Source organism: Kitasatospora sp. NPDC101183 (assembly GCF_044767945.1).
In the GTDB taxonomy this organism is placed as follows: domain Bacteria; phylum Actinomycetota; class Actinomycetes; order Streptomycetales; family Streptomycetaceae; genus Kitasatospora.
Map to the genome: position 1 here is coordinate 109,788 of NZ_JBIWOW010000015.1, position 56,054 is coordinate 165,841.

The following is a 56,054-nucleotide window of genomic DNA, read 5'->3' on the forward strand; positions in this document are numbered from 1 at the left end:
TCGGACATGAGCGGGCCTTTCGGTGGTGGTCACGGTGGGAGGGGCCGAGCGTCCCCGCCCGGCCTGTGGGGAGGCCGGGCGGGGTGTGTGGGGGAAGACTGCCGCGGGAGGCGTCGTCGTGCGTGCAGGAGCGACCGCCGTGGAGCTTCGGCGTGGAAGACGAACGTCTCTCGGGGTCACACCAGTTGGCGGTTGAGGTCCTTGAGGTCGAAGCCCGGCACGGCGACCTGCTCGGGGGTCAGCTCGGCGCCGCTGGTGAGCAGGCGGCGGACGATGCCGTGGTCGGCTGCGCGGTTCACCGACTCGGCTCCGATGAGCCGGCCTTCGCGGAAGCAGAGGACGGAGAACCGGGCCTGGGCCGGGTGGCCGAGCAGGACGGTCCTGTCGTGTCCTGCGGTCAGCCCGGCGATCTGGAGCCGGTGCCCGTACTGCTCGGACCAGAACCACGGCAGGGCGGTGTACGGCTCGGGCGTCCCGCAGATCGCCGCGGCCACGCAACGGGCCTGGTCGGAGGCGTTCTGGACCGACTCCAGGCGCATCGGCCGGCCGGCCTGCCGGCTGGGGAAGCGGGCGCAGTCGCCGATCGCGAAGATCGCCGGGTCGCTGGTCCGCAGGTGCTCGTCGACCAGGATGCCGTCGCCCACCGCGAGCCCGGCCCGGACGGCCAGATCGACGTTGGGCAGCACACCGATGCCCACGACCGCCAGATCGGCCGGGAGTTCCTCGCCGTCGCCCAGCCGGACCGCCCGGACGGGGCCGGAGCCGTCGCCGAGCAGCTCGGCCACCTCGCGGCGCAGCAGCAGCCGCACTCCGCGGCTGCGGTGCTCGGCGGTGAGCCAGTCCGACATCTCCTCGGTGAGCGCCCGCTGCAGCACCCGGGGCTGGGCCTCGACCACGGTCACCCGGTGGCCCGACCTGGTCGCCGTGGAGGCGAGTTCGAGGCCGATGAAGCCGGCGCCGATCACGACCACGTTCAGCGTCCGGTCCGGCTCGGCCAGCCGCTGCCGCAGCGCCTCGGCGTCGTCGGCGCCCCGGAGCACGAAGACCCCGGGCCGCTCGGCGCCGGGGACGGGCAGCTTCCGGGGTCGTGCGCCGGTGGCGAGCACCAGGGAGTCGTACCGCAGCTCGCGGCCGGAGCGCAGGCCCAGCGACCGGGTCTCCCGGTCGATCCGCACGGCCTCCTCGCCGCGCAGCAACTCGACGCCCTGCGTGTCGTAGAACGACGCGGGGCGGAGCTCCAGGTCGACCAGGCCGACCCCGCCGGTCGGGTACAGGTACGCCTTGGACAGCGGCGGCCGCTGGTACGGCAGGTGGCTCTCCTCGCCGATCAGGGTGATCGGCCCGGTGTGTCCCTGGCTGCGGAGCGCGGCGGCGGCGTCCGAACCCGCCTGGCCCGCGCCGACGATGACGACCGACTGCCCGGCCATCAGGACTGCCGCTCCGGCAGGTGCACGACCAGGCCGTCCAGCTCCTCGGAGATCCGCAGCTGGCAGCTGAGCCGACTGTTGTCGCGCCGCGGGCTGGCGGTGCCGTACAGCACCTCGTCCTCGTCGTCGTGCATCTCGGGCAGCACGATGCCGCACGCCTCGTCGATGTAGACGTGGCAGGTGCCGCACTGGGCGGAGCCCCCGCACTGGGCCTCGATGCCCTGGACGTTGTTGATCTTGGCGCCGCGCATGACGGTGTTGGGGACAGGTACGTCGACAACGGTGTCGGTGCCGTTGGGGTGCCTGTAGGTGATGGTGGCCATGGCGCGCCCTCCTCTTGGATGTCAGCCGGCCGAACGAGAGGGACTGTGGCAACGGGGCCTCGCGGCGTGCTGGAGCCGATCTCGACGGGGAAGGGGCCGCACGAGCGGGCCGCGACCGGCCGTCCACCCGGGCCGAGCAGCGTCGCGGGCATGACCAGCATTCAGATGTCGAGGACGCAAGGCGTCCCCGCCGACACCCGCGACCGCAGGCTCGGCCTGGTGCTGGCCGTGTGCTGTGTCGGCCAGTTCATGAACGTGCTCGACGCCTCCGTGGTGAACGTGGCACTGCCCGTGATCGCCCGCGAGCTGCACTTCGGCCACAACCTGCAGTGGGTGAACAGCGCCTACACCATCGCGGTGTGCGGCTTCCTGCTGCTCGGCGGACGGCTGGCCGACGTCTTCGGCCAGCGCCGGGTCTTCCTGATCGGGGCCGCCCTGTTCACGCTCGCCAGCACCGTGGGCGGTGCGGCGGGCGCTCCGCTGACCCTGGTGGCGGCCCGCGCGTTCCAGGGCCTGGGCGCCGCCGTGATGACCCCGGCGACCCTCACCGTGCTCGCGACCACCTTCACCGAACCGAAGGCCCGCGCCAAGGCCTTCGGCCTCTGGAGCGCCGTCTCGGGGGCGGCCGGTGCGATCGGGGTGCTGGCCGGCGGGGTGATCACCGAGTGGTTCTCCTGGCGGTGGATCCTGCTGGTCAACGTGCCGATCGGGCTGGTCCTCCTGGCCGGTATCCGCTGGGTCGTCCCGGAGTTCCGGGGCCGGGACGGGAAGCGGTCGCTGGACGTCCCCGGCGCGGCGGCGGTGACCCTGGGCCTGATGGCGACGGTGTACGGCATCGCCGAGTCGCACGAGTACGGCTGGGGCTCCGTCCGGGTGGTCGGCGCCCTGACCGCCGGGGCCGCCCTGCTGGCGCTGTTCCTGGTGATCCAGGCGAAGTTCGCCCGTCACCCGCTGGTACCGCTCGACGTGTTCCGGCACCGCTCGATGAGCGCCGCCAACCTGGTCGCCTTCTTCGGCATCGCGGCGCTGTTCAGCACGTTCTTCTTCTTCACCCTGATCCTCCAGCAGGTCCACGGCTACAGCCCGCTGCGCACCGGGCTGAGCTATCTGCCGCTCTCGGCCGGGCTGGCCCTCGGCGGCTGGGGGATCTCCTCCGTGGTGCCCCGGATCGGCGCCCGACCGATTCTGCTCGGCGGGCTGACCTCGGCGTGCCTCGGACTGCTCTGGCTGAGCCGGGCCGACGAGCACGCCCACTACCTCACCGATCTGCTGGGCCCGATCCTGCTGCTGGGCTTCGGCATGGGCACCGTCCTGAACGTGACCACCAACGCCGCCACCGCCGACCTCCCGCCGCACCAGGCGGGCCTGGCCTCGGGACTGCTCAACACCACCCGCCAACTCGGCAGCGCCCTGGGCCTGGTGACCCTGACCACGCTCTCCGCCTCGCTGACCGACACCGGCAAGGCGGGGCTCACCGGCGAGGCCGCCCGCCATGCGCTCTCCCTCGGCTACGACCGGGCGCTGACCGGCGCGGCCGCCTTCACGGCGGCGGGTCTGCTGGCCGCGCTGGCGGTACCGGCCCGCAGGCCCCCCAAGCCGTTCGAGGCCCGCTCGAGCCGCTGAGACAACCCTGGCCGCACGACCGAGTACGGAGGAGAGATCACGGTGGTCAACAACTGGCCCGGCACGACGACGCGGGACTCCCTGCGCGAGTTCTACGACCAGCACCCGGAGTGGTCGGTACGTCCCGACGACGACGACGAGCAGGTCGAGTACGCCACCATCGAGGTCCCGCGCGACTACGCGGACCCGGCCGGCGAGCGGATCACCATCGCGGTGAGCCGCCGCCGAGCCGCGGGCCCCGGGCGGCGCGGCATCCTGCTGTCCGTCAACGGCGGCCCCGGCGGCGACTGGGGCCTCGGCCTGAACCTCCCCGGCAAGTACGCCGGAACCCCGGTGCACGGGGCGTACGACCTGATCGGCTTCGACCCGCGCGGCACCGGTGGGTCGACCAATCTGCACGCCGAAGTCACCGTCCCCAAGGCGCCGTTCGACTCGCGGCCGACGGACTCCGCGTTCGAGCAGCTGGCCGAGGACATGCGGCTGCGGGAGCTGGCCTGCGAGCGTGCGGGCGGCGATCTGCGCGCGCACATCAGCACCCCGAACACCGCCCGCGACATGGACGTGATCCGCGGCGTCCTCGGCGAGGAGCAGCTCTCCTTCGTCGGCTACGCCTACGGCGCCTACGTCGGCGCGGTCTACGGCAGCCTGTTCCCGGAGCAGTTGGACCGCAGCGTGCTCGACTCCTGCGTCAACCCGGACTGGACCTGGCGCGAGCAGTTCCTCTGGCAGGGCGACGCGGTGCAGCGCAATGTCGACCGGTGGGCGGCCTGGACGGCGGAGCGCGTCGGCGTCTTCAAGCTGGGCACCGAGCCGGCCCAGGTGCTCGACGCCGTGGAGCGGGCGGTGGCGCGGCTGGAGGAGCTTCCCGGCGGGGTCTCCCTGCGCACCCTCTTCGACGGCGCGGTCGGCACCCGGGCGGGCAACCGCAGCCAGTGGGCCGAACTCGCCGACCTGGTCGGCGAGTTGGAGTCCGTGAAGGACGCCGACACGGCCCGCGGACTGCTCGCCGAGCAGGGCACCTGGCGGCCCGCGGACAGCGAGGGCTCACTGCGGATCGGCGTCCTCGAAGCGATCACCATGGAGCACGCCTGGCCGGCCGACCTGGAGGTCTACCGGCAGGACATGCGGGAGTTCCGCAAGCGCTTCCCGTACGGCTACGGCGTGCTGCGCGCCCAGCCGTGGGTGGGTGCGTTCCGCACCTTCACCGCCCCCGAGGCGCCGGTGAAGGTGGAGAACGCCGGGTACCCGGTGGGGCTGATCGTCCAGGCGGACGGCGACCCGCTGGACCACTACGCGGGCGGCGTCGCGATGGCCGAACGGCTCGGGCACCGGCTGCTGACCGTGGAGGACTCCGGCGACCACGAGGTGTACGCGCTGGCGGGCAACCCGCACGTGGACGCGCTCGTCGACCTGTACCTGGTCACCGGCGAACTCCCGCCCGTGGGGACGGCGGTGCCCGGCACCACCTCCCGCCCGGACGTCCCCGCCGACCGCTGAGCGAGCCGAACACACGGTGGGGGCGCCCGGGCCGGGCGCCCCCACGGTGGTGAACCGGATCAGCTCTGCTCGAACCTGAGGTCGGTGGTCTCGGCCCCCGCGGCCGCGAACTCGAGCAGCCGGGCCCCTTCGTCGGCCAGGGCCGTGCGGTCGTTGCGGGACAGCGGCGCGAAGGGTTCGACGACCAGCGTGGCGCTGCGGCGCTCCCACTCGATCCGCCACAGCCCGCGGACGAAGCCGTCCACCAGGATGGTGGACTTGATCAGACCGTTCCTGGTGAACACCTGCCTGCGCTGCTCGTCCGTCAGGATCCGCGAGCGGTCGGCGTGCGAGAGCAGGATGTTGTCGAACTCCGGCAGGTAGCGGACCGGGGCCGGGTCGGCGCCGTCGGGCCGCGGAGCGTCCGGCAGGTCGTACAGCTCCTGACCGTTCTCGTCCCGGAACACCACCAGCTCCTCGCGCAGCCGGCGCACGGCCTCGTTCAGCCGCGTCATCCCGGACCACATCTGGACGTCCTTGACGCTCGCCGGGCCGAACGCGGCGAGGTAGCGCAGCACGACCCGGTCGGGCGAGGTGTCCTGCGAGAGCGGCCTGCCGAGCCAGTGCTCCGCGGTGGTGTGCACGGCCTGTCCGCTCTCACCCCACAGCCCCCTGGGCGGGGTCTGCACCAGCGGCTCCAGGTTCCGGACGGCGTTGGCCAGGGCGAACGCGTCCCGGTCCGGCCACCGTTCGGCGAGCTTGGCGCCGAGTCCGCCGAGGGTCAGCGGCTCCTCCTCCAGCAGGCGGCGGCCGAGGGCCGAGACCTCGGCCAGGTCGAGCCCCGCCAGCTTGCGGCCGAAAGTGCCTTGCAGGGCCCGGGCCAGCGACTCGTGGAGCACCGGGCGCAGGGCCAGGCAGTCCGCCGCGCTGACCAGGTGGATCGTGCTCCGCATCAGCACCAGACGCACCAGGGCGCGGTCCCTCATCAGCGTCGCGAGCTCGTCGTGGTGGAAGCCGGCCAGGCGTGTCCACAGCCCGATGTAGGGCGGGTTGGGCGCCTGCGACTGCATGCCGACGAGGTGCTCGACGGTGTCGGCCGCGGACTTCGTGGCCCGCTCCAGCAGGAGCTGGCGGCTGAGCAGGGCGCGATTGAGGGCTCGTCGGTCCATCACGGTCGCGATTCCGGTCGCCATGGGGCGGTGTGCTCCTGACTCTTCTTCAGGTGGTGAACGGCACGGCGGCGGCGCCCCGGGAACCAGGGCACCGCCGCGGTCGGGTGGCTCTCAGGACAGCCGCACCAGCACGGTACCGCTGTACTTGCGCTGCTGCAGCGCGATGAAGGTGTCCGGCAGCGCGGGCACGCCGCCCTCGACGACGGTGTGCGGGAAGACGATCCGGTCCTCCCCCAGCCACTCGCCGAACTTGGCGTTCCAGCCCTCGAACTGCTCGGGGGTGTGCATGGTGGCGAATCCGCGGAAGGTCAGGTCCTTGCTGATCGCGGTCATGAGCGGCAGCCGGGGGCTTCCCCCGGGGCCGCCGTGCTGCCCGGCCAGGGCGCCGCAGAGGGCGAACCTGGCGCCGCGCGCGGCGACCTGGACGGCGGCCTCGAACTGCTCGCCGCCGACGTTGTCGAAGACCACGTCGAGGCCGTCGGGCGCCAGTTCGCCGAGCCGGTCGGCCGGCGAGCCGTCGTGGTAGTCGAAGGCCGCGTCGAAGCCGAGCTCCTCGACCAGGTAGTCGATCTTCTCCTTGGAACCGGTGCTGCCGATCACCAGCTTGGCCCCGAGCAGCTTGGCGACCTGGCCCGCGAGCGCGCCGACGCCGTTGGTCGCGCCGGAGACGAACACCACGTCCCCCTCGGCCACGTGCGCGGTCTCGACCATGCCGTGCCAGGCCGTGGGCCCCTGGGAGAGGAAGTACTCGGGGCCCGGCAGCTGGGCGCGGTCGCGCTTGAAGAAGCCGTGCGCGTTGCCGACCGCGTAGTCCCGCCAGCCGAGGAAGTGCTCGACCAGGTCACCGACCTCCAGCAGGGGGCTGTTGGAGCGCACGACCGTTCCGACCGTCCGGCCCCACATCGCCACGCCCGGCTGGAAGACCGGGATGGGCAGGGTGGTCTGCGGGCTCATCTGGTCACGGGCGACCGACCCGAGCGTCATCCAGTCGTTGCGGACCAGCACCTCGCCGTCGCCGGGCTCGGGCACCGCGGTCTCGGCGAAGGTGAAGTGGTCGAGGGTGACCTCGTCCTCGGGGTAGGAGGCGAGCCGGATCTCCCGGCTGGTCTCGGGGAGTGCTTCGAGGCTCATCAGGAGTTCCTTCGCAGGTTCACGGGGAGGGCGAGCAGGTGGTGGTTCACATCGCCGATCCGCCAGTGGAGCTCGCTCTCGGGAACGGCCAGCCGGGCCTCGGGGAAGCGCCTGGTCAGCTCCTCGAGGGCGACGGCGAGTTCGAGCCTCGCCAGCGGCGCGCCCAGGCAGTGGTGGATGCCGTAGCCGAAGGCCATGTGCGGATTGTCGGCCCGGGCGAAGTCGCGCCGTCCGGGCTCGGCGAAGGCCGCCTCGTCACGGTTGGCCGAGGCGAAGGCCAGGAAGACCGCGTCGCCGGCCGGGATGGTCACGCCGCCGACGGTCACGTCCTCGGTGGCGATCCTGGGCAGTCCCGAGGTGTCGGAGGCGGTCAGGTTGACCGTCCGCAGCAGCTCCTCCAGGGCGGCGGGGATCTCCTCGGGGTGCTCGCCGAGGCGGCGCCAGACGTCCTGGTGCTCGGTGAGCAGGGTCAGGACGAAGTTGGCGACCTGGGCGGCGGACGAGTCGAAGCCGCCGCCGAGCAGGGTGTAGCCGAGCCCGATCAGCTCCTCGACGGTCAGCTTGTCCTCGCCGTCGCGCGCGGCGATCATTGCCGACAGGACGTCGTCCGCGGGCTCGGCGGTCTTGGCCATGACCAGGCCGGCGAAGTAGCCCGCCAGGTTCTCCCGCGCCTGGATCGCCTCGGCCTCGGGCCCGGCGACGTCGGCGAACTGGGACACCCAGGTGTGGAACTGCTCCCGGTCCTGCTCGGGCACGCCGAGCAGCTCGCAGATGACGGTGAGGGCGAGGGGGGTGGCGAAGCCCCGTACCAGGTCGACCGTCCCCTCGCCGAGCCCGTCGAGGAGCCGGTTGACGAGCGTGCGGACGCGCGGGCGCATGCCCTCGATCCGCTCCCGTGAGAACGCCTGGGTGGCCAGGGTCCGCAGCCGGGTGTGGTCCGGCGGGTCGAGCGAGATGATCATTCCGGGCGGGGCCTGGAACAGCCCGGCGAACTTCGGCGCCGAGGGCTCGAAGGTCGCCGCGCGGCTGAACCGCTGGTCGTCCAGGACGGCCTGGATGTCGGCGTACCTGGTCACCAGCCAGGCGTGTCCGCCGCCCTCCACCTCGACCCTGACGACCGGCTGTTCGCCGCGCAGGCCGGCATAGCGCGGGTCGGGCCCGCGGTAGCTGGATCCTGGTGGAAAGGGGAAGAGTGACGGCTCGTTGATCGTGGTCACGGTGTGCCTCCGGGCATCGGCATCGGAAGGGCGGCGCTCAGCGCAGCGGACGGAAGAACAGGCGGAGTTCGTCGACCAGTCGTTCTGGCTGCTCCAGGGCGGGGAAGTGCCCGCCCCGCTCGTGGTCGGTCCAGCGGCGCAGGTCGGTGAACCGCTTCTCGCACCAGGCGCGGGGCATCCGGGCGTCCTTCGGGAAGGCCGAGCAGGCGGTGGGCACGTCCACCGGGGCGAGCGCCATCCTGTTGTGGCTCTCCCAGTAGATCCGGGCCGAGGAGGCCCCGGTGCCGGCCAGCCAGCCGAGGGTGACCGCGTCCAGCAGGCGGTCGCGGGGGATCACCTTCTCCAGGTCGCCGTCGTGGTCGCTCCAGGCCCAGTACTTCTCGACCATCCAGGCCAGTTGGGCCACCGGCGAGTCCAGCAGGCCGTATCCCAGCGTCTGCGGCCGGGTGGCCTGCAGCACCGAGTAGCCGCCCTCGTTCGCCTGGAACACCTTCAGCGCGGCCAGCCCGGCGAGGTCCCGCTCGTCCAGCTCGACCTGCTCCTGCGGCGGCAGCGCGAAGGGCATCGCCAGGTGGATGCCGGCCAGGTGCGGCGCGTCGGCCGCGCCGAGCGCGCCGGTGAGGAACGAGCCCCAGTCGACGCCGTGCGCCCCGTACCGCTGGTACCCGAGCCGGGCCATCAGCTCGGCCCAGGCGCCGGCGGTGCGCTCCACGGTCCAGCCCGTGGTGGCCGGCTTGTCGCTGAAGCCGTAGCCGGGGAGCGAGGGTGCGACCACGTGGAACGCGTCGGCCGGGTCCTCCGGGTCGGTCAACAGCTCGATGATCTCGAGGAATTCGACGACGGAGCCGGGCCAGCCGTGGCTGACGAGCAGCGGCAGGGCGCCCTGGTGCGTCGAGCGGACGTGCAGGAAGTGGATGCCCAGGCCGTCGATCCCGGTACGGAACTGCGGCAGCGCGTTCAGCCGCGCCTCCACCGCCCGCCAGTCGTAGGAGTCCCGCCAGTACTCGGCCAGTTCACGCAGATAGGCCAGCGGCACGCCCTGCGACCAGTCGGCGACGGTCTCCGCCTCGGGCCAGCGGGTCCGCGACAGCCTCTCCCGCAGATCGTCGAGATCCGCCTGCGGGGTCTCGACACGGAAAGGCGTGAGTGCCGTACTCATGCGACGTCCCTCCTGGTCCACTGAATCCGTATGTGCCTCCGCACGCTACGGCGGGCGGCTCGAGCACAGGTCGATCCGGCCTGCCCGCAACCGCGTTCGAGCCGAGGTCAGCCCGGTCTCGAGATCCGGCTGCCACGGTGCACCGGCCTGACGAGGAGGGACCAGCGATGACCACACACGCCGAACACACCGGCGAGGCGGAAGAGACCTTCCCCTACGAGCGCAAGTGCCCGTTCTCCGCACCGGAGCAGTACGCCCAGTTCGCCGAGGAGCCGGTCAAGCAGGTACCGCTCCCGACCGGGCTGAAGATCTGGGCGGTCACCGGCCACGAGAACATGCGCCAGCTGTTGACCGACCCGCGCACCAGCGCGTCGCGCAAGGAGGAGAACTTCCCGTTCTACTTCAACGCACCGCCGGAGTTCCGCACCGAAACCTCGTTCATCGGCTACGACGGCGGCGAGCACGCCAAGACCCGTCGCAAGGCCGCGGTGACCTTCACCAACCGCCGGGTGCAGCGCCTGCGTCCGCAGATCGAGCAGCTCGTCGACGACGCGATCGACGCGATGCTGGAGGCCGGCCCCGGTGTCGACATGCACTTCGCGCTGTCGCTGCCGGTGCCGATGGCGGTGATCTGCCTGCTGCTCGGCATCCCTTACGAGGACCACGAGTTCTTCCAGGAGAACGGCACCACCCTGCTGGGCGGGACCGCGACCATGGAGGAGCGCCAGGCGGCCCTGGTCGACGTCAACACCTACCTGTTCGGCCTGGTCGCCAAGAAGGAGCAGGAGCCGGGCGACGACCTGCTGAGCCGCGCCATCGAGGAGTACCGCGAGGCCGGCGAGGCGTACGAGGCCCGTGACCTCGTGAACCTGTGCCGGCTGCTGATGAACGGCGGGCACGAGACCACGGCCAGCATGATCTCCCTCGGCACCGCCGCGCTGCTCGAACACCCGGAGCAGCTCGCGCAGTTGAAGGCGAACCCCGAGCTGATCAACCCGGCCGTCGAGGAGCTGGTGCGCTACCTCACCATCGGCGACGCGGCCGTTCCGCGGGTGGCCCTGGACGACATCGAGGTCGGCGGTGCGACGATCCCCAAGGGCGACGGCATCCTCTGCCTCGGCCTGACCGCCAACCGCGACGCCGCGGTGTTCGAGAACCCGGACGAGCTGATCCTCAGCCGCGGCAACCGGAAGCACTTCGGCTTCGGCCACGGTGTGCACCACTGCATCGGCGCCGACCTGGCCCGTCTGGAGCTCCAGCTCGTGTGGGGCAGGCTGTTCGAGCGCATCCCCACCCTCCGGCTGGCCAAGCCCTTCGAGGAGATCCCGTCGAAGGAGCGCGCGATCATCTACGGCCTGTGGGGCCTGCCGGTCGCCTGGGACGTGTGAGCCGGCCGTGGGACCACTGGACGGCCTGCGGGTCGTCGAACTGGCCGCGATCGGCCCGGCGCCGTTCGCCTGCATGGTGCTGGCCGACCTCGGCGCCGACGTCCTGCGGATCGACCGGGCCGACGGCCGCCGCTCCTTCGCCGACTGGCACCGGGTGCTCGACCGCGGCCGGCGCTCCCTCGCCCTCGACCTCAAGGACCCCGAGGACGTGGCCGAGTTGCTCGCCGTGGTCGAGGACAGCGACGTCCTGGTCGAGGGCTTCAGGCCCGGCGTGGCGGAGCGGCTCGGCATCGGTCCCGAGGAGTGCCGCAAGCGCAACCCCGGCCTGGTGTACGCGCGGATGACGGGTTGGGGCCAGGAGGGTCCGCTGGCGCAGTCCCCCGGTCACGACATCAACTACCTGGCGCTGACCGGGGCGCTGTACGCCATCGGCGAGGCCGGCGGACCGCCGGTCCCGCCGGTCAACCTGCTCGGGGACTTCGCCGGCGGCGGGATGTTCCTGGTCGCCGGTGTGCTCGCCGCACTGTACGAGCGGCAGCGGTCCGGCCTCGGCCAGGTGGTGGACGCGGCGATCGTCGACGGCACGGGTGCCATGCTCGGGATGCTGGTCGGGATGGCGGCGGCCGGCGAGTGGCGGCATCAGCGCGGAGCGAACCTGCTGGACGGCGGTGCGCCGTTCTACGGCTGCTACGCCTGCTCGGACGGCCGCCACGTCGCGGTCGGCGCCCTGGAGGACCGCTTCTACGCGGCCCTGCTCGCGGGCCTGGACCTCGACCCCGGGGAGATTCCGGACCGCGACTGCCCGGCCAACTGGCCCGTGCTGCGGCAGCTGTTCGCCAGGCGGTTCGCCCGCCGTGACCGGGACTTCTGGGCCGCCGCATTCGAGGGCACCGAGGCCTGCGTCACCCCCGTGCTGAGCGTGGCCGAGGCCGCTCACCACCCGCACCACGTCGCACGTCTGAGCGGACCGGCCACGCCGGCTCCGCGCTTCAGCCGCACTCCACCGGGAATCGACCGATATCACCCAGCCTGATATCGGTCGCCACGGCCATGCCGGCCGTGCCGTAGTCCTCTATCGATTTAGAGAGGTAGTTCCATGGCTATTTCCTCCGAGCAGGCTCCGCCCGTGGAGACGGAGGTGAAGGAGGCCGTACCGGTGACCGATTCGGCCGCAGGCACGGAGACGGCCGACCCGATGCGCTGGAAGGCGCTGCTGGTCCTGCTGGTCGCCGCGTTCCTGGACATGCTCGACAGCACGGTCGCCAACGTGGCCGCGCCGTCCATGCAGCGCAGCCTCGCCGCCGGCTACTCGGCGATCCAGTGGGTGCTGGTGGGCTACCAGCTCTCCTTCGCCCTGTCGCTGATCCTCGGTGGCCGTCTCGGTGACATCCTCGGCCGCAAGAAGGTGTTCCTGCTCGGCGTGGCCGGCTTCACCCTCGCGTCGCTGGCCTCCGGCGCCTCGCAGGAGCCGTGGCAGCTGGTGGCGGCGCGGTGCGCCCAGGGCGCCTTCGCGGGCGTCATGGTGCCGCAGGTGATGTCGATCCTCCACGTCACGTTCAGTGGCAAGGAGAAGGGTGCCGCCTTCGCCATGTACGGCACGGTCTCCGGTCTCGCCGCGACCATCGGCCTCGCGGCCGGTGGCCTGATGGTGGACTGGGACCTGTTCGGCCTCGGCTGGCGCGTGATCTTCCTGGTCAACGTGCCGATCGGGATCGTCGGTCTGATCTACGGCGCGAAGGTGATCCGGGAGTCGAAGGCTCCGCACGCGCTCAAGCTCGACACGCTCGGCCTGGTCCTGGCCACCGGCGGTCTGGTGATGTTCGTCTACCCGCTGCTGCAGGGCCGTGAGAACGGCTGGCCGGTGGCCGGCTTCGTCTCCATGGCGCTCTCTGTGCCGGTGCTCATCGGTTTCGTGCTCCTGCAGCGTCGCAAGATCGACACGGGCGGCTCCCCGCTGGTCGAGCTCGGTCTGTTCAAGGTCCGCAGCTTCGCCTCCGGTCTGTCCGTCAACCTGATCTTCTACATCGGTGTCGGCCTGTTCAACATCGCCTGGACGCTGCACATGCAGATCGGCCAGGGCTGGTCCCCGGTGCACGCCGGTCTGACCAGTCTCTTCTTCTGCGTCGGTGCCTTCTTCGCCTCCACCCTGTCGCTGATCGTGCTGGTCCCGAAGTTCGGTCGCCCGGTGCTGCACATCGGCGCCGTGGTGATGGGCCTCGGCCTGCTCGGCTACATCTGGGCCGCCGGCCACTTCGGCTCCGAGGTCACCACCTGGGAGATCGGTGTCCCGCTGTTCCTGATCGGTGTCGGCTTCGGCGCGGTGGCCACCCCGCTGCCCGTGATCGTCGTCACCGATGTGCCGCACAAGGACGCGGGCTCCGCCTCCGGCCTGGTGCACACCGACATCCAGCTCGGCTTCGCCATCGGCGGTGCGCTGATCAGCATCGTGTTCTTCGGCGGCCTGGCCTCCAACACCGCGGCCAGCGTCGACGAGGTCACTCCCAAGCTCCGCCAGGACCTGGTCGCCACCGCCTCGGTGGACCCGGGCCAGGTCGACTCGGTCCTCGCGTCCTACCGGACCTGCCAGGTCGACCGGGCCAAGGAGAAGGACCCGACCACCGTGCCGGCGAGCTGCGTCTCGGCGCCTGCCCTGCAGGACACGAAGGTGGCCGGTGTGCTGGCCGGCTACAACGAGACCGTCACCGGTGACTCCTTCGCCCGCAGCCTGCAGACCACGCTGTGGACGTTCGGCGGAATCCTCGTCGTCGTCTTCCTCCTGATGTTCGCCATCCCGAAGCAGGCGGCGGCCCAGGAGTTCGGCGAGGACGAGGCGGCTCCCGAAGCCACCGCGGTGGCCTGAGCCACCTTCAGACGGCCCGTGAGCGGGGCCGACCGGCTACGACAGCCGGTCGGCCCCGCTTCGCCGTTGTGCCTCCGTTGTCTCTCCGGGCGCTGTTGTGTCTCCGGGCGCTCAGCGCAGTTCCCGGAAGAACCCCCGGATGTCCTCGACCAGCAGGTCGGTGGCGTCGTGGGCGGAGAAGTGGCCGCCCCGGTCGTAGGTGTGCCAGGACACGATGTTCTTGTGGTCCCGGTCGGCCAACGGCCTGATGGCCTGGAAGTCGTAGGCGAAGTTCGCCAGGCCGAGCGGGACGGTGGTCGGCTCCGCCGGCGTCTCGGCCTTGGCGTCCTCGTAGTAGAACCGGGCGGAGGAGGCCGCGGTGTTGGTGAGCCAGTGGACCATCACGTTGGTCAGGGTGTAGTCGCGGCTCACCGCGTCCCCGAACAGCTGGAGGCTCCACGCCAGTTGGCCGACCGGCGAGTCGGCGAGAGCGTGCGCGAGGGTCTGCGGCTCGGTGGAGTGGAGCTTGTTGAACGCGCCCTTGTTCGCCATGAACCACTCCAGGTACGCCACCTTGCCCTGGTCCTCCTCCCCCAGGCCCGCGAGCTCGGCCGGGTCTCCGGAGGGGAACGAGAAGATCTGGGTGACGTGCGCGCCGATGACCCGGTCGGGCGCGACCCGGCCGAGCTCGGGGCTGACGTAGGAGCCGATGTCGTTGCCGTGGGCGCCGTAGCGCCGGTACCCGAGTCGGCGCATCAGCTCGGCCCAGGCCCGCGCGGTCCGGTAGCGGTTCCAGCCGCGCTCCGCGGTCGGCCCCGAGAAGCCGAAGCCGGGCAGGTGCGGGATCACCAGGTGGAAGGCGTCCTCCGGGCGCTCCGGGGCGGTCAGCGGCTCGATGACGTCCAGGAACTCGACGACCGACATCGGCCAGCCGTGCGTGAGGATCAGGGGTGTGGCGTCCTGGTGCTCCGAGCGGATGTGCAGGAAGTGGATCTTCTGCCCGTCGATGACCGTGGTGAACTGCGGGTACCGGTTCAGCCTGGCCTCCCAGGAGCGCCAGTCGTACTCGGTGCGCCAGTACCCGACGACCTCCTTCAGCCGGGCCAGCGGAACGCCGTAGTCGTCGCCGGCGTCCGGGAGTTCGTCCGTCCACCGGATCCGCGCCAGGCGCTGTTCCAGGTCGTCGAGCTGCTCCTGGGGGATGTCGATGCGGAACGGCTGGATCTCTTCGGCGTCGGTCGCCATCAGTGCCTCCGGGTCCGGATGTGATCTGCTGAGTACACCCCAACACACGGCCCCTCGGTTCCCGCTCGAGAATACGAACGAAGAAGCGGGAGACGCCCTGTGGCCTCTCCCGCTTCTTCGTCGTACGGCGCCGTTACTCGGCCCAGTCCGGGGTCTCCAGGAACTCCAGGACCACGGTCGTCCACACGTACCCGGCGCCGGCGGCCTGGAGCACGGCCAGGTCCCCGGGCTCGGGGTTGCGGGTGGCGATCACGTGGTCCAGGCCGAAGATCGGGTCCGCCGTGCCGACCATGCCCAGGTCCTGCCCCCAGTCGTAGGTCGTGGTGGACCGGTCGACGCCCATCGATCCGTAGATGGCGTGTGCCGCGATCGATTCGGAGATGGTCTGGTGGAGGAAGAACTTGATGTCGGACAGCTCGGCCTCGGCCTCGTGCAGGGCGTGCTTGAGGTTGAACGCGACGTTCCGGGCGATCTTCTCGATCGCCTCCTCGAGGTCCAGGTCCTGGTTGAGCAGGAACTCCTTCTTCCGAGCGGCCACGCCGACCGGCTCACCGTCCTGGAACGGCGCGTCCGTCCACGAGTCGCCGAGCCGGCCCATCGGCTCCAGCGAGGAGTCGCCGTAGGAGTAGATCGCCCGGATCCGGGCGAAGCCACCGCGGTTGGAGAGCACCAGCGCGCCGGCGCCGTCGCCGTCCACGGTCTGCTCGTCGAAGTTCCAGCGGTCGATGTAGGGCAGCCGGAAGGCGTCGCCGCCGGTGATCAGCGCGGCGGACGTCTCCTGGTGGGACGCCAGGAACGCGGCGGCGAGCTCGATCGAGGCCAGCATGCCGTTGCAGCCCTGCTTGATCTCGACGGCGGGTCCGTTCCCGCCGACCGTCTCCCTCTGGACGTAGCTGGCCGGCGTCCAGAAGTCGAGCCCCTGGTGGCCGATGTAGGAGTGCAGCACCAGGCCGAAGTCGTCGTCGACGTGTCCGGACCTGGCCACCGCCTGGCGCCCGGCCGTCGCGGCCATGGACGGTCCGGTCTCGCCCGGCGCCGCCACCCGGACCGCACGGTAGCCGTTCTGCGCCACCCTCGGCGCGGGGTAGCGGCCGGCCGCGACCGCCTCCTCGGCGGTCTCGACCTGCTCCGGCAGGTAGGTGCCTACACCGGCGAGGTAGAGGTTGTTCCAACGCATGTCAGGGGCTCCTTAGGCCTCGTTCAGCCGCTCGGCCAGGGCTGTGGATGTCGGTGCCTGGTAGATCCGGCGGACCGGGATCTTGACGCCGAACTCGTCCTGGATGCGGCGTGCCAGCCGCGACGCCAGCAACGAGTGCCCGCCCAGGTCGAAGAAGCTGTCCTCCGGCTGGACTCCCGGAATTCCGAGGATGTCGCCGAACAACTCGCAGAGTTTTGCCGTCCGCTCCTGCTGGGTCACTTTCTCCTCCTGGGTGTGCTGCGTCAGGGCGTGATGGTCGGCCGGGCCGGCCGAGGTCGGCTTGAGACGCGGTTGACGGACCCGGCCCGGCGCAGCGGCTCAGGCAGCCGTGAGCTGCTGGAAGAGCTCGTGGTCGTACAGCTCGTCGACCGGCATGCCGCCGGCCGCGGCCGCGTAGTAGTGGGCGGTGAGCTCGGGCGACTGCTGGATCGCGCGCAGCATCTCCAGGCGCTCCGGCGCGACCTCGAGCCGGGCGACGATCAGGGTGTGCTGGTACCCCTCGTAGAGCTCCTCCTGGTGCAGGTCCGCGTACCGGCTCAGTCCGGCGGCCAGGCGGGCGGGGTCGTGCAGCCCGTCGCCCACCGACTCGACCAGCAGGTCGGTCTGGAGGAACGCGTCGCTGATGCCGCGTGCGGTGATCGAGTCCTTGTGGTGCGCGGCGTCGCCGACCAGGGCCCAGCCGGGGCCGCTCGCACGGCGGAAGAAGTTCTGCTGGTCGCCGGTGCCGCGCAGCCGCTCGACCTGCTCGGCGCCGGCCAGGCGCTCGTGCAGGCTGGGCGCGGTGGTCCTGATGTTCTCCAGGTAGGTGGCGAGGGCGTCGCCGCGGACCCGGTCGAAGTCGCTCTGCGGGTGGTACGCGGCGATCAGGGTGGCCCCGTCGTTGGTCGGCACCGCGCCCACCCACCGGCCGGGCCGCTCGTACAGCTCGAAGTCGGCCTGGACGCCCTGCCAGTAGGTGTAGTGGATGCAGCTGAGCAGCGGGTCCTGGACGGTGTACTCGGCACCGACGGCCTTGGCGAACGGGGAGCGCATGCCGTCCGCCCCGACCACCAGGTGAGCCCGCTCCTGTACCGGAGTCCCCTGCGCGGAGCGGCAGTTGACGCCGACGACCCGTCCGTCCTCGATGACGGGGCCGGAGACCGAGCAGCCGTCGCGGAACTCGGCGCCGGCCTCCACGGCCGCGTCGACCAGGATCTGGTCGAGCAGCTGGCGTCGCGGCGCGTAGGCCGCGCGCTGGCCGTCCGCGGGCAGGGAGCAGCCGTCCAGCCGGACGTCCGCGACCTGGTAGACCGTCCGCTCGAGAGCCGGGCACCCGGTGGCCTTCACGGCGTCGAGGACACCCCAGCGCGCGAGCCTGGCGATTCCGGGCTGGTGGATGTAGTGCGTCGACAGGGTGTCACTCGGGAAGCGCGCCCGGTCGACGAGCAGGACCCGGTAACCGGCCCGCGCGAAGAGCAGGGCTGTGGAGGCGCCCGCAACACGGGCGCCCACCACGATGACGTCGTACATTCCGGACCTCCAGGTTGTGGCCAAGTCGCGCGCACCCTGGCACGGCCCTCTTGAGCACTGCTCAATCAGTCGCGGCCGCGAACGCGCCCAGCTCCTCCGTCACCCACTGCCTGAAGGTGCGGCCGGGCCGCCCGGTGATCTGCTCGGTGACACCGCTGGGCAGGACCGGGTCGTCCACGGCGGCCTCCCACTGGTCGAGCAGCGACCTCAGGATCGGCGCGGGGACGTGCCCGGCGAACCGCTCGGCGGCCTCCTCCCGCCCGAGTTCACGCACCGGAATGTCCCGGCCGAGCAACTCGCCGATGATGCCCAGCTGTTCGCGGAACGAGAGGGTCTCGGGGCCGGTGAGCGTCAGGGCCTTGCCGATCAGCGTGTCCCCCGTGAGGGCGGCGACCGCGACATCGGCGATGTCCGCTTCGTGGATCGGCGCGACCCTGGCGTCCGGATAGGCGAGTTCGACCACCAGCCCGCGCCGGATCGCCTCGCCCCAGCCGAACGAGTTGGAGTCGAAGGCGCCGGGGCGCAGGATCGTGGAGTCCAGGCTCGAATCCCCGACGGCCCGTTCGACGGTGAGGTGGTGGAGCGCGAGCGGGTCCGCCTCCGGATCGGGCCCCAGGACGGTCGAGGACGACAGCAGCACCAGGTGCGTGACCCCGGCGCGCTCGGCCGCCCGGACCAGCTCGGCGCTACCCTCCGCCTCGGCGTAGAGGAACACCTTGTCGACCCCGTCGAAGGCCCGCTCGAAGGACGCGGGCCGGGTGAGGTCCAGCGACACCGCCTCGACGCCCTCGGGCACGGTCAGCGTCGAGGCGTCACGGCTCGAGGCGCGCACCTTCTCCTCCCCGTCCGCCTGCAGCCGGCTGAGGACACGCCTGCCGACCTGACCCCGGGCTCCGGTCACCAGAATGGTCATCGGTCACTCCTTCCAAGAGAAACAGTTCGCTGCCGAACCAGCTCAACAACGTTATCACCGAGGGTAGTTGAGGCGCGGCTGGGTACAACTCGGGCGATTCGGACAGACATTCGGGAGGCCGTGCGATCCACCGTCCCCCGGTCCACCGGCCGTCGAGCCGCCTACGGGACGCTGCAGGTCCACGGGCTCAGCGAAAGAGAGGAAGCGATGACATCGGTACCCGAGACATTCCGGCAGTGGGCCGCGAAGACTCCCGACCAGGTGGCGGTCGCGCTCAGCGACGACCGGCTCAGCTACGCCGAACTCGACTCCTGGTCGGACGCGTTGGCGCAGGAGCTTGCGGCCGGCGGAGTCCTGCCCGGTGACCGTGTCGCGGTGTCCCTCCCCCGCTCACCCGAGCTGATCGCCGCACTGCTCGGCGTGCTCAAGGCGGGAGCGGCCTACCTGCCGATCGCCGTGTCCGAACCGGACCAGCGGGTGGCCGACGTCCTGGCGGACGCCGAGGCCCGTGCCGTGGTCTGCGGGACCGCGGACCACGGCCGCTTCGCCGCCCACGGCGCGCCGCTCCTCCAGGTGCCCCCGCGGACCGCCACGGCCCCGGCACCGGCGGTGCAGGTCGAGCCGCACGACCTGGCCTACGTGATGTACACCTCCGGATCCACCGGCCGGCCCAAGGCGGTGCAGGTGGAGCACCACAGCATCACCAACCTGGTGGCCGGGCCCAACTACGTCGAACTCGGCCCCGACGACCGGCTGCTCCAGCTGGCGCCGGTCGCGTTCGACGCCGCGACCTTCGAGATCTGGGGCGCCCTGCTCAACGGCGCGCGGCTGGTGCTCGCGCCGCCGCAGGAGGTCCACCCGGAGGACCTCGGGGAGCTGCTGCGGACGGCCGGGATCACGGTGCTCTGGCTGACCGCCGCGCTGTTCCACCGGCAGATCGAGGTCGACGTCCAGGCCTTCGCCGGACTGAGCACCGTGCTGTCGGGCGGCGACGTGCTCTCCGTCCCGCACATCAGGCAGCTGCGGTCCGCGGTACCGGGCTGCCGGATCGTCAACGGCTACGGCCCGACCGAGACCACCACCTTCGCCGTCTGCCACCGCATCGGCGCCGACGAGGACCTCGGCCAGTCCGTCCCGATCGGCCGCGCCATCCAGGGTGCCGAGCTCGAGATCGTCGACGCCGAGGGGCTGCCCGTGCCCGACGGCACGCCCGGCGAGCTCTGGATCGGCGGCGCGGGCGTGTCCCGCGGCTACTGGCGCCGCCCCGAGCTGACCGGGACGGTGTTCGTCACCGGCGCCTGGGAGGGCGCGACCGGCCGGTTCTACCGCAGCGGCGACCAGGCACGGCGGCGGCCCGACGGCGTGATCGAGTTCCTCGGACGGATCGACGACCAGTTCAAACTGCGCGGCTTCCGGATCGAGCCGGGCGAGATCGAGAACGCCCTGGCCGCCCACCCGCAGGTGCGCAGCGCCGCGGTCGGCGTCCGCGAGAGCCACCTCGGCGACCGCCGGCTGGTGGCCTGGGTCGTCCCCGAGTCCGAGGAGCTCGACCGGCGCTCGCTCCGCGCGCACCTGAACGAGCGGGTTCCCGAGCACATGGTCCCCGCCGTCTTCGTCACGCTGGACGAGCTTCCGATCACCACCAACGGAAAAGTCGACCGCAAGGCTCTTCCCGCACCCGACTGGACCTCCAGGTCCACGTATCTCTAGGCACCCCTCTCTAGACACCCCGAAAGGAACGGGAGAATGACCGACCAACCCTTCTCGAACCAGCTCGTCGTGGTGACCGGCGGCGGGACCGGGATCGGTCGCGCCACCGCGCTGGCGTTCGCCGGGCTCGGCGCCGCCGGCGTGGTCATCACAGGACGCCGGCCCGAGCGGCTGGCCGAGGTGGCCGCACTGCACCCGGCGATCGTGCCCGTCACCGCCGACGTCCGTACGGAGGAAGGCGCCGAGAGGGTCGCCGAGGCGGTCCGCGCGCACGGCGGGGTCCTCGACGTCCTGGTGCACAACGCGGGGCTGCACACCATCGCCGGCGTCGGGAGCTTCGACCTGGCCGCCGCCCGCGACGTCTTCGACGTGAACGTCATGGGCCCGGTCGTCCTGACCGACCACCTGCTCCCGCTGCTGCGCTCCCCCGGCGCGAGCATCGTGTTCGTCACCAGCCCGGCCGGCCACAACCCGACCCCGATGGCCTCGGTGTACGCGGCGAGCAAGGCCGCGCTGAACAGCTTCACCGGCAGCTGGGCGCTGGAGCTGGCGCCGAAGGGCATCCGGGTCAACGCCGTGGCGCCCGGCTGGGTCCGCACCGAGGTGTACGAGCTCAGCGGCATGACCTCCGAGCAGGTCGACGGGTTCTTCCAGCAGGTGGCCAAGGGCGTGCCGCTCGGCGAGACCGGGGTGCCCGAGGACGTCTCCCGGTGGATCACCCGGTTCGCCGAGTCGTCCAGCGCCTGGGTCACCGGGCGGATCCTCACCATGGACGGCGGCGCCGACCTGGTCCGGGCCAAGCAGGTCTGACCGTTCCCGGGCCGCAGAACGGTCCGAGCCGACGAATCAACCGGAAGGACGGCGTGATGCCGAACGAAACCGCGGTGCCGCACCGCACCGGATCGCTCCTCGACCCGGCCGATCTGTTCCACACCGGCCTGGTGGTGGAGGACCTGTCCCTCGCCATGAAGACCCTGCACGAGCTGGCGGGCTACCACTGGACCGATGTCATGGAGCTCGAGGTCACCGCCCGCACCCCGCACGGGTTGCAGCACGCCTCGCAGCGCTTCGTCCTCTCGATCGAGGAGCCCCGCCTCGAACTGGTCGAGGCCGTACCCGGCACGGTCTGGGTCTCGGACGGCTCCAACGGCGCCCACCACGTGGGGTACTGGGCCGACGCCGACCGGATCGCCGCCCTCTCCGCGGCGCTGACGGATCTCGGGCTGCCGGTCGAGGCGTCCAACGACACCGAGGCGGACGGCCAGTTGCTCTGGGTCTACCACCGGGGCCTCGGCTCGATCAGGATCGAGCTGCTCTCCTCCCTGATGCGCGCGCCGATGGAGGCCTGGATCGCGGGCGCGGACCCGGCGACGGTCCGGCAGGACGCCCCGGGCGGCCCTGCCGACAGCTGAGGGCGTACGAGGAAGCCCCCGCCAGTTCGACTGGCGGGGGCTTCCTCGTGCACCGGTCTCCCGGCTCCCGGGGGTCAGTTTCCCCAGATGACCGGAAGACTGCCCAGCGAGTGGTTGATCTCGCCCTCGTGCCAGTGGAGTTCCTCCTCGGGAACGGCCAGGCGGAGGTCGGGGAACCGGCGGACCAGTCCGTCGATGGCGATCTCCAGCTCCAGCCTCGTCAGCTGCTTGCCGATGCACAGGTGCATGCCGTGGCCGAAGGAGATGTGCGGGTTGTGGGTGCGGGTGAGGTCCAGCCGGTCGGGGTCCGGGAAGACGGACTCGTCACGGTTGGCCGACGAGATCGCGATCACCACCGCGTCGCCGGCGGCGATCTTGACGCCGGCGATCTCCAGGTCCTCCGCGGCGATCCGCGGGTTGCCCGCGGTGTCGGTGGAGAACAGGTTCACGTGACGCAGCAGCTCCTCGACGGCCGCCGGCACCCGGGACGGGTCCTCGGCCAACCGGCGCCACTGGTCGGGGTGGTGGGCGATCAGGGCGAGCACCGAGTTGGCGAGCTGGCTCGCGGTGGTGTCGAAGCCGGCGCCGATCAGGGTGAAGGCGAAGGTCACCAGCTCCTGCTCGGTGAGCCGGTCCTCCTCGTCACGCGCGGCGATCAGGGCCGACAGCAGGTCGTCGGTGGGGTTGGCCCGCTTCTCCGCGACCAGGCCGACCATGGACTCGAACAGCTTGGCCAGCCCGCTGCGCGACTCGCCGCCTTCCGCCTGGTCGTCGACGGTGACGAACTGGCGGGCGTTGACGGCGAACGCCTCGAGGATCTCCATGGGTGCGCCGAGCAGCTCGCCGATCACCCGCAGCGGCATCTTCAGCGTGAACTGCTCGACCAGGTCGAGCGGTCCGCTCCTGGCCGCCATGTCGTCCAGCAGCTCGTCCGCGATCCGCCGGATGCCCGGGCGCAGTCCCTCGATCCGCCGGGCGGTGAAGGGCCCGGCCGCCATCTTGCGCAGGCGGGAGTGCTCGGGCGCGTCCATCGAGATGATCATGTCGGGTGTCGAGGTCATCGCCCCGCCGATCCGGGGCGCGTCCGGCTTCACCGTCGCCGCCCGGCTGAGCCTGGGGTCGGCCAGGGCCGCCCTCGCGTCCTCGTACCGACTCACCAGCCAGGCGTCCACCCCGCCCTCGGTGTGCACCCGGGCCACCGGGCACTCGGCGCGCAGCTTCGCGTACTGCGGTGCGGGGCCCCGGTAGGACGATCCCTCGAACGGGAACACATCGTCCACGTCGACCTTGCGGGACTCGTCTGTCTCTTGTGTCTCATGGACGGTGGTCACGACGACACCTCCGTTTCGTGCCGGACTCGGTCTCGGGAACCGTAGGAGGCGGGGCTGGAAGCCAGGTCGCCTGGCCCTCAAGCCGGGTTCCACGCGCGCCCCCCGCACCTGATTCCGGGCTGATTCGATGTCAGATTTCACCCGGGTGGCGGCAGTAGGATCCCGTTTGCGCCTTTTAGGGTCGCTCCCATGGGGACAGACACCACTGACATCACGCCGTTCCGGATCGACATCCCGCAGTCGGCGCTCGACGACCTCCGCGAGCGGCTCGCCCGCACCCGCTGGGCCGACGACGTGCCGGGCGAGGGCTGGGGCTACGGCATGGGCTCGGCCTACCTCAAGGAGCTGACGGAGTACTGGCAGACCGGCTACGACTGGCGCAAGCACGAGGCCGCGCTCAACCAACACCCGCAGTACACCACCGAGATCGACGGCCAGAACGTCCACTTCCTGCACGTCAGGTCACCCGAGCCCGACGCACTGCCGCTGATCGTCACCCACGACTGGCCGGGTTCGGTCGTCGAGTACCTGGACGTCATCGGGCCGCTGACCGACCCCCGGGGGCACGGAGGAGATCCGGCCGACGCCTTCCACCTGGTGATCCCGTCCCTCCCGGGCTTCGCGTTCTCCGGCCGCACCCGCGACAGCGGCTGGGACCGGCACCGTGTCGCCAGGGCCTGGGTCGAGCTGATGCACCGCCTCGGCTACCGGCGCTACGGCGCGCACGGCGGAGGGGGCGGGTCCTACGTCTCCCCCGAGGTCGGCCGGGCCGACCCCGACAACGTCGTCGGGGTGCACGTCACCCAGCTGTTCTCGTTCCCCTCGGGAGACCCGGCCGAGCTGGAGGACCTGTCGGAGCGGGACACGGGCGCGCTGGAGTTCCTCCGGCACTTCGCCACCGAGCGGATGGCCTTCAACCAGGTGATGTCGACCCGTCCGCAGACCCTCGCCTACGCCCTGGCAGACTCCCCCGTCGGCCAACTCGCCTGGAACGCGGAGCTGTTCAACGCCTGGGACGGCCCCCGCCCGGCGGGCGACCCGGTCGACGCCGACTACGTCCTCACCAACGTGATGCTCTACTGGCTCACCAACACGGCCGGCTCAGCCGGGCGGTTCTACTACGAGGACGCGCACGCCCAGCACCCCGCGGAACCCACCACCACGCCCACCGGGCTGGCCAACTTCGCCTTCGACTTCCAGTCGATCCGGCCGCTGGCCGAGCGTGATCACGCCAACATCATCCACTGGAAGACCTACGACTGCCCCGGTCACTACGCCGCCCGCGAGGCGCCGGACGTCCTCGTCGGCGACATGAGGGACTTCTTCCGCAAGGTCCGCTGACCGGCTCCACCCGTGGTCCACTCCCTCTCCAGCCCGGCGCCTGACGGTTGGCCGCACCCAGAGGAGAGAGGGAGGGACCATGACCGGGCGGCGTTTCCAGCTCTACGACACCACCCTGCGCGACGGAACGCAGCAGGAAGGGATGGTGCTGACGGTCGAGGAGAAACTCGCCGTAGCGCGCCATCTGGACAACTTCGGCGTGGGGTACATCGAGGGCGGCTGGCCCGGTGCGGTCCCCCGCGACACAGAGTTCTTCCGCCGTGCCCGCACCGAACTCGACCTCCGCTCGGCCCAGTTGGTGGCCTTCGGCGCGACCCGCAGGGTCGGCTCGCTGGTCTCCGTCGACCCCCAGGTCCGCGCCCTGCTCGACGCGCAGACCCCGGTGGTGACGCTGGTCGCCAAGAGCCACCCGCGCCATGTGGACCTGGCCCTGCGGACGACTCTGGCCGAGAACCTGGCCATGATCGGCAGCACCGTGCGCCACCTGGTGCAGGCGGGCCGGCGGGTCTTCCTGGACGCCGAGCACTACTTCGACGGCTACCACGTCAACCGCGAGTACGCCCTCGAGGTGGTCCGGATCGCCGCCGACGCGGGCGCCGAAACGGTCGTCCTGTGCGACACCAACGGCGGCTCGCTGCCCGACGAGATCAAGGCCGTGGTGGCCGACACGCTGGCCGCGACCGGCGTCCAGCTCGGCATCCACTGCCACGACGACACCGGCTGCGCGGTCGCCAACTCGCTGGCCGCCGTGGCCGCAGGGGCCGTCCACGTGCAGGGCACCGCGCACGGCTACGGCGAGCGCTGCGGCAACGCCAACCTCTTCACGGTCGCCGCCGACCTGGTGCTCAAGCGGGGCATCGAGGTCGTCCCGGCCGAGAAGCTGCGCGAGCTGGCGGCCATCGGCCGGGCCATCGCCGACCTGACCGGCGTGCACGGCCACCCGGCCGCGCCGTACGTGGGCTCCTCCGCCTTCGCGCACAAGGCCGGGCTGCACGCCTCCGCGCTCCGGATCGACCCGAACCTCTACCAGCACACCGATCCCGCCCTGGTCGGCAACGAGATGCGCACCCTGGTCTCCGACCTCGGCGGACGCTCCTCGATCGAGCTCAAGGCGCGCTCCCTCGGCTACCCCGTCACGGCGGGCTCCGAAGGCGTGGCGCGCACCGCCGCCCGGGTCAAGGAGCTGGAGCACCGCGGCTACGCCTTCGAGTCCGCCGACGCCTCCTTCGAGCTGCTGCTCCGCGAGGAGCTCAGCGGCGCCAAGCCCGAGCTGCCCTTCGAGGTCACCTCCTGGCGGGTCGGCGTGGACCAGCTGCCCAACGGCACGGTCCGCACCGAGGGCTCGGTGCGCCTCTCCGTGGACGGCATGCCGCTGATCGCCTCCGGCGAGGGCAGCGGCCCCGTCACCGCCCTCGACCGGGCCCTGCACCGGGCGCTCGAGCCGTTCTTCCCCGACCTCGGTGACCTCGAGCTGGTGGACTACCGCGTGCGCGTCCTCCAGGGCGAGGCGGGCACGGAGGCCGTGGCCCGGGTCCTGATCTCCTTCCGGCACGGCGACCGCCGCTGGGGCACGGTCGGCGTCGACGAGAACACCGTGACGGCCTCCTGGCAGGCCCTGCTCGACGCCTTCCAGTACGTCCTGCTGAGCACGCCGGTCCTCGCCCGGCGGGCCACGGGGCCGGCCGTCGCCGCGGCGAGCTGACCGCCACCCGACGACACCTGGGAGCAGCTGTGCGCGTGGACGACATCTTCATCCGGGGGACCGCCGTACGGCTCCCCGCATCACTCCTGGTCGCCGACGCCGTCGCGTCCGGCGCCTTCCCCGCCCGCCAGGCCGCCTCGACCGACATGGTCGCGGTGGCCTGGTCGCCCGAGGAGTCCGCGGCCGAGATGGCCGCGGCGGCGGCACGGACGGCCATGGCGAGAGCCGGCTCGACGCCGCAGGACATCGACCTGGTCCTGCACGCCGACACCTACCACCAGGGGCAGGACCTCTGGCCGGTCGCCTCGTACGTCCAGCGCGAGATCGGCGGCGGGAGCTGCTCGGCGCTGGAGATCCGTCAGATGTCGAACGGCGGTCTGGCCGCGCTGGATCTGGCCACCGCCTACCTGACCGCCGACCGCAACCGCTGCGACGCCCTGCTCAGCACGGCCGACCGCTTCTGCGAGCCGGGCATCGACCGCTGGCGCACCGACCCCGGCACCCCGTACGCCGACGGGGCCACGGCCCTGGTGCTCTCCCGGCGCGGCGGCTACGCCCGGCTGCGCTCGCTGGCGATGCTCGCCGACTCCGACCTGGAGCCGATGCACCGCGGCGACGAGCCGTTCGGCCCGGCCCCGTTCACCCACCGCATCCCGGTCGACTTCGAGGGGGCCAAGAGGGCCTTCATCGGCCAGATGGGGATGTCCTTCGCGATCACCCGGGCCAACTCCGGCCAGCAGACCGTGCTGAAGCAGGCGCTCTCGGACGCGGACATGGAACTGGCCGAGGCCGACTGGGTCCTGCTCCCGCACTTCGGGCGCCGGCGGCTCGAGGCCATCTACTACGGGCCGTTCGGCATCGCACCCGAGCGCACCACCTGGGACTGGAGCCGCACCATCGGCCACCTCGGCGCCGGCGACCAGTTCGCCGGCCTGGACCGGCTGATCGTCTCCGGGCAGGCCAAGCCCGGCGACCGTGTCGTCCTCGTCGGCGTCGGCGCCGGTTACAACTGGGGCGCCGCCGTGGTGGAGATCCTCGAACGCCCCGACTGGGCCTGACCGCACGCCGCACCACCGCGCACCACCGCGCGCCGCCGCACCACGCACCGCACCACCACGCGCTGCACCACCGCTCGAGCGCCGTTCGAGCGGAACCTGACAATCTGAACCAGCCGCCCCTGCGAGCGGCGAGACTCGAAGGGAAGGGCCACCGTGGCGCCGACCGCTACGACCGACCAGGACGTGACCGCAACCACCCACGTCACGGAGCACTCCATCACCGTCGCGGCACCGCCGGAGGCCGTCTTCGCCCTGGTGGCGGACGTCGCGGGCTGGCCGCAGCTCTTCGGCCCGACCATCCACGTCGAGGTCCTCGAGGAGAAGCCGCTGGACGAGGGCCGCAGCGAGCAGTTGCTGCGGATCTGGGCCACCGCCAACGGCACGCCCCGCACCTGGACCTCACGCCGCACGCTGGACCGCGCCGCGGGGCGGATCGTCTTCCGCCAGGTGGTCTCCGCCGCCCCGGTGGAGAGCATGGGCGGCGAGTGGATCGTTGAGGCCGACGGCGACGGCGCCAGCAAGGTGACCCTGCTGCACGACTACCGGGCGATCGGCGACGACCCGGCCGCGGTCGAGCTGATCGAGCGGGCCGTGGACCGCAACAGCCACGCCGAGCTCGGCGCCCTGAAGGCCGGCGCCGAACTGGGCGGGCAGCGCGACGAGATCCACTTCACCTTCAGCGACTCCGAGCGGATCGAGGGCAGCGCCGAGGACGTCTTCGCCTTCCTCGACCGGGCCGACCTCTGGCCCGAGCGGCTGCCGCACGTGGCCCGCCTGGAGCTCACCGAGGACGAGCCGAACCTGCAGCTCATGGACATGGACACCCGCAGCCCCGACGGCTCCACCCACAACACCACCTCGATCCGGGTGACCTTCCCCGACCGCGCCGTGATCGTCTACAAGCAGCTCCGGGTCCCGGCCGCGATGGCCGGCCACACCGGACGCTGGGTCATAGAACCGACAGACGACGGCAATGGCGTCGTCGCCACCTCCTGGCACACTGTGACCCTGGACATCGAAGGCGTCCACCAGTTGCTCGGCCCCGAAACCACGCTCGCCCAGGCACGCGCCATGGTCCGCAAGGCCCTTGGCACCAACAGCTCGACGACCCTGCGCCATGCCAAGCAGTTCGCGGAGGAAGCAGCCCATGCCCGCACGTGACCTCAACGGGCCTGTCACCGTCATCAACCGGTTCACCGTCAAGGGAGACATCGAGGCGTTCGAGCACGAGTTCCGTGCGCACTCGCAGTTCCTGCGCAGACAGGAGGAGTTCGCCTTCCTGGTCACGGTCCAGCTGATCGACAGGCCCGAGGTCTTCGTCCACATGGGGCACTGGAAGAGCCTGTCCGGGTTCCAGCAGGTGGTGCACGACGAGACGTTCCTCAAGCACGTCCAGCGGCTCGGCTCGATGGTCGAGGCCCGGGCCGACCAGGCCGTCAGCGTGGGCCGGGTGCTGCGCCGGGAGGCGCTGCGCGGTGCGGCCAACGTCGTGCTGACCCACGCCGAAGTCGTGGGCGACCACCGGGAGTTCGAGAAGCGCTATCTGGAGATGGCCGGGTACTTCGACGAGTTCGGCGGCTTCGGCGGCAGCGACCTGATGCGCTCGACCGTCAGCCCGGCGACGTACCTGGGGCTCTCCTGGTGGTACGACGCCGACTCCTGCGACCGGGCCCTCGACAGCGCGGGCTGCCAGGAGTACCGCATAGCCCTGGCCGACACGGCGGACATCACCACCGAGCGCACCCGCCACATCGCCTACGAGAGCGTCACCGCCGCCTGACCGCTGCTCCAGCGAAACGAGAGCCGGGGACCCGACGGTCCTCGGCTCTCCCGCGTTCGCGGCCCGAGCCGGTTTCGAGCAGCTGGGCGCACCCTGCAGTCGTGGGCTTATTCGCACACTTCGTCGACACACGACTCGCGAGGGGGAGGCATGAACGGCTACCGGAACTTCTCTGAGCTCATCCGGTCCAGGGTGGCGCAGACACCGGGCAAGGAGGCGCTCATCCTGCTGCCCGAGTACGAGGGACGGACGCAGCCGGAGTCGGTCTCGTACAGAGCCCTCGACGCCGCGGCGATCCGACTCGCCGGCTGGCTCCAGGACCGCGGCGCGGCCGACGAGCGGGTACTCGTGGTGCACTCGGACCGCCGGCTGTTCGCCGTCAGCTTCCTCGCCTGTCTGTACGCGGGCGCGATCGCCGTGCCCAGCGCGCCGCCGCGCGGGCGGGGGCACCATGCCGAACGCATCGCGGGGATCGTCAAGGACGCCGCCCCCTGCGTGGCGCTCACCGACGCCGCCGAGGCCTCCGACCTCTCGCAGCTGCTGGCGAGTTACGGCTACGGGCACATCCCGTGCCTGGCCGCCGACGTGGTCCCGAGGTCGGCGGCCTGGCAGCAGCCGGAGCTGACCCGCGATTCGGTCGCCTTCCTGCAGTACACCTCGGGCTCCACCCGCGAGCCGTACGGGGTGGTGGTCACGCACGGGAACCTGCTCGCCAACCAGCAGGCGCTCCAGGAGGTGACGGGGAGCAGCGCCGACTCCCGGCTCGGCGGCTGGCTGCCGTTCCACCACGACATGGGCCTGGTCGGCCAGTTGCTGCACCCGCTGTGGCTGGGTGCCACCTCCGTGCTGCTCTCCCCCGAGGCGTTCGTGAAGCGTCCGATGCGCTGGCTGGAGGCGATCTCCCGGTACCGGATCGAGGTCAGCGGCGCCCCGGACTTCGGCTACGACCTGTGCACCCGCAGGGCCACCGAGGAGCTGCCGCCCGAGCTCGACCTGTCGAGCTGGCGGACGGCCGTCAGCGGCGGCGAGCCGGTCCGGCCGGAGACCTGGCAGGCCTTCGCCGAGCGCTTCGCCCCGGCGGGGTTCCACCCCGAGGCGCTGACCGCCGGCTACGGGCTGGCCGAGGCGACCCTGCTGGTGTCCGGCAGCCCGGCGGGCCGGGCGCCGCGGCAACGGCGGGTGGACGCCCGGGAGTTGGAGCTCGACGGGCTGCGCGAGCCGACGCCGGGGAGACCGGCCAGATCGCTGATCACCGTCGGCCGCCCGGTCGGCGGCAGCGAACTGCGGATCGTCGACCCGCAGAGCCGGGCCGTCCGCCCGGACGGCGAGATCGGCGAGATCTGGGTGCGCGGCGACAGTGTGGCCCGGGGCTACTGGCGGCGCCCCGGCGAGACCGCGCAGACCTTCGGCGTGCGCACCGCCGGTGGCGAGGGGGGCTTCCTGCGCACCGGCGACCTGGGCACCGTCGAGGACGGCCTGCTCTACGTCACCGGGCGGCTCAAGGACATGATCGTGGTCGCCGGCCGCAACCTGTATCCGCAGGATCTGGAGCAGACCGTCCAGCGGGTCAGCTCGCTGTTCGGCTCGGCGACGGCGTTCTCCGTCCCGGCCGACCACGAACAGATCGTGCTGATACAGGAGTTGCGGGCGCGCAGCCGCTACAACGTCAACTTCCCCAGCCTGGTCACCGCGGTGAAGGACTGCCTGTCCAAGGAGTTCGAGCTCCAGGTCGGCGCGGTCCTGCTGGTCCGCCCCGGCACGGTGCGCCGGACCACCAGCGGCAAGGTGGAGCGGGCGGCGATGCGCCGGCTCTTCCTCCGCGGCGAACTCAAGCCGCTGCACCAGGCGATCAGGCCCGAGGTCCAGAACTTCCTTGCGGAGAGCCGTCGATGAACGATGCGGAACGGATCGCCCGGTTGGAGCGCGCCTTCGGGTCGCTGTTCTCCGCCGACAACCCGCTCGGCCAGCACGCCCTGCTGGCCGCCGACGCCCGCGGCGAGGTGCTCGCCGAGGCCGAGTGCCAGCTCGACGCCTTCGGGCTGAACGCGGAGTTCGTGCCCGCCGAGCACGGCGGCCGGCTCACCCGCCTCGACGTCCTGGGCCGGATCCTGCGCCCGGTGTTCCGCAGGGACGCCTCCCTGGGCTTCGGCTACGGGCTCAACTGCTTCTTCGCCGTCGTCCCGGTCTGGACCGGCGGGGACGCCGAGCAGCGCGAGAAGGCCGCCAGGATGCTGCTGGACGGCCGTAGGATCGCCGTGGTCCGGCACGAGGTGGCGCACGGAAACGCCTTCGTACGCGATGAGTTCGAGGCCCGGGAGGTTCCCGGGGGCTTCGTGCTCAACGGCACCAAGGCGGTGATCGCCAACGCCTCCCGGTCCGCCGGACTGGTCGTCTTCGCCCGCACCGGCGGGGAGAACCGCTCTCGGGCCCACTCGGTCCTGCTGCTGGACCGCGGCGAGCTGCCCGCCGACCGGTTCGAGGACCTCGACCGGCACACCACCAGCGGGATGCGCAGCGCGGAGTTCGGCGGCCTGAGGGTCACCGACTGCGAGGTGCCGGCGAACGCGCTGGTCGGCGGCCTCGGCGACGGCTACGAGCTGTCGCTGCGGTCCTCGCTGGTGATCCGCGGTCTGATCCCCTCGATCGTGCTGGCGGGCGGGGACACCGCGCTGCGGACGGTCGTCCGGTTCGCGACCCGCCGCAGGGACGACGGCCGGTCCTCACTGGACGTCCAGCACTGCAAGGACGTGCTGGCCGGGGCCTTCCTCGACCTGCTGGTCGCCGACTGCCTGGCGCTGGTCGCCACCCGGGCGCTGCACCTGCTGCCCAAGCAGATGAGCGCCTACGCGGCCACCGCCGCCTATCTGGCGCCCAAGCTGATCTCCGAGTCCATGGACGAGATGTCGACGGTCCTCGGCAAGGCCGCCTTCGCCGAGGACGGCGCCTACGGGATGTTCCAGAAGCAGCTGCGCGACCTCCCCGTCACCTCGCTCGGCCACGCGGGCAGCGCGGGCCGGCAGGTGAGCATCCTGCCGCAACTGCCGTTCTTCGCCCGGCACGCCTGGTTCGCCGACCCGGCCGCGCCCGGGGAGCTGTTCCGGCTGCACGAGGACCTGCCGCCGCTTCAACTGGGCGAGGCGGCCCTGCTCGGCGACGGCGACCCGCTCGCGGCCACCCTGGCGGCCTGCACCGACCTCCTCGAGGCGGCGGACGAGAATCCCGGGGACCGGCCGGGCGACTCCGCGCTGCTGTTCCTGGCCCGCGCCTTCACCATCGAACTCGACGATCTGCGCAAGGTGTTCGCCGAGATCTCGCCGGGCGACCGGGCGGCCCTGGTCAGCCCGTACGCCTTCGGCCTGGCCGACCGCTACACCCTGGTCCTGGCGGCCGCGGCCTGCCTCGGGGTCTGGCGCGAGCAGCGCGGCGGGAGCGACCCCTTCCTGACCGACGCGGCCTGGGTCACGGCCGCGCTGTACCGGCTGGGCCGCCGGCTCGGCCTGCCGCTGCCGGACCGGCCCTCCAGCAGCGAGCAGCGCGTGCTGGCCGAGGTCCTGGCCCGGTTGCACGGCGCCCGCAGCTACGACCTCTACGGCTCGGCGCTGGCCTGACAGCCGACCTCCCGCCCCCCATCGGCCCTTACGAAGGAGCACACACGGCAATGAGCGCATCGAACGAACCGGAATACTACGGCTGGCTGATGGCACGGCTGGCCCACTACCTCGGCCGACCGGTGGCGGACGACGTCCCGTTCACCGAGTACGGCCTCGACTCCGTGGCCGCGCTGAGCCTGTACGGCGACATCGAGGAGGAGTACGGCCCGGTCATCGACCCGACCGACATCTGGCTCTACCCGTCCGTCCAGGAGCTCTCGGCCTACCTGGAGCTGCGCGACATCCGGCTCGGCAGCGGCCAGCAGGTGCGCGCGGCCTTCGTGTTCACCGGCCAGGGGTCGCAGCACCCGGGGATGACCTCCGGCCTCTACCTGAACTCCACCGGGTACCGGCGGTTCCTGGACGAGGCGGCCGAGGCGCTGCTGCCCTACACCGGCCTGTCGGTGGTGGACCTGATCCTCAGCCGCGACCAGCGCGTCCACCAGACGGCCTTCACCCAGCCCACGCTGTTCGCGGTCGAGTACGCGCTGGCCCGCACCCTGGAGGAGGCCGGGGTCCAGCCGGTCGCGGTCCTCGGCCACGGCATCGGCGAGTTCGCCGCGGCCGTGATCGCCGGCTCCCTGAGCCTGCACGACGCGGCCAAGCTGGTCGCGGTACGCGGTGCCTTCATGCAGTACCTGCCGTCGGGCGGCGGCATGATGGCGACCTGCCTCGCCCCGTACGAGGCGGCCGAACTGACCGCCGAGGAACCGGGCGTGAGCATCGGCGCGATCAACGCCGCCAAGGCCACCGTGCTCTCCGGCGAGCTGGGAGGCCTCGAGCGCATCCAGCGGCGGCTGGAGGAGCGCGGCATCGCGTGCATGCCGCTCAAGGTGACCCACGCCTTCCACTCCCCGCTGATGGAGCCGATGCTGGCCAAGTTCGAGGCCGTCACCAGGCGCCTGCCCGGCGGCTCGCCGCGACTTCCGTACTACTCGACGGTCTACGGCCAGCTGACCAACGAGCCGCTGTACGCGCCCTACTGGAGCGCGCACGTCACCTCGCCGGTGCGCTTCTCGGACGCCGCCCGGCAGATGCTCGACCACCAGGCCCTGACCCACATCGTGGAGGTCGGACCGAAGGTCGTGCTCACCCCCTTCCTCCGCAGGATGGGCGGCGCCGAGGGCCCGGCGTGCATGGGGATGTGCCGGAGTCCGGAGACCAACGCCGTGGACCTGGCCGGAGTGGTCTCCGCCCTGGACGCGGGGCCGCTGGCCCACCCTCTGGTGAGGGCGTGACGCGATGGTTTTACCGGCGGGAGATCTGACGCCGCCGCGGCAGGTGCCGGGCCCCCAGGGCCCGTGGGAGCCGGTCCGGGAGGACCTGGCCGAGACGGGCGCCGCCGTGGTGTACGGGACCCTGGGCACCTGGTCCGCGTACCTGCAGCAGCCCGAGGTGCTGCAGCCCCTGCTCGGCCGTGACTGGGCCCGGTACCTGAGCCAGCCGCACCCGCGGAGCAAGGAGCGCTTCCTGGCCTCGCGCCTGCTGCTGCGGCAGGCCGCGGCCGAGGCGATCGGCACGGTGCCCGAACTGGTCGACCTGGCCTACCACCCCGGGGGCCGTCCCTACGTGCGCGGCTGCGACCAGATCGACATCAGTCTCAGCCACACCGAGGAGGTGATGATCGTCGGGGTGACCCGGCGCGGCCGGATCGGCGTGGACGTCGAGCTGGCGGGCCGCCGCATGGCGGGCACGGCCTCGGAGACCCAGGGCTTCACCCACGTCGAACTGGCCGACCTGGACCGGGCTCCCGCGAGCCGGCGCAACGACCTCCTGGTCCGGCTGTGGACGCTCAAGGAGGCCTACAGCAAGGCGCTCGGGCAGGGCCTGCGGTTCCGCTTCACCGAGTTCGGCTTCGCCCTCGACGGCGCCGGCGCCCGGCTGATGCAGCCGGACGGCCGTCCGGTCGCCGGCGGCTCCGCCTGGACGTTCGTGACGTTCCTGGTGGAGCCCAGGTACGTGGTCAGCGTGGCGGTGTACGACTCGGGCTTCGGTGGCGGTGTGGACCTGTCCGTGGAGACCGCGCTCGACGACGGGCTGCTGGACACGTTGCTGAGAGCCTCCGACTGGAGGTGAGTCGCCGAGAAGGCCGTCAGGGAATCCAGCCGGCCTCCTCGGCGATCCGGCACGCGTCGATCCGGTTCCGTGCGTTCAGTTTGGCGACGATCGCGGTGAGGTAGTTCTGCACCGTCCCCTTGGACAGGTACAGGCAGCCGGCGATCTCGGCGGCGTCGGCGCCCTGCGCGGCGAGCCGGAGCACCTCCAGCTCGCGCGGGGACAGCGGGTTGCGCGGTGCGTCCCAGGCCGACATCGCCAGTTGAGGGTCTATCACCCGCTGTCCCTGGGCCACCGCGCGGACGGAGTGGGCCAGTTGGTCCGGCGGCGCGTCCTTGAGCAGGAAGCCGGAGACATGGGCGGCCATGGCCCGGCGCAGCGTCCCCGGGCGGCCGAGACTGGTGAGGATCAGGGCCCGGCACTTGGGGAGCTTCTCCCTGAGGTGCGCCGCCGCCGTGAGCCCGTCGATACCGGGAAGGTCGACGTCGATCACCGCGACGTCCGGTTTGGCCTCGATCGCGGCCTTCACGATCAGGTCGCCGCGGTCCACCGAGGCGACCACCTCGAAGTCGGGCTCCAGTTCGAGCAGGGCGACCAGCGCGCCTCTGATCATGTGGACGTCCTCGGCCAGGAGGATCTTGACCTTCAACATGCGCCCCCGCTCCAAAAAACGTTTCTTCCCCACCCAGGTGAACGGTCCCGCGTCAGGCGGCCACGACACTCTCCGTGGTCTCCTGCGCGGCCGTTCCCTTCTCGTTCTGCGGCCGCAGCGGAGCCTCGACCGTGAGCACGAACCGGTCCCCCTCGCGCACACCCGCCTCCACCCGTCCTCCGATCGCCTCGAAACGGCTGCGGAGGTTGCCCAGTCCGCTTCCACTGTGCGGACAGGACTCCTTCGGCCCGTCCACGACGCCGTCGTTCACCAGAGTCAACGTCACGGACTCCGCATCCGTCACCACCGCCGAGATGGTGCACTTCTGGACCTTGCTGTGCCGGAGGATGTTGGTGACCCCCTCGCGCAGCGCCGTCGCCAGCACGGTGTCGACCAGCGGGTGGAGCCGGCCGCAGTCGATGTCCACGTCCGTGTGGACGTCGGCCGCCCTGAGCGTCGACGCCGCGGACTCCGCCTCCGCCGCCAGGGACATGTCCCGGTAGCCGCTGGCCACCAGCCGCACGTCGGCCAGCGCCTGCCGGGACACGTCCAGAAGACCGACGGTCTCCTCCTTGGCCCGGTCCGGACGCGCACCCACCAGACGGTTGATCAGCTCGGCCTTGAGCGTGATCGCCGAGAGGCTGTACCCGAGCAGGTCGTGCAGATCCCTGGCGAACCGCAGCCGCTCCTGCAGCACCGCCCCCCTGGCCAGCTCCTTCCGCGAGTCGTGGACCTCCTTGACCAGGTCGGACAACCGGGTCAGCCCGTAGATGATCAGGCCGGTCAGGGCCGTCGACTGCACCAGGTAGACGACGTTCCAGAAGTGCTCGAGCGGCGAGGCGCTGTGCTCGAACGCCAACGACAGCCCGATGGTGCTGGCGATGATCAGAGCGAAGGTGGTCCATCCCGCCCGGCGCGGCAGCAACAGGACGGAGGAACCCGCGAGGCACCCGAGCATGCCGCCCCAGACCGACGCGAAGGTGATGGCGGGAACATAGGTCAGCGTGCCCTGCAGCACCAGTGAGACGACCCGGCGCCGGAGCGACCATCGACGCACCCGCGGCGAGGAGTTGACCAACTGGATCACGAAGGTCAGCCCGATGCAGACCGTGAATGCCGCGAACCTCCGCCCCTGCTGTCCACTGGCGGACACATTGGCCACGGCCAGCAGGCCGAAGCAGAAGAGGGTGAACACCGTGATGGTCCTGGCAAGCACAGGAGCGGGAAGTTCCGACGCCTCCAACCGCAGCCTCGAGCCGACGGCCTCGTCCTCTCCCCCACCCGGTCCCACCGGCGGGCTCTTTCTCCTTGCGCCGACCCCGATGATCATGGGCCCCCCTACTACTGATGGTCAACGGCCGGGGTACGGATCGTAGCGCCTGCCGCCTGACCGAGCCACAGATGCGCCGTGCCGTGAGACACCGTCAGACGAACATCGGGATGGGATTGAGGTCCTCGTACCGGGTGGGCCGAGCCAGTCGGCCGGTCTTCACCGGGACGTCGAACAGCCTTCCCGGCGCGAAACGCGCCCAGAAGTGGCGCAGGCCGGGCACGATGACCTTGACGACCGGCAGCTCGATGTCAGGACGCGTCTGGTCGAGCACCAGGAGCTCCATCCCGTGCGAGCGGACGAGAGCCTCGGCGGCCCGGATGTCGTCGAGCAGGTCGGGCCGCGGGCGGTAGCCGTAACTCGTCGGGCCGAGGCTCGATTCGGTCGGATCCGGCGCAAGGTACGGCTGGTTGTCGGTCGTGGCCCCGGCCCACCAGGACATCAGCTCCGGGTCCCGGAGCCGGTAGCCCGAACCGTCTGCCTGTGCTCCGGCGACGGTGGGAATCAACTGGCCCATCTCGGTCAGTGCGCGGCGAAGCGCCGTCCGGGGATCGAAGTGGGCGCCGAACCCGAAGACCAGGTCCTGCGCCGACTTGTCCGTCCGCGCCGACACCGCCGCCATGACCGGGACACCGAGATCGGAGGTGAGGTCCAGGACCCACAGCCGGCGGTTCAGCCGCCCGTAGGTCCGCCGCAGGTCGGCGATCCAGGGGTCGTCGAAGGCGTCCAGGTCCACCGCGGGCCGGCGGGTCCGGTTGTACCACCAGACGGCGACGGCATCCCGCTCGACCAGTTCGAGGAATCCCTGGACGATGGCGTCCTCGAGGCTGCTGCCGGCCGCGTTGCCGTTGGAGTCCGCCCACAGTCCGTCGCCGTGGCGTCCGTAGTAGAGCATGGAGGTCGGCAGGAGCCGCTGGGTGCCCTCGCTGAGGGACCAGACGGGCGTCCAGTCGGTCGGGCGGTCCGGGTCGAAGGGCTCGGGTACCCACTGGAAGCCCGAACTGGCGGCGTTCCAGGCCTCGCGCGTCAGGAACTGGCGATCGTCGTAGAGTTGACATGTGTTCGGGTGGACGGCGCGGTCGCCGAGCCCGCGCAGGGTGTCCCGTACGGTGGGCTCGTCCCCCTGCCGTGTCCCGCAGTACCGTTCCGCCGCCTCGCAGATGGCACCGACCTCGGCTTCCAGCGGAGTGGTCCCCTTTCCCCCGGTGCAGCTGCGCAGACCACTTCGCAGTCCCGCCAGGGTCCGCGCCTCCATGGCCAGATTGCGCCCTGCCACATAGGCGTTGACACCCTCCGGCGCGCTCGCGTCCGGGCGCACCTCCTCGACGATCCCGGTGACCGGACCGACCAGGTGCCGGTGCCGTCGGAGCATGTCCGCGGGGGGCACGGCCCGGTGGCTGCCCAACGTGCCCCCGACCTTGGGCCTGGACACCGGCCGAACCGGCGCGAGCACCCGCGCGGCGACCGCTCCCGGATCGCCGCACTCCCGGCACTGCGGGCGCCTGCCGACCCGGTGATGACGAGTCTTCATGGAGAGCGTGTCCAGCGTGCACACCGAGTCCATGTCCGAATCCGCAACGCCCGCGAGCCACTTGGCGGCCGTCAGGACCGCCGCCTGGAGGCCGATGGCCCGCCCCGCCGCGAGAGAGGCCTCGGGCCGCGCCACGGGCCCCGAGAGCCCGCGGGCGCGCTGCACCGGGATCTCGGAGTGACGCTGCCCGCGCAGCCGGTGCGCCAGGCACGACCAGCAGGCGCCTCCGGGCCGGAAGACCGGGCCGACCCACGGCTGGGCGTCGGCCGGCTTGGCGAGCAGCCAGGGGTGGCCGATCGAGCGGTAGTGCGCGTCGATCCGGGCCAACTCCGGCTCCAGGTAGTCGTCGCAGAGGACGAGAGTGAAGGACGGAACCACCCCACCGCCCGGCTCCACCACGGCGAGACCCGAGGCCCGGCAGGCGCTGCGGGCTTCGCCCGCGTCGACCTGTCCGATCGTCACGACGTCCACCGGCAGGCGCCCGAACGCCTCCTCGACGACCGCTCCGTCGGCACCGGCCAGCTCCCAGTACGCCTGCGCCGCGGCATCCGCCGTGGGAGTCCGGTACCCGACCAGGTTCGCCCGCGCGAGCTGCCCGATGATCCGTCCGACCTCGGCCGCCGGCACCTCGGGGCCGGCCTCCTCGATGAGCCCGTGCAACGTGCGCGTGCCGTCGAGCAGCGGAGCCAGCGCCTCGACGTACCGGCTCTGCACCGCGGTGACGCCCCGCACCGAGAACAGGTAGGTCGCCTCCCCCTCAACCACCTCGGGGCGCAGATGGCGCTTGAATCCCAGCGGTCTGGCGCCGGCGTCGAGCTGTTGCCCCATCAGTCGTTCGCCGTGAGGCAGATGCAGATGTCCCGGAGCACCAGGCTGTGATCGCCCCTCGGGTCGAGCTCCTCGATCATGATCACGGACTCCCCCGTGAGGCAGTCACCCACGTACAGTGGTTCGGCCGCCGAGAGCCCGAACTCGGCCAGCACGGACACCGGGTCCTCGGCGTAGCGGCGCTCGAGGTCGGGCTCCAGCCCGGTGCGCGCCGCGAGCTCGGCGAATCTGCGGGATTCCAGGGCCTTGCAGGCAAGTGCGGACGAAGCAGTGACGGTCTGCACGGAGGCCTCCCCTAATTGATGATGGTGCCTGCGGTCAATGTGACTGTTCGATTTGCTGACCTGAGTTTGCGGACACGAGCCGCCCCCGGCCCAGTGGCACCCTCACATTCGCAGCGTGACATTTTCACGGCCCCCCTCATGAGCGCCTCACTGGGCCCTCAAGCCGACTGGTGACAGGCTCGATCGACGCTTCAACTCGAACCGCCGGACCGACTGACCGACGGGTGAGGCTGAGAGGAGAGTGCACCATGGAGATCAAGGTTCTGGGTCCGCTGACGGCCAGCGAGCACGGGGTGTCGATCGTCCCGAGCGCGGCCAAGCCCCGGCAGATTCTCGCGCTGCTCGCGCTGCAGTCCGACCGGGTGGTCACCGTGCCCACGCTCATGGAGGAGATCTGGGGGATCGACGTGCCGCGCAGTGCGGCGACGACCCTCCAGACGTACATCCTCCAGCTGCGCCGGAAGATCGCCGCGGCGCTCGGCAGCACACCCGACTGCCAGGCCAAGGACGTCCTGATCACCCAGCACGGCGGCTACCTGCTGCGGGTGCAGCCGGGCCAGACCGACGTCCTGGAGTTCGAGCAGCTGACCGCCTCGGGCCGGGCCGCGTACGACGCCGGGGACTACCTGGCGGCGTCCGAACTGCTCGGCGGCGCCCTCGCGCTGTGGCAGGGGCCGGCCCTGGTGGACGTCAAGGTGGGCCCGGTGCTCGAGCTCGAGGTGCTCAGGATGGACGAGGACCGGATGGCCACCCTGGAGCGCCGGATAGACGCCGACCTGCGACTCGGCCGGCACATCGAGGTCATCCCCGAGCTGCGGGTGCTGACGGCCCGCCACCCGATGCACGAGACCTTCTGCGCCCAGCTGATGCTGGCAGCCCACCGCTCGGACGGCGCCTGGCGCGCCCTGGAGGCGTACCAGCGGCTGCGGTCCACCCTGGTCGACGAGTTGGGGCTCGAGCCCTCGCCCAAGCTGCAGCGGCTGCACCGCGCGGTGCTGCAGGGCGACCCCGCGCTCGACCTCGCCACCACCTCCGTCGCGGGCTGACCCCTCCCGTCCCCCGCGACCGTCACGGACCGGACCCGGCCTCGGATACGCCGGGCCGGTCTCTGACGCTTCCGTGATTCGTGTACGCATTGCGTGCTTTTCGAACACTCCATGCGAATCCGAGCAGCCGTCGAGAGGCGACCCGAACCATGACGTCACCGGCAGCGGCGGCACGCCCACAGGCGAAGGCCCGCCGGGCACGGTGGGCCGGGGTGCGGAGGACGACCCTGAAGCACCCCGGCCACCCCATCGATCCATCGATCCATCGATCCACAGCGGCCCAACCGAAGGGAACAACAGTGGCCCGCACAGTTCCGACCGGCAGGAGCCCGCAGTGGCAACCGGCCCCGATGAAGGCGAGGTAGCGGCGATGCGCAGGGTCGTCATCACCGGTCTGGGCGTCGTCGCGCCCGGTGGTGTAGGCGTGAAGAACTACTGGGAGCTGCTCACCGCGGGCCGCTCGGCCACCCGGACCATCTCGTTCTTCGACGCCTCACCGTTCCGTTCCCAGGTCGCCGCCGAGTGCGACTTCGATCCCCGGGCGGCCGGACTCAGCCCCCAGGAGATACGCCGCCTGGACCGGGCGGCGCAGTTCGCCGTGGTCTCCACCCGTGAGGCCGTCGCCGACAGCGGCCTGGACTTCGGCAGCCTCGACCCCGGCCGCATCGGCACCTCGCTGGGCAGCGCGGTCGGCTGCACCACCAGTCTCGAGCGCGAGTACGTGGTGGTCAGCGACGGCGGGCGCAAGTGGAACGTCGACCACGAGTACGCCGTCCCCGAGCTGTACCGGCACTTCGTGCCCAGCTCGATGGCGGCCGAGGTCGGCTTCGCGGCCGGCGCCGAGGGCCCGGCCGTGGTGGTCTCCACCGGCTGCACCTCCGGCCTCGACTCGCTCGGCCACGCGGTCGAGCTGATCCGCGAGGGCACCGCCGACGTCATGGTCGCCGGCGCCACCGAGGCTCCGATCTCCCCGATCACCTCGGCCTGCTTCGACGCCATCCACGCCACCACCCCCCGCAACGACACCCCCGAGAGCGCCTGCCGCCCGTTCGACAAGAACCGCAGCGGCCTGGTGCTCGGCGAGGGCGCGGCCATCCTGATCCTCGAGGAGCTGGAGGCCGCCAAGCGGCGCGGGGCCCACATCTACGCGGAGATCGCGGGATTCGCCTCCCGTTGCAACGCGTACCACATGACCGGCCTCAAGGAGGACGGCCGCGAGATGTCCCAGGCCATCGACGCCGCCATGGCCGAGGCCAGGATCGGGGCCGACGGCTTCGACTACATCAACGCGCACGGCTCCGGCACCAAGATGAACGACCGTCACGAGACCGGCGCCTTCAAGCGCAGCCTCGGCGCGCACGCCTACGACGTGCCGGTCAGCTCCATCAAGTCCATGATCGGGCACTCGCTCGGCGCGATCGGCTCGCTGGAGATCGCCGCCTGCGCCCTCGCCATGGAGCACGGTGTGCTGCCGCCCACCGCCAACCTGCACGAGCCCGACCCCGAGCTCGACCTGGACTACATCCCGCTGGTCGCCCGGGAGAAGAAGACGGACACGGTGCTCAGCGTCGGAAGCGGCTTCGGCGGCTTCCAGAGCGCGATGATCCTGGCCCGGCCGGAGAGGAGCCTGTGATGACCACCACGACCACCACGACCACCGTGGTGACCGGTCTCGGCATCGTGGCCCCCAACGGCCTCGGCACCGAGGACTACTGGAAGGCCACCCTGGCCGGCGAGAGCGGCCTCGGCCCGATCACCCGTTTCGACGCGGCGCAGTACCCCTCGCGGGTCACCGGCGAGGTGCCCGGCTTCGTCGCCGAGCAGCACATCCCCAGCCGGCTGATGCCGCAGACCGACCACATGACCAGGCTCGCCCTGGCCGCGGCCGACTGGGCCATCAAGGACGCGGCCGTCGAGGCCGACCAGCTGCCCGAGTACAGCATGGGCGTGGTCACCGCGGCCTCCGGCGGCGCGGTCGAGTTCGGCCAGCGGGAGCTGCAGAACCTGTGGAGCCAGGGCAAGGAGTACGTCAGCGCGTACCAGTCCTTCGCCTGGTTCTACGCGGTGAACACCGGTCAGATCTCGATCAGGCACAAGATGCGCGGCCCGAGCGGCGTACTGCTGAGCGAGCAGGCCGGCGGGATCGACTCGATCGGCCACGCCAGGCGCCACGTCCGCAAGGGCATCCCGCTGGTGGTGTCGGGCGGCGTGGACGCGGCCGTCTGCCCCTGGGGCTGGGTGCCGCAGATCGCCTCCGGCCTGCTGAGCACCGAGAACGACCCGGCCCGCGCCTTCCTGCCGTTCTCCGCCGACGCCTCCGGGTACGTGCCGGGCGAGGGCGGCGCGATCCTGGTCGTCGAGGACGCCGACTCCGCCCGTGGGCGCGGCGCCCGCCAGATCTACGGCGAGGTCAGCGGGTACGCCGCGACCCTCGACCCCGCCCCCGGCTCCGGCCGCCCCTCCGGGCTGCGCCGGGCGGCCGAGAACGCCCTGATCGACGCGGGCCTCGTCCCCGGGGACATCGACGTCGTCTTCGCGGACGCGTCCGGCGTGCCCGAGCTCGATCTGGCCGAGTCGGAGGTCATCGCCGGCCTGTTCGGCGAGCGGGCCGTCCCGGTCGCCGTACCGAAGACCATGACCGGACGGCTCCTCGCGGGCGGCTCCGCCCTCGACGTCGCCACCGCGCTGCTCTCCCTGCGCGACGGCGTCATCCCGCCGTCGGTCAACGTCACGGCCTCCCCCGACCACCGGATCGACCTGGTCACCGAGGCCCGCGAGGCGCAGCTGCGCAACGCCCTTGTTCTCACCCGGGGTTACGGCGGGTTCAACGCCGCCCTCGTGGTCCGCCGCTCCGCCTGACACCACCCTCTCTCATACACCGCACCGAAAGGACCGTCATGCCCATCACGACCGAAGTGACCCTGTCCGACCTGACCAGGATGCTGCGCGAGTGCGCCGGTGAGGAGGAAGGCGTCGACCTCAACGGCGACGTCATCGACACCCCGTTCATCGAGCTCGGCTACGACTCGCTCGCGCTGCTCCAGGTCATCGGGCAGATCCAGCGCGAGTACGGCGTGGTGATCCCGGACGACGCGGTCGTCGACGCGGAGACCCCGCGCGCGCTGCTCGCCCTGATCAACGAAGCCGACTGACGGCCGGTCATCCACCATCAGGGGCGCGGGGCTTCGTCAAGGCTCCCCGCGCCCCTGGTCGTCCCTCCCGCCCGGACCCGGCTCCCGGCCCCCCTGCCCGACGCCGGGCCGGAGGTACCCCGGTCCCCGTCCCCGGCGGTCCTGGTCGTCCGCGACCTCGCCCCTACCCCTCGCAAGGAGAGAGCACGGATGTCGCTCACAGCACGCACCGCGGTGACCCGCCGGCTGACGGTCGGGGCGGGAACAGGCCCGCTGCACCGGACCGCGGCCGACGTACCGGGACCGCTGCTCGACGCGCTCGGCCACCGCAGGCCCGAGAACCTGCCCGCCCGCACCACCCTCTACGTCGGCGGCTTCCCCGCCCCGAGGCAGCCGGTGAAGGACCACCGGGCCATGCCCGTCCGCATCGCCGCCACCCCCGCCGAGGTTCTGCTGCTCGCCCACGAGGACCTCCAGGCCGAGCGCGCCGACCTCGCGATGGTCGCGACCCTGGACCAGCCCACCGCCGGAGGCGTCACCGTCCAGGTGCTGCGCCGCGCGGCCGAGGCCGTGGCCGAGGGCGACACCATCCTGGGCCTGCTCGAGTTCGCCGACCTCCGGGACGACCAGCCCGTCCTGCGGCCGCTGCGCCACGGGCACACGGTCCCCGACACCGAGGGCCACCGGCTGCTGATCTGGTCGGGCCGGGACGAGCCGGACGAGTCGCGGGTGCGCGGCGAGCTCCGCGCGCTGCTCGACCGGATCTCCCCCGAGGGCTTCGCCTCGCTCCCCACCGCCGTGCCCTTCGGGCACGCCTTCGGTCCGGTCCGCGCCACCGCGGTCACCACCGCCAGGCAGGCGACCGCCGAGGTGGCGGCCGCCGAGCCGGTGACCACCAGCCACCCGCGACCGGTCGCGCTGCTCCTGCCCGGCCAGGGCTCGCAGCACGCGGCGATGGCCGCCGGCCTGTACCGCAGGGACCCGGTGTTCACCGCCAGTGTCGACGCCGTCCTCGACCTGATGGGCGCGGACGGTCCGGCCATCCGCGCCGACTGGCTCTCCGAGCGGCCCGTGATCGACATCGACGACGTACGGCGCGCCCAGCCGCTGCTGTTCGCCGTGGACTACGCCCTCGCCCGGATGGTCCTCAGCTGGGGAGTCCGGCCCGCCGCCCTGCTCGGGCACAGCGCGGGCGAGCTGGTGGCCGCGACCCTCGCCGGGGTCGTCTCGCTCCCGGACGCGGTAGGGATGATGCGCGAGCGCGTGGTGCACGCGGTGGAGATCCCGGCCGGCGGGATGCTCGCGGTCGCCGCCTCCGAGCGGACGCTGCTCCCGTACCTGCACGGCGACGTCGCCGTCGCGGCCGTGAACGCCGCCCAGCAGACCATGCTCGCGGGCTCCACCGAGCCGCTCGCCGAGGTCGCGGCGCGGCTCCGCGCGGACGGCCACACCGTCGTCGCGGTCCCGGCCACCAGCCCCTTCCACTCGCCCGCCATGGCCCCGGCCTCGGACGGCGTCGAAGTCGCCTACCGCAAGGTCAAGTTCTCCGATCCCGAGGTGCCGTTCTACTCCGGCTACACCGGCGAGCTGATGACCACGGCCGAGGCCCTCAGCCCGCGCTACTGGGCCCGTCAGATCACCGACACCGTGTACTTCGCACCGGCGCTGGAGCAGCTGCTCGCCGCCGACGACATGCTGCTGATCGAGGCCGGGCCGCGCCAGACCCTCACCGCCTTCGCCCGCCGGCACCGCGCGGTGCGGCTGGGTGCGAGCAGCGTCGTCCCCCTGCTGCCGGCCAAGCCGGCCGGTCCCGAGCAGGACCGCAGGGCCGTCCTCAACGCCGCCGCCGCGATCTGGCGCGAGGGCCACGACCTGGACCAGGACGCCCTGGCCAGGCTCTGGACCTGGCAGGCCGACGCGCCCGCCGACGCGCGGCCGCTCGCCGCCGTGGCCGGGCCGTGACCGCTGCCGGGGTGCTGCGGCGGATCGGCGGGGCGGTGATCGAGGCCGGCCTGCTCTGGGTGTACGTGCCGCCGCTGGAGTTCCTGCCGCCGTGCCTTCCCCCGCGCCCGGGGAGGGCCGACGGCCTGCTCGGCCCTCCGCCGCGGCACCCGGAGCGGCTGCGCCCCGACGTCCCCCTCAGCAGGCAGGAGAAGCGGCTCCAGCGGCAGCTCCTCGAGACCGGACGCTGACCGCACCCGGTCCGAGGCCCTGGACACCGGTGCGGGGTCCAGGGCCTCGGGCATGCTCCGGCTCGTCCGCTCCGGTGCGCCTCGACCGCTGCTGCGGCCTCCCGACGGCCCGGGCCCGCGACCCGGATCGCTCCCTGAGGAACGCCCCCTAAGGGCGTGGACGCGCTCGCCGACGGGCATGGCACGGTCGTAGGGCAACGCCGTCGGTCGTGAGAAGGTACCCAGCATGAGCGCGATAAAGTTCATCCTCAATGTCATCTGGTTGGTCTTCTGCGGCATCTGGATGGCGCTCGCCTACGTGCTCGCCGGAATCATCTGCTGCGTGCTGATCATCACCATTCCCTTCGGCATCGCCTCCTTCCGGATCGCCGGCTTCATCCTGTGGCCGTTCGGACGCACCACCGTCGAGCGCCGGGACGCCGGGGCCGCGTCCTGCGTCGGCAACGTGATCTGGCTCGTCTTCGCCGGGTGGTGGCTGGCGCTCGGGCACCTGCTGACCAGCATCCCGCTGTTCCTGTCGATCGTCGGGATCCCGTTCGGCTGGGCCAACCTGAAGATGATCCCCGTCTCGCTGATGCCGCTCGGCCGCGAGATCGTCTCCACCGACCAGGCGTGGGGCGCTCGGTACTGAGGACGTACGGAACGGGGAAGGCCGACGGGGAAGCGTCCCCGTCGGCCTTCGGCGTCACAGGCCCCGGCGTCACAGGCCCCGGCGTCACAGGCCTCAGTGTCACCGGCCTCAGTGTCACAGGCCTCAGTGTCACAGGCCCAGGAGGCGGGCGGACTCCTCGCGCATCTCGACCTTGCGGATCTTGCCGGTGACGGTCATCGGGAACTCGTCCACCACGTGCACGTAGCGCGGGATCTTGACGTGGGCGAGCCGGCCGGTGCAGTAGGCGCGGACGCCTTCGGCGGTGAGGGGGGCGGCGCCCTCGCGCATCCTGATCCAGGCCATCAGCTCCTCGCCGTACTTGGCGTCGGGGACGCCGACGACCTGGACGTCGAGGATGTCGGGGTGGCCGTGGAGGAACTCCTCGATCTCGCGCGGGTAGAGGTTCTCGCCGCCTCGGATCACCATGTCCTTGATGCGGCCGGTGATGGCGAGGTAGCCGTCCTCGTCCATGACGGCGAGGTCCCCGGTGTGCATCCAGCGGGCGGCGTCGACGGCCTCGGCGGTGCGCTCGGGCTCGCCCCAGTAGCCGAGCATGACGGAGTAGCCGCGGGTGCACAGTTCGCCGGGCTCGCCGCGCGGGACGGTGCGGCCGGTGGCCGGGTCGACGACCTTGACCTCCAGGTGCGGGCCGACGCGGCCGACGGTGGAGACGCGGCGCTCCACGGAGTCGTCGGTGCGGGTCTGGGTGGAGACGGGCGAGGTCTCGGTCATGCCGTAGCAGATGGACACCTCGGTCATGCCCATCCGCCCGATGACCTCCTTCATCACCTCGGTGGGGCAGGGCGAGCCGGCCATGATGCCGGTGCGCAGGCTGCTGAGGTCGTACTGCTCGAACGCCGGGTCGGCGAGTTCGGCGATGAACATGGTCGGCACGCCGTACAGCGAGGTGCAGCGCTCGGCGGCGACGGCGGCGAGGGTGGCCCCGGGTTCGAAGGCGGGGGCGGGGATGACGGTGCAGGCGCCGTGCGAGGTGGCCGCGAGGTTGCCCATCACCATGCCGAAAGGTAGTCGAACACCTGGTAATTGGTTCCTAGCTGCCAGTCTACGGGGGATACCGGGGATTCGCGCCGAAATAGAACAGCACAGAGCCCCCGGACTGACACCGCCAAGTGTCTCCGGGGGCTCTGCTCCGCCCGCTCCCCTGCGCCTCCGTGGCGACGCGGGGAAGGGGCCGTCTAGGGGCTACTCCGCCCGGTGCGCGAGGCCAACCGTCACGTGGTCGGCGGCGAACCGGACGAACTCTGTGTGCCCTGCCTCCCTCGTGTGCTTGCCCATGTCGAGACTGAGGATCTTCAGCGGTACCGGCTCCGCGGTCTCCCACCCGCACGCTTCCCTCAGGCACTGCGCCAGGCCGGTAACGGTCACGTCGTCCAGGTGGGTCACTGTGACGTCGCAGAGCCGCAGAATGGGGGCCGTCACGGCTGGATGTGGCGGGCGTAGACGCCATCGGTCAGCAGCGAGAATCCGTGCTTCCCCCACGCCCGCCGAAGCTTCTCCACGGCCTCATCGTCGAGCCGCCTCACCATCGGGTCGTCCGACTCGTACGAGCACACCTCATCGGGCCCGTGAACGGGGTGGACCGGGGCCGGGTAGCAGACGGCCAGCGTCCCGGGCACTGCCAGCCGGCGCAGGGCCTCGACGGCCAGGCGCATCCCGATGCCCTTGCCCCGCCACTCCTGCGACACCTCCACCGATTCCAGCAACAGCAGGAGGCAGGGCCGCAACTCGGCGACCACGGGGGCGAGTTCACCGTCCTCGGTGAAGATCACGCGCGGGATGCGGTCGAGCAGTCCGGGGTCTGCCTCGAACGCCTTGCGGGGGTTCGGGGTCACTCCGGGGATGACGCGGGTGATCACGGCGGTACCGAACACGGGGTCCGTCGCGGTGTAAAACGACGCAGTCCACCTGTCCGCGAACTCTGACCACTTCGCGTTTTCGTAGTGAACGGACTTGTACGAGATCACGATCCGCTCGTCCACGGACATCTCCCTTGCAACGGGGGCGGCCCCCACGCAACGTGCACGCGAGGGCCGCCAACTTGTCAACTACCCGGCGGCCGCGAAGGCTGCGGCGTCGGGTCGGGCGGCCGGTGAGGGTTCACCGGCGGATTCGAGGGCGGAGCCGGGGCAGGCGATTCAGGCCCCGGCTTGCCCGGGTGAATCGGCATCAGATCACTTGCTCGGCGGTTGCTGCGGAGGGTTCTCCTTCGCCGGGGAACCCGCGTGCTTCGGCGGGGGCTTCTCGGCGCCCTTGTGCTTGGACCGGTCGCTCATGACTGATCTCCTCCTACTGGGCGTTGACGCTGGTGGGCGCGGTGGGGTCCATCGGGCCGGGCGGCCGTTCGGGCTTGGGCGGCTTGGGCGGCTTGCCGGGAGGGTCGTGGTGCATGATTGGTGCCTCCTCACACTGTGGGGTTCCGGTCACCCGTTGGTGACCGGGCCGTTCGGTGTTGCGGAACCCGCTCCGACCGAGATCACTTGGCAGAGAGATCGGTCGGAGCGGGGGTCTATGGGCGGGCGGGAGGCTCCGGCTACGCCTTGTCCGAGCCCGTCCCGCCCTTGGACTTGTCCTTGTACTTTTGGACCAGATCGTCCTGCTTGATCGCCTGCTTGACGCGGTCGTCGGTCGCCTTCCGGTCCGTCTTGTTCTTGGTGGACTTCTTGGTGCTCCTGCCCATGACCATGCGGTGGCTCCCATCCTGGTAGTGGTGGCGGCTCTGCCCGTCCGCGACGGGGGAGGTACGGACGGGCAGAACCTCTCCGTACCGCCGGTTTGGGGGCACGGGGTGTAGCCCCGTCTCGGCTGTGCTGTGACGACGCACTAGGTGGAGCCGAGACGGGAGTTCGTGGGGTCGAAGCGAGGGCGGGGCGGCCGTCCAGGACGGTTCTTCTCGTACTGGTTCTCGATGGACACGGGACCCGCACACCGGTATTGCTTGCGGATCTCCCGCCCGTCCTCGCCCATGCGGCTGATCACGATCTCCGTGCGGTTGATCAGGCCGCTTACCGGGTCGGCCGTTTTGGTGCGCCGCAGCACCGTCCACCGCCGACCGTCGGCGTCGGCGAACTGCCTTCCTCGCGTGGGGAGTTCTAGCCTCTCGACACAGCCCGTAGGGCGCTGCGGGCACTGACAGGCAGTCGACTCGTCGGCATTCGGGGTCCGATCGTCCGTGAACGTGGCCAGGGTCGCGCCGGGCGTCCTGCGGGGCAGCATCTCTACGCGGCGCAGAACTGTCCGGCGTCCGCACGAAGGCGGAGCCCACTGCAAGCGGCGACGTACGCGGCCCGCACCCGGGCCTCGGTGTGCGCGCGGGCGCGCTTGGGCAAGTCGCTCAGGGACACCCACGTGAGGGTCTTGACCGCCTGCCCGCCCACGGGGAGGGACAGGGCGCCCGCGTCGGCGGTGGTCATCGTTCCGCCGTCGAGGACGACGTGAAGCATCTCGGTCGTGTCGGTGTCGAAACAGGCCGGACGCCGATCGCGGACGAGCACACCTTCGGTGGTCCTGTGCATCCCCAAGTCGTAGGCGAGCAGCCGAGCGGCGGCCTGCGCCAACGACTCGTCCGGGTGCACGCTGCCGCCGGGCAACACGAAGTCGTCCCGGCCCGCCGGCTGCACCATCAGCACGCGGCGCTGCGGGTCGCGGACCAACACGGACACGTCGATACGACGGTCGACGGCAAACGGCTCGATGCATAGAGGGATCACGGAAACGGCTCCGATCGGAAGATGGGGGGATCGAGGTGGCCCCGCCCGTCCACGGCGGGGGATGCGCGTACGGACGGGACCGGTCCCGCACCGAGCGGCGACGGTACGGGAGTTGAAGCCCGTCCCGGCAGGAGTCCTGTCCGAGAGACGTCCGGCCGGGACGGGGGTCGTGGGGGCTACTTTTGCTCGCCTAGTTGCGGGACTTGATGATCAGGCGCAGTCGCCAGCCCTCGCGCCACAGCTCGGCCGTGCGCGTCGGGCTCACCCGCACCCACCACAGGCGCCCCGGAGTCCGGTCGTCCTGGTCCCAATCGAGACCGCCGAGCACCAGGACGGCCAAAGCGATGACGGCCACCACCGAGCGCATCACTCGGACAAGGCCACCTGACGGACACTCACTCGGACACTTCCTCGCCCACGACGGGGACGGGCAGGTCCTCGGCCGACTGCTGCACCGGGACGGCGGGGGCCTCTTCGCCCGGCCGGTGCACGGGCAAGAACGCATCACGCGGCGGGTGGCCGGTGCCCCCGCTGTCGAACATGCCGCTCTGCGGACGAGTGTGGTCAACCATGGTTCCCCTACTTGACTTCAGGCGCCGAAGGGCGCGCGATGGTGCTGGCTACGGTCGGCTAAGCGCCGGCCCGGCGGTCGTCCGGCGCGGGGCCGTCTGACATTGCGGGTAGGTGGTCACTCACTCCCACCGCCCCGGCATTGCGGAGCAGTACGGGCCGCCTTGATGTCAGGCTGCGTCACCGGCAGCCGTCACGCCCTGGAGCATCCGCTCGCGGCTCTCCCTGCAACAGGGGCTCGGGCACGGGCAATCGGGCGGACGGGGGTACCTCACGGCCGCTTGGATGGGCCGGTTCTCCCAGTACTGCCGCATAGCTTCCGCCATCTCGGCGGGGGTCGCTCGGCGTCTGTCCCGTCCGGGCGAGACGGGGGGCTTTTTCGGCACCGTAGGGGTAGCACCGCTCAGCCGCCCGACGAATCCGGGGGACTGAGCGACCTTCTCCGAGCCCCTCGGGCCCGGTCCGCTCATGGTCATTTACAGTTCGCCTCCGTGTTGTGGAGCACGCAAGAACGTAGGAGGACCAGCGTGCGCCTACGGGAACCGCTCACGGAAGGGGCAGAACTGGGGGCAAACTGAGAGGGTGGCATTCGGCGATCTACTCCGGGATCTGCGCATGGCAGTGCCGCTGACACGCCCTCAGATGGCTTCAGCGCTCTGCCAGCGTGAAGGAAAACCACCAGAGGACCACGGCACGGTCCTCGGTCAGTTGAAACGGTGGGAGGGCAACAAGGGCATCCCCGGGCCCCGCTGGCTCTCCGCTCTGTCTCACGTGCTGGATTGCCCGCTGTCAATACTGACGGCCGAAGCTAGCCTCTCAAGGGTGAACAGACGCGCGTTCATCAATCTCACTGCGCTGGTCGCCACCCAGGGGCGGGCTGCGGGAGAGCTGACAGCGAGCATGGCCGGCGGTGACTACGGCCCCTTGACGACAGTTCAGACCACGCACGCTATGGATCTAGTCGTCGCCTCGTTGGCTGACACACCCACGACGTCACGCCTTCGAGGCTGGATGAAGGACGGCGGAACACCGCTCCTACGGGTGAACGCAGCAGGCATCCTAGCTAAGCGGCCCGGCCAGGATTCTGCCGTAGAGGTGGCCCGCGTCCTCGCACATGATCCCGAGGTGAGGCATCTCTACTCAACGGCCGTCCTCGCCCGGGTTGGGGGGCTGGAGTGGAACAGGGCCCAAGCGCTGGCAGCCGATCTGAGAACCGCCGGGGACACGGCCCAGTTCCTCGCTGCCAGGCTGGCAGCGGAGACCCTGAACACCCGCGACGCGGGGGCGCGTTGGTGCGCCGCCATTATGCTGCGGGACCTCACACCCCTACTCAGTTGGGAGAGCTGACGTGCACGTGTTCGAAGTGAACGACGCCGAGTTGGTCGAGAGCATCGCCGAACAGGCCAAGGCTGCCGGGCTCACGGACGGTGTGATCGTCTCCCTGATCGGCGCTGCCGACTCGTTCACGATCAGCACCATGCCCGCTGGCGATGCGTCGGCCGACATCATCACCGACTACGACCAGCCTGCCGAGATCGTTGGCGTCGTGGGCGACATTGTCGGCGGCGTCGTGCACCTTCACGCGACGATGGCCATCGAAGGTGACAAGGGCGTGGCAGGGCACCTCCACCGGGCCCAGATCGGCCATTGGTTCGCCCGAGCCTATGTACTGCCCGTGACTGCCTGACACTCCCGCTCGCGCCCCACCAGACCTGTTTAGGCCCGGTGGGGCTTCGCCTTGTGCGGCTGGCGCGAGCAACTCGGCCACCAGGGCAGGGCGCTCAGCCACGGCAAGTTGAGCACAACCCTCCGGCGACCCGCACCGGCCGCCTGCACAGCCCGTCCTGCCCCTGGCACTCGTGCGCCGACCGGCGGCCCGGAACGGGTGCTTCGAGCCGTTCGGGCACCCAGAGCGTCGGAACGGACGGCAGCTTCGACAGCCGGCCCGAGAGGACGGCGCCGACGGACGTCGTGATCTTCGCCGGGAGCGGTGCGGCGAGGACCCTCAGCAGTTCCTCCGCCGCCCACCCCCCGGCGAGAAGGCCCTCCACCATCGCGGACTGGTCCGCGAGCGGCTTGCCGGCGAGCACCATGCAGGGTTCGCGACGGCCCAACTCCAGCAGCAGGTCCATGCCCTCCGACATGCGGGGGCGCCTCTCGGTCCGACGGGACCCAGCGGGCCCCTGGACGGCCGTCTGCGGCTCGTTCAGACCTTCGGTGGGTGATTCCCCGTCCGTCCCTCCGAAAAGGGCCGTGAGCGCCTTGTGCGCCTCTTCCACCTCGTCCGCCGTCGGCGGCGCCATAAGGTCCAGTTCGTCGGTCCAGTCAGCCGACGGACGGACGGACGGTTTGTCAACTTCCTTCCGAACCACCGTCTTTACCCGGGACGGGCTTCCCGCCTTCCCGCCGGCCGGCTCTCCGGGACCAGGACCACCGGCGGCCGGGGATGCGGGAAGCGGCGGCCGGCTGTGCGCTGCCTTGTCGAGCACCGGGACTTCGTGAACGTCGACCAGGGTCCGTACTCGACCCGTCAGCGGGTCGCGGTCGGTACGGCGGACGTAGTGGCCGGCGGCCTCCAGCTCGTGCAGCGCGCGAGCGACCGTCGTACGCCCTTCGCGGCTCTTCGCCGCCAGCGTCCGGACGTCCTCCCGAGCGGCGTCGGGGAGGCTCAGGAGGTAGGCCAGGAGCCCCCGGGCGGTCCAGCTCAGCGAGTGCTTCCGGATGACGTGCCCGTTGTCCAGGATGGTGAAGTTGCGCGGGTGCCGCGCGATACGATGGATGCGCATTCGGAGTCCCAACTCCTAGTGCCGTGCCCCGGGGTGTTAGCGCACCGCCGGGGTTTTGCTTGATCGTAGACAGTTGTGTCGTCCGGCACAAGTCGCCGGACATGCGGAAGCCCGGCCAGCGAGGAGCCGGCCGGGCTCTGGGGTGCAGGGGTCAGGCAGTAGCGTGGCGCGCGGCGTAGTGGTCGGTGATCGCCGTCTCGACCCTGCTCCGAAAGTCCAGAAAGCGCGCTTCCCAGTTCAGGGCGAGCATCCCGGTCAGATCCTCAGGCGTGAAGTCCGCCGGCAGGATGACCCGCCCCGGTTCGGCAAGAGCGTGGGTCGACTCCTCGTAGAACCACCCGCAGCCGTGCGGGCAGTGAAAGCGGACGACGCCCGGAAGGTCCGATGGAAAGTCAGGCCCGGGAATGATGCTCGGGTCGGGCAACGGTGCATGCTGGTCTCGTCGTTGCGCTTCGCGGGCCTCCCGCATATCCCGGGCGATCTGCTCGGGGGTGGCCTTCAGGCCGTCCAGCCACGCGTCTTCGTCGCCGTGCTCCACGTTACCTCCTAGATGCTGTTCACCGGCTGGATGTCCGACCACAGTACGAGCTGCCGGCCGCCCTCCTTGCGGGTCCGAATCCCGGAGTCCGGGCGGTCTATGCGCCGGTAGAGGGTGGTCACGTGGACGCCCGTGCGCTTGGCGGCGTCAGCAACCGGCAGCCACACGTCCGGCACTGGCTTCACCGGCTTCACGACGCGAGCCGGCCGGGACGCCCACTGGCGCTTGTTGATCTCCGCCTTGCGAGAGATCACGGTCTCCTCGGTCGGCCCGTGCTCCGTCCCGGAATCCTCCTCCGGCGGGTCCAGGTGGAGGACGTGCGCGGCCACGAGGGGCGGCACGGCGGAGACGACGATCACGACCCACGCTCGCGCTCCGGTTGCGCCGGTCGTCAGCACATGTTCCGTGATTTGCGCGGCAGTTGCGACGACGAGCGCGAGCAGTGCGCCGCGCGTTGCACTCCCCCGCTTTCTCTTCGCGTCCGTCTCGCGCTCCGTCGCGCCGATCGCGTGGTACTTGCGGACGAGGTTGGCCCAGTCACGCGCGTTGCTCGCGGACCACGCCGCCCACACGGAGAGCACGGCCGGCATCAGCCAGGCCACCCGCCAGTCCCAGCCGGCCATCACGCCGAGTGCGAACTCCCCGGGGGCGGACAAGGCCAACGCGGCGTACAGGACGGCGGGTTGACCGACGCGACGGGCGGTACGGACGTGCCAGGGTGTGCGGGTCATCAGCCATTTTCCTTTCGAGCCTCATCGCGGCGGGTGTTGGTGATCTCGAACCACCACGGGACATCCGAGACTTCCTGAACGTCAGCGACCAATCCCCGACGCACGAGATAGACCATGATCCGCGTGGTCGCGTAGTGTCCGCCGTAGTGCCATCCGCAGCCAGGAGCCCACCGTCCGCCGAGCCTCTGCGAGAGCAACGTCAAGACCTCTCGCTGACGCGGCCCGATTACCCCTTTCACTGCCCGCCCCTCTCCGCCACGAAGGCCACCGCGTCGCGGGTGATCGCACACCGACGGATCTCCTCGTCCACCCTGTCAGCCGCCGCCCGCAGCCACTCCGCGTACTGGCGAGCATCCGACGGGCTGAAGTTGAGGTCGATCATCCGCCCGGCCTGCGTCCCGTCCGCAACCTCCACCGTGATGCCGACCTTCGGCGGGTCGATCGACGGTCGGTCTCCCGCGCGGTAGCCGATGCTGAAGAGCCTGCCCGCCCACCACTTCCGCCGTGCCATCCTGACTTCTCCTCCGGTTCGTTGCCGTGCGTTTGGGTGGCGGGCCCCACGTCCTCTACTCGCAGGGCCGGCCAGTGGAACAGGATCAGCGTTGGATCTGCACCTTCGTGAGTCCCTCGTGGAACTCCATAATGACACACTTGTGCCGTACGGCACAAGTCTAGATATCTGAGCCCTAGGCCGACTTCCGAGTGACGAGCAGCCGACCCCCGTCGCTGGGGCCGTAGTCGGCCACGTCGTACCTGCGCCGCAGGTGCTCGCGGACCGCTTCCAGCTCAGAGACGCCACACGACCCATCCGAGTAAAAGTTGGCGTGGTTCTCCGCGTAGGTCACCACCACATCGCCGCCGGCAAGGGTCTGCACACGCACACCTTCCGACCAGCGCCGCCCGTTGGAAGCCGTGCGGCTCAGCGGGAACGTCCGCCCGAGGAAGCGCCGCACCGACGCGTAGGTGACACCCGCCACCGGCTTCGACGGAGTCTCGTCAGCGGCCGGCGGCTCCGACTCCGCAGCCTCCACCGAGACGCCCCCCACCGCGAGGAGCCGACTCTCCAGCGCGACACGCTCGGCCCGCTCAGCCTTCAGCGCCTCCTGGTTGCGGATCTCCCGCTCGGTGAGGGCCAGCACCACGTTGCGGTGCGACGCGTACTTGCGGACCCAGACGAAGACCGTGCGCACGTTCGCGCCGCCCCAGTACTCGTCACGGCCCTTCTGGAGCACCTCATCCACCAGCAGTCGCGTCACAACGGAGTCGCCCTGAATCGCGAGGCACAGGATCTCCTGGGCGGTTCGCTGCGCCTTCTCGGTGGCGGTCATGGCGTCCATTCGTTCCTCCTGCGTGAGTTCCTCGGGTGACTCCATAATGACATACTTGTGCCGTACGG

At 71.2% G+C, this 56,054-nt stretch carries 54 protein-coding genes and 2 pseudogenes (1 of these 56 only partly in view); 26 read left to right on the top strand and 30 right to left on the bottom strand.

The window, feature by feature from the left end:
• The 3 genes from ACIRRS_RS22165 to ACIRRS_RS22175 form a co-directional block, all read right to left on the bottom strand.
• A protein-coding gene (locus ACIRRS_RS22165) for a hypothetical protein (protein ID WP_402973210.1) crosses the window boundary here: on the bottom strand, positions 1–8 show its start. Its footprint begins 520 nt before the window's first position; only the first 8 of its 528 coding nucleotides appear in the window; the start codon lies at positions 6–8; its stop codon lies beyond the left edge, outside the window.
• A gap of 168 nt (positions 9–176) precedes the next feature.
• Positions 177–1,427 carry an NAD(P)/FAD-dependent oxidoreductase gene (locus ACIRRS_RS22170; protein WP_402973213.1) on the bottom strand — a complete coding sequence of 417 codons (1,251 nt, stop codon included), beginning with the start codon at positions 1,425–1,427 and terminating at the stop codon, positions 177–179.
• Positions 1,427–1,750, bottom strand: coding sequence for a 2Fe-2S iron-sulfur cluster-binding protein (locus tag ACIRRS_RS22175; protein ID WP_402973215.1), 324 nt, complete (start codon positions 1,748–1,750; stop codon positions 1,427–1,429). The genes ACIRRS_RS22170 and ACIRRS_RS22175 overlap by 1 nt, the downstream gene beginning before the upstream one ends.
• A 150-nt stretch (positions 1,751–1,900) precedes the next feature.
• Between ACIRRS_RS22175 and ACIRRS_RS22180 the strand changes: the two genes are divergently transcribed.
• Together ACIRRS_RS22180 and ACIRRS_RS22185 are read left to right on the top strand one after the other, a co-directional pair.
• A complete protein-coding gene (locus ACIRRS_RS22180; protein WP_402973218.1) occupies positions 1,901–3,373 on the top strand; it encodes an MFS transporter in 1,473 nt (490 codons plus the stop codon).
• A gap of 42 nt (positions 3,374–3,415) precedes the next feature.
• Entirely contained in the window at positions 3,416–4,870 is a 1,455-nt protein-coding gene (locus tag ACIRRS_RS22185) for an alpha/beta fold hydrolase (RefSeq protein ID WP_402973221.1), read from the top strand.
• A gap of 59 nt (positions 4,871–4,929) precedes the next feature.
• Here ACIRRS_RS22185 and ACIRRS_RS22190 read toward each other — a convergent pair whose 3' ends face one another.
• From ACIRRS_RS22190 to ACIRRS_RS22205, 4 genes are all read right to left on the bottom strand, one after another.
• Positions 4,930–6,042: a winged helix DNA-binding domain-containing protein gene (locus tag ACIRRS_RS22190; protein WP_402973224.1), complete on the bottom strand. Its 1,113-nt coding sequence runs from the start codon at positions 6,040–6,042 to the stop codon at positions 4,930–4,932.
• A 90-nt stretch (positions 6,043–6,132) separates the two neighbouring features.
• On the bottom strand, positions 6,133–7,152 hold the full coding sequence (locus tag ACIRRS_RS22195; protein ID WP_402973227.1) for a zinc-binding dehydrogenase: 1,020 nt from the start codon (positions 7,150–7,152) through the stop codon (positions 6,133–6,135).
• Positions 7,152–8,369, bottom strand: coding sequence for a cytochrome P450 (locus ACIRRS_RS22200; RefSeq protein WP_402973230.1), 1,218 nt, complete (start codon positions 8,367–8,369; stop codon positions 7,152–7,154). The genes ACIRRS_RS22195 and ACIRRS_RS22200 overlap by 1 nt, the downstream gene beginning before the upstream one ends.
• Before the next feature lie 37 nt (positions 8,370–8,406).
• Positions 8,407–9,528 carry an epoxide hydrolase family protein gene (locus ACIRRS_RS22205; RefSeq protein ID WP_402973233.1) on the bottom strand — a complete coding sequence of 374 codons (1,122 nt, stop codon included), beginning with the start codon at positions 9,526–9,528 and terminating at the stop codon, positions 8,407–8,409.
• Positions 9,529–9,695: 167 nt separating this feature from the next.
• Between ACIRRS_RS22205 and ACIRRS_RS22210 the strand changes: the two genes are divergently transcribed.
• The 3 genes from ACIRRS_RS22210 to ACIRRS_RS22220 all read left to right on the top strand — a co-directional run bounded on the left by ACIRRS_RS22210 (position 9,696) and on the right by ACIRRS_RS22220 (position 13,776).
• Positions 9,696–10,916, top strand: coding sequence for a cytochrome P450 (locus tag ACIRRS_RS22210; RefSeq protein WP_402973236.1), 1,221 nt, complete (start codon positions 9,696–9,698; stop codon positions 10,914–10,916).
• Between the two features lie 7 nt (positions 10,917–10,923).
• Positions 10,924–11,949, top strand: a complete 1,026-nt coding sequence (locus ACIRRS_RS22215; protein ID WP_402973239.1) for a CaiB/BaiF CoA transferase family protein — start codon at positions 10,924–10,926, stop codon at positions 11,947–11,949.
• 63 nt (positions 11,950–12,012) lie between these two features.
• A complete protein-coding gene (locus tag ACIRRS_RS22220; RefSeq protein ID WP_402973242.1) occupies positions 12,013–13,776 on the top strand; it encodes an MFS transporter in 1,764 nt (587 codons plus the stop codon).
• A gap of 111 nt (positions 13,777–13,887) precedes the next feature.
• On the opposite strand, the gene ACIRRS_RS22225 is transcribed toward ACIRRS_RS22220, so the two are convergent.
• The 5 genes from ACIRRS_RS22225 to ACIRRS_RS22245 all read right to left on the bottom strand — a co-directional run bounded on the left by ACIRRS_RS22225 (position 13,888) and on the right by ACIRRS_RS22245 (position 18,620).
• Positions 13,888–15,000 (bottom strand): epoxide hydrolase family protein, encoded by a 1,113-nt coding sequence (locus ACIRRS_RS22225; protein WP_402973245.1) that lies wholly within the window; start codon positions 14,998–15,000, stop codon positions 13,888–13,890.
• Between the two features lie 133 nt (positions 15,001–15,133).
• Positions 15,134–16,177 carry a ketoacyl-ACP synthase III family protein gene (locus ACIRRS_RS22230; protein WP_402973248.1) on the bottom strand — a complete coding sequence of 348 codons (1,044 nt, stop codon included), beginning with the start codon at positions 16,175–16,177 and terminating at the stop codon, positions 15,134–15,136.
• 12 nt (positions 16,178–16,189) lie between these two features.
• On the bottom strand, positions 16,190–16,417 hold the full coding sequence (locus ACIRRS_RS22235; RefSeq protein ID WP_402973251.1) for an acyl carrier protein: 228 nt from the start codon (positions 16,415–16,417) through the stop codon (positions 16,190–16,192).
• Between the two features lie 99 nt (positions 16,418–16,516).
• Positions 16,517–17,707: an NAD(P)/FAD-dependent oxidoreductase gene (locus tag ACIRRS_RS22240; RefSeq protein ID WP_402973254.1), complete on the bottom strand. Its 1,191-nt coding sequence runs from the start codon at positions 17,705–17,707 to the stop codon at positions 16,517–16,519.
• Between the two features lie 61 nt (positions 17,708–17,768).
• Positions 17,769–18,620, bottom strand: coding sequence for an SDR family oxidoreductase (locus ACIRRS_RS22245; RefSeq protein ID WP_402973256.1), 852 nt, complete (start codon positions 18,618–18,620; stop codon positions 17,769–17,771).
• A gap of 207 nt (positions 18,621–18,827) precedes the next feature.
• Here ACIRRS_RS22245 and ACIRRS_RS22250 point away from each other — a divergent pair, with 207 nt between their 5' ends.
• From ACIRRS_RS22250 to ACIRRS_RS22260, 3 genes are read left to right on the top strand one after another with little or no spacing between them, the layout of a single operon-like run.
• Entirely contained in the window at positions 18,828–20,330 is a 1,503-nt protein-coding gene (locus tag ACIRRS_RS22250) for an amino acid adenylation domain-containing protein (protein WP_402973258.1), read from the top strand.
• A 36-nt stretch (positions 20,331–20,366) separates the two neighbouring features.
• On the top strand, positions 20,367–21,140 hold the full coding sequence (locus ACIRRS_RS22255; RefSeq protein ID WP_402973261.1) for an SDR family NAD(P)-dependent oxidoreductase: 774 nt from the start codon (positions 20,367–20,369) through the stop codon (positions 21,138–21,140).
• A gap of 56 nt (positions 21,141–21,196) precedes the next feature.
• Complete coding sequence (locus ACIRRS_RS22260; RefSeq protein ID WP_402973264.1) at positions 21,197–21,742, top strand: VOC family protein; 546 nt, start codon at positions 21,197–21,199, stop codon at positions 21,740–21,742.
• Between the two features lie 74 nt (positions 21,743–21,816).
• Here ACIRRS_RS22260 and ACIRRS_RS22265 read toward each other — a convergent pair whose 3' ends face one another.
• Positions 21,817–23,073, bottom strand: a complete 1,257-nt coding sequence (locus tag ACIRRS_RS22265; protein ID WP_402973267.1) for a cytochrome P450 — start codon at positions 23,071–23,073, stop codon at positions 21,817–21,819.
• A 189-nt stretch (positions 23,074–23,262) separates the two neighbouring features.
• Here ACIRRS_RS22265 and ACIRRS_RS22270 point away from each other — a divergent pair, with 189 nt between their 5' ends.
• The 9 genes from ACIRRS_RS22270 (at position 23,263) to ACIRRS_RS22310 (ending at position 34,680) form a co-directional block, all read left to right on the top strand.
• Entirely contained in the window at positions 23,263–24,414 is a 1,152-nt protein-coding gene (locus ACIRRS_RS22270; protein ID WP_402973270.1) for an epoxide hydrolase family protein, read from the top strand.
• Between the two features lie 79 nt (positions 24,415–24,493).
• Positions 24,494–26,116: a citramalate synthase gene (cimA, locus tag ACIRRS_RS22275; protein WP_402973273.1), complete on the top strand. Its 1,623-nt coding sequence runs from the start codon at positions 24,494–24,496 to the stop codon at positions 26,114–26,116.
• A gap of 35 nt (positions 26,117–26,151) precedes the next feature.
• Complete coding sequence (locus tag ACIRRS_RS22280) at positions 26,152–27,174, top strand: ketoacyl-ACP synthase III family protein (protein WP_402973276.1); 1,023 nt, start codon at positions 26,152–26,154, stop codon at positions 27,172–27,174.
• A 183-nt stretch (positions 27,175–27,357) separates the two neighbouring features.
• Entirely contained in the window at positions 27,358–28,335 is a 978-nt protein-coding gene (locus ACIRRS_RS22285; protein WP_402973279.1) for an aromatase/cyclase, read from the top strand.
• Entirely contained in the window at positions 28,322–28,954 is a 633-nt protein-coding gene (locus ACIRRS_RS22290) for an antibiotic biosynthesis monooxygenase family protein (protein ID WP_402973282.1), read from the top strand. The genes ACIRRS_RS22285 and ACIRRS_RS22290 overlap by 14 nt, the downstream gene beginning before the upstream one ends.
• Before the next feature lie 192 nt (positions 28,955–29,146).
• Positions 29,147–30,847: a fatty acyl-AMP ligase gene (locus tag ACIRRS_RS22295; protein WP_402973285.1), complete on the top strand. Its 1,701-nt coding sequence runs from the start codon at positions 29,147–29,149 to the stop codon at positions 30,845–30,847.
• Positions 30,844–32,562, top strand: a complete 1,719-nt coding sequence (locus ACIRRS_RS22300) for an acyl-CoA dehydrogenase (RefSeq protein ID WP_402973287.1) — start codon at positions 30,844–30,846, stop codon at positions 32,560–32,562. The genes ACIRRS_RS22295 and ACIRRS_RS22300 overlap by 4 nt, the downstream gene beginning before the upstream one ends.
• 50 nt (positions 32,563–32,612) lie before the next feature.
• Positions 32,613–33,842 carry an acyltransferase domain-containing protein gene (locus ACIRRS_RS22305; protein WP_402973290.1) on the top strand — a complete coding sequence of 410 codons (1,230 nt, stop codon included), beginning with the start codon at positions 32,613–32,615 and terminating at the stop codon, positions 33,840–33,842.
• A 43-nt stretch (positions 33,843–33,885) separates the two neighbouring features.
• Positions 33,886–34,680 (top strand): 4'-phosphopantetheinyl transferase family protein, encoded by a 795-nt coding sequence (locus tag ACIRRS_RS22310; RefSeq protein ID WP_402973292.1) that lies wholly within the window; start codon positions 33,886–33,888, stop codon positions 34,678–34,680.
• A gap of 16 nt (positions 34,681–34,696) precedes the next feature.
• On the opposite strand, the gene ACIRRS_RS22315 is transcribed toward ACIRRS_RS22310, so the two are convergent.
• From ACIRRS_RS22315 to ACIRRS_RS22330, 4 genes are all read right to left on the bottom strand, one after another.
• The gene (locus ACIRRS_RS22315; RefSeq protein ID WP_402973295.1) at positions 34,697–35,311 is read right to left on the bottom strand and encodes a DNA-binding response regulator; all 615 of its coding nucleotides are present in this window, start codon (positions 35,309–35,311) and stop codon (positions 34,697–34,699) included.
• 52 nt (positions 35,312–35,363) lie between these two features.
• On the bottom strand, positions 35,364–36,641 hold the full coding sequence (locus ACIRRS_RS22320) for a sensor histidine kinase (protein ID WP_402973297.1): 1,278 nt from the start codon (positions 36,639–36,641) through the stop codon (positions 35,364–35,366).
• A gap of 94 nt (positions 36,642–36,735) precedes the next feature.
• Positions 36,736–39,000, bottom strand: coding sequence for a TOMM precursor leader peptide-binding protein (locus ACIRRS_RS22325; protein WP_402973300.1), 2,265 nt, complete (start codon positions 38,998–39,000; stop codon positions 36,736–36,738).
• The gene (locus ACIRRS_RS22330; RefSeq protein ID WP_402973303.1) at positions 39,000–39,284 is read right to left on the bottom strand and encodes a hypothetical protein; all 285 of its coding nucleotides are present in this window, start codon (positions 39,282–39,284) and stop codon (positions 39,000–39,002) included. The genes ACIRRS_RS22325 and ACIRRS_RS22330 overlap by 1 nt, the downstream gene beginning before the upstream one ends.
• 248 nt (positions 39,285–39,532) lie before the next feature.
• On the opposite strand from ACIRRS_RS22330, the gene ACIRRS_RS22335 reads away from it, so the two are divergent.
• The 7 genes from ACIRRS_RS22335 (at position 39,533) to ACIRRS_RS22365 (ending at position 46,284) form a co-directional block, all read left to right on the top strand.
• The gene (locus tag ACIRRS_RS22335) at positions 39,533–40,330 is read left to right on the top strand and encodes a BTAD domain-containing putative transcriptional regulator (protein WP_402973306.1); all 798 of its coding nucleotides are present in this window, start codon (positions 39,533–39,535) and stop codon (positions 40,328–40,330) included.
• Positions 40,331–40,700: 370 nt separating this feature from the next.
• The gene (locus tag ACIRRS_RS22340; RefSeq protein WP_402973309.1) at positions 40,701–41,963 is read left to right on the top strand and encodes a beta-ketoacyl-[acyl-carrier-protein] synthase family protein; all 1,263 of its coding nucleotides are present in this window, start codon (positions 40,701–40,703) and stop codon (positions 41,961–41,963) included.
• Complete coding sequence (locus ACIRRS_RS22345; protein ID WP_402973311.1) at positions 41,963–43,189, top strand: ketosynthase chain-length factor; 1,227 nt, start codon at positions 41,963–41,965, stop codon at positions 43,187–43,189. Before ACIRRS_RS22340 ends, ACIRRS_RS22345 begins: the two co-directional genes overlap by 1 nt.
• Positions 43,190–43,227: 38 nt before the next feature.
• The gene (locus tag ACIRRS_RS22350; protein ID WP_402973314.1) at positions 43,228–43,482 is read left to right on the top strand and encodes an acyl carrier protein; all 255 of its coding nucleotides are present in this window, start codon (positions 43,228–43,230) and stop codon (positions 43,480–43,482) included.
• Positions 43,483–43,671: 189 nt separating this feature from the next.
• On the top strand, positions 43,672–45,423 hold the full coding sequence (locus tag ACIRRS_RS22355; RefSeq protein ID WP_402973317.1) for an acyltransferase domain-containing protein: 1,752 nt from the start codon (positions 43,672–43,674) through the stop codon (positions 45,421–45,423).
• The gene (locus ACIRRS_RS22360; protein ID WP_402973320.1) at positions 45,420–45,653 is read left to right on the top strand and encodes a DUF6059 family protein; all 234 of its coding nucleotides are present in this window, start codon (positions 45,420–45,422) and stop codon (positions 45,651–45,653) included. Before ACIRRS_RS22355 ends, ACIRRS_RS22360 begins: the two co-directional genes overlap by 4 nt.
• A gap of 226 nt (positions 45,654–45,879) precedes the next feature.
• Positions 45,880–46,284: a YccF domain-containing protein gene (locus ACIRRS_RS22365; RefSeq protein WP_402973322.1), complete on the top strand. Its 405-nt coding sequence runs from the start codon at positions 45,880–45,882 to the stop codon at positions 46,282–46,284.
• Between the two features lie 129 nt (positions 46,285–46,413).
• Here the strand turns inward: ACIRRS_RS22365 and ACIRRS_RS22370 are convergent.
• The 7 genes and pseudogenes from ACIRRS_RS22370 to ACIRRS_RS22400 all read right to left on the bottom strand — a co-directional run.
• Positions 46,414–47,328 (bottom strand): annotated as a pseudogene (locus tag ACIRRS_RS22370) (AMP-binding protein); the annotation flags it as partial.
• Between the two features lie 413 nt (positions 47,329–47,741).
• On the bottom strand, positions 47,742–48,305 hold the full coding sequence (locus ACIRRS_RS22375; protein WP_402973324.1) for a hypothetical protein: 564 nt from the start codon (positions 48,303–48,305) through the stop codon (positions 47,742–47,744).
• A 551-nt stretch (positions 48,306–48,856) separates the two neighbouring features.
• Positions 48,857–49,003, bottom strand: a complete 147-nt coding sequence (locus ACIRRS_RS22380; RefSeq protein WP_402973327.1) for a hypothetical protein — start codon at positions 49,001–49,003, stop codon at positions 48,857–48,859.
• A 143-nt stretch (positions 49,004–49,146) separates the two neighbouring features.
• Positions 49,147–49,362 carry a hypothetical protein gene (locus ACIRRS_RS22385; RefSeq protein WP_402973330.1) on the bottom strand — a complete coding sequence of 72 codons (216 nt, stop codon included), beginning with the start codon at positions 49,360–49,362 and terminating at the stop codon, positions 49,147–49,149.
• Positions 49,363–49,541: 179 nt separating this feature from the next.
• Entirely contained in the window at positions 49,542–50,033 is a 492-nt protein-coding gene (locus ACIRRS_RS22390) for an NUDIX domain-containing protein (RefSeq protein ID WP_402973332.1), read from the bottom strand.
• Positions 50,034–50,223: 190 nt separating this feature from the next.
• On the bottom strand, positions 50,224–50,388 hold the full coding sequence (locus ACIRRS_RS22395) for a hypothetical protein (protein WP_402973335.1): 165 nt from the start codon (positions 50,386–50,388) through the stop codon (positions 50,224–50,226).
• Between the two features lie 40 nt (positions 50,389–50,428).
• Complete coding sequence (locus tag ACIRRS_RS22400) at positions 50,429–50,605, bottom strand: hypothetical protein (RefSeq protein WP_402973338.1); 177 nt, start codon at positions 50,603–50,605, stop codon at positions 50,429–50,431.
• A 613-nt stretch (positions 50,606–51,218) separates the two neighbouring features.
• On the opposite strand from ACIRRS_RS22400, the gene ACIRRS_RS22405 reads away from it, so the two are divergent.
• Positions 51,219–51,950, top strand: coding sequence for a hypothetical protein (locus tag ACIRRS_RS22405; protein WP_402973341.1), 732 nt, complete (start codon positions 51,219–51,221; stop codon positions 51,948–51,950).
• A 1-nt stretch (position 51,951) separates the two neighbouring features.
• Positions 51,952–52,290 (top strand): PCC domain-containing protein, encoded by a 339-nt coding sequence (locus ACIRRS_RS22410; RefSeq protein WP_402973344.1) that lies wholly within the window; start codon positions 51,952–51,954, stop codon positions 52,288–52,290.
• A 94-nt stretch (positions 52,291–52,384) separates the two neighbouring features.
• On the opposite strand, the gene ACIRRS_RS22415 is transcribed toward ACIRRS_RS22410, so the two are convergent.
• From ACIRRS_RS22415 to ACIRRS_RS22440, 6 genes and pseudogenes are all read right to left on the bottom strand, one after another.
• Complete coding sequence (locus ACIRRS_RS22415; protein ID WP_402973612.1) at positions 52,385–52,747, bottom strand: hypothetical protein; 363 nt, start codon at positions 52,745–52,747, stop codon at positions 52,385–52,387.
• A gap of 429 nt (positions 52,748–53,176) precedes the next feature.
• Positions 53,177–53,389, bottom strand: a pseudogene (locus tag ACIRRS_RS22420) (helix-turn-helix domain-containing protein); the annotation flags it as partial.
• A 151-nt stretch (positions 53,390–53,540) separates the two neighbouring features.
• Complete coding sequence (locus ACIRRS_RS22425) at positions 53,541–53,927, bottom strand: hypothetical protein (protein WP_402973346.1); 387 nt, start codon at positions 53,925–53,927, stop codon at positions 53,541–53,543.
• Between the two features lie 8 nt (positions 53,928–53,935).
• The gene (locus tag ACIRRS_RS22430) at positions 53,936–54,658 is read right to left on the bottom strand and encodes a hypothetical protein (RefSeq protein WP_402973349.1); all 723 of its coding nucleotides are present in this window, start codon (positions 54,656–54,658) and stop codon (positions 53,936–53,938) included.
• 235 nt (positions 54,659–54,893) lie between these two features.
• Complete coding sequence (locus ACIRRS_RS22435; RefSeq protein ID WP_402973352.1) at positions 54,894–55,169, bottom strand: hypothetical protein; 276 nt, start codon at positions 55,167–55,169, stop codon at positions 54,894–54,896.
• A 175-nt stretch (positions 55,170–55,344) separates the two neighbouring features.
• Positions 55,345–55,995: a hypothetical protein gene (locus ACIRRS_RS22440; RefSeq protein WP_402973355.1), complete on the bottom strand. Its 651-nt coding sequence runs from the start codon at positions 55,993–55,995 to the stop codon at positions 55,345–55,347.
• Positions 55,996–56,054 lie beyond the last annotated feature (59 nt).

Excerpts from the sequence above, each read along its gene's own strand:
- ACIRRS_RS22440 (WP_402973355.1), bottom strand. The coding sequence starts at position 55,995 with ATGGACGCCATGACCGCCACCGAGAAGGCGCAGCGAACCGCCCAGGAG.
- ACIRRS_RS22430 (WP_402973349.1), bottom strand. The coding sequence starts at position 54,658 with ATGACCCGCACACCCTGGCACGTCCGTACCGCCCGTCGCGTCGGTCAA.
- cimA (WP_402973273.1), top strand. The coding sequence starts at position 24,494 with ATGACCGGGCGGCGTTTCCAGCTCTACGACACCACCCTGCGCGACGGA.
- ACIRRS_RS22305 (WP_402973290.1), top strand. The coding sequence starts at position 32,613 with ATGAGCGCATCGAACGAACCGGAATACTACGGCTGGCTGATGGCACGG.
- ACIRRS_RS22205 (WP_402973233.1), bottom strand. The coding sequence starts at position 9,528 with ATGAGTACGGCACTCACGCCTTTCCGTGTCGAGACCCCGCAGGCGGAT.
- ACIRRS_RS22415 (WP_402973612.1), bottom strand. The coding sequence starts at position 52,747 with ATGTCGGAGGGCATGGACCTGCTGCTGGAGTTGGGCCGTCGCGAACCC.
- ACIRRS_RS22170 (WP_402973213.1), bottom strand. The coding sequence starts at position 1,427 with ATGGCCGGGCAGTCGGTCGTCATCGTCGGCGCGGGCCAGGCGGGTTCG.
- ACIRRS_RS22260 (WP_402973264.1), top strand. The coding sequence starts at position 21,197 with ATGCCGAACGAAACCGCGGTGCCGCACCGCACCGGATCGCTCCTCGAC.
- ACIRRS_RS22325 (WP_402973300.1), bottom strand. The coding sequence starts at position 39,000 with ATGGGGCAACAGCTCGACGCCGGCGCCAGACCGCTGGGATTCAAGCGC.
- ACIRRS_RS22290 (WP_402973282.1), top strand. The coding sequence starts at position 28,322 with ATGCCCGCACGTGACCTCAACGGGCCTGTCACCGTCATCAACCGGTTC.
- ACIRRS_RS22250 (WP_402973258.1), top strand. The coding sequence starts at position 18,828 with ATGACATCGGTACCCGAGACATTCCGGCAGTGGGCCGCGAAGACTCCC.
- ACIRRS_RS22210 (WP_402973236.1), top strand. The coding sequence starts at position 9,696 with ATGACCACACACGCCGAACACACCGGCGAGGCGGAAGAGACCTTCCCC.
- ACIRRS_RS22230 (WP_402973248.1), bottom strand. The coding sequence starts at position 16,177 with ATGCGTTGGAACAACCTCTACCTCGCCGGTGTAGGCACCTACCTGCCG.
- ACIRRS_RS22365 (WP_402973322.1), top strand. The coding sequence starts at position 45,880 with ATGAGCGCGATAAAGTTCATCCTCAATGTCATCTGGTTGGTCTTCTGC.
- ACIRRS_RS22180 (WP_402973218.1), top strand. The coding sequence starts at position 1,901 with ATGACCAGCATTCAGATGTCGAGGACGCAAGGCGTCCCCGCCGACACC.
- ACIRRS_RS22240 (WP_402973254.1), bottom strand. The coding sequence starts at position 17,707 with ATGTACGACGTCATCGTGGTGGGCGCCCGTGTTGCGGGCGCCTCCACA.
- ACIRRS_RS22190 (WP_402973224.1), bottom strand. The coding sequence starts at position 6,042 with ATGGCGACCGGAATCGCGACCGTGATGGACCGACGAGCCCTCAATCGC.
- ACIRRS_RS22225 (WP_402973245.1), bottom strand. The coding sequence starts at position 15,000 with ATGGCGACCGACGCCGAAGAGATCCAGCCGTTCCGCATCGACATCCCC.
- ACIRRS_RS22195 (WP_402973227.1), bottom strand. The coding sequence starts at position 7,152 with ATGAGCCTCGAAGCACTCCCCGAGACCAGCCGGGAGATCCGGCTCGCC.
- ACIRRS_RS22175 (WP_402973215.1), bottom strand. The coding sequence starts at position 1,750 with ATGGCCACCATCACCTACAGGCACCCCAACGGCACCGACACCGTTGTC.
- ACIRRS_RS22355 (WP_402973317.1), top strand. The coding sequence starts at position 43,672 with ATGTCGCTCACAGCACGCACCGCGGTGACCCGCCGGCTGACGGTCGGG.
- ACIRRS_RS22220 (WP_402973242.1), top strand. The coding sequence starts at position 12,013 with ATGGCTATTTCCTCCGAGCAGGCTCCGCCCGTGGAGACGGAGGTGAAG.
- ACIRRS_RS22315 (WP_402973295.1), bottom strand. The coding sequence starts at position 35,311 with ATGTTGAAGGTCAAGATCCTCCTGGCCGAGGACGTCCACATGATCAGA.
- ACIRRS_RS22345 (WP_402973311.1), top strand. The coding sequence starts at position 41,963 with ATGACCACCACGACCACCACGACCACCGTGGTGACCGGTCTCGGCATC.
- ACIRRS_RS22435 (WP_402973352.1), bottom strand. The coding sequence starts at position 55,169 with ATGGCACGGCGGAAGTGGTGGGCGGGCAGGCTCTTCAGCATCGGCTAC.
- ACIRRS_RS22270 (WP_402973270.1), top strand. The coding sequence starts at position 23,263 with ATGGGGACAGACACCACTGACATCACGCCGTTCCGGATCGACATCCCG.
- ACIRRS_RS22400 (WP_402973338.1), bottom strand. The coding sequence starts at position 50,605 with ATGGTTGACCACACTCGTCCGCAGAGCGGCATGTTCGACAGCGGGGGC.
- ACIRRS_RS22300 (WP_402973287.1), top strand. The coding sequence starts at position 30,844 with ATGAACGATGCGGAACGGATCGCCCGGTTGGAGCGCGCCTTCGGGTCG.
- ACIRRS_RS22335 (WP_402973306.1), top strand. The coding sequence starts at position 39,533 with ATGGAGATCAAGGTTCTGGGTCCGCTGACGGCCAGCGAGCACGGGGTG.
- ACIRRS_RS22340 (WP_402973309.1), top strand. The coding sequence starts at position 40,701 with ATGCGCAGGGTCGTCATCACCGGTCTGGGCGTCGTCGCGCCCGGTGGT.
- ACIRRS_RS22245 (WP_402973256.1), bottom strand. The coding sequence starts at position 18,620 with ATGACCATTCTGGTGACCGGAGCCCGGGGTCAGGTCGGCAGGCGTGTC.
- ACIRRS_RS22405 (WP_402973341.1), top strand. The coding sequence starts at position 51,219 with ATGGCAGTGCCGCTGACACGCCCTCAGATGGCTTCAGCGCTCTGCCAG.
- ACIRRS_RS22380 (WP_402973327.1), bottom strand. The coding sequence starts at position 49,003 with ATGGGCAGGAGCACCAAGAAGTCCACCAAGAACAAGACGGACCGGAAG.
- ACIRRS_RS22255 (WP_402973261.1), top strand. The coding sequence starts at position 20,367 with ATGACCGACCAACCCTTCTCGAACCAGCTCGTCGTGGTGACCGGCGGC.
- ACIRRS_RS22350 (WP_402973314.1), top strand. The coding sequence starts at position 43,228 with ATGCCCATCACGACCGAAGTGACCCTGTCCGACCTGACCAGGATGCTG.
- ACIRRS_RS22320 (WP_402973297.1), bottom strand. The coding sequence starts at position 36,641 with ATGATCATCGGGGTCGGCGCAAGGAGAAAGAGCCCGCCGGTGGGACCG.